Source organism: Vibrio sp. 99-8-1 (genome assembly GCF_013114595.1).
Lineage (GTDB): Bacteria > Pseudomonadota > Gammaproteobacteria > Enterobacterales > Vibrionaceae > Vibrio.
Window position 1 is genome coordinate 57,672 of record NZ_VTXE01000009.1, and the last position, 57,671, is coordinate 115,342.

The window sequence follows — 57,671 nt, forward strand, 5'->3', positions numbered from 1 at the left end:
CAACTACCGTTTAGATATGGCGGCGAATACCATTTATGAATTTATCTGGAACCAATTCTGTGACTGGTATTTAGAGTTAACAAAACCTGTACTATGGAAAGGCAGCGAAGCACAACAACGCGCCACACGCCACACGCTAATTACTGTACTTGAGAAGACCTTGCGTCTTGCTCACCCAATCCTTCCATACATCACTGAGTCCATCTGGCAAAGTGTTAAGCCGTTGGTTGATGGCGTTGAAGGTGACACCATCATGAATCAAGCTCTTCCTCAGTTTGAAGAAGCCAAATTTGATGAAAGTACTATTGCTGATATCGAGTGGGTAAAAGCCTTTATCTCAAGTATCCGTAACCTTCGTGCAGAATACGACATCGCGCCAAGCAAACCGCTCGATGTTATGCTTAAAGCCGCTGACTCTACTGATAATGCACGCCTGCAAGCGAACCTTACCGTAATTCAGTCTCTGGCGAAGCTTGAAACCGTAAAAGTGTTAGCACAAGGTGAAGAGACACCAGCCTGCGCAACAGCATTGGTTGGCAAGTCTGAACTATTGATTCCAATGGCAGGCTTGATAGACAAAGATGCTGAACTCGCTCGTTTAACTGGCGAAGTGAAGAAGATCGAAGGTGAAATCAAGCGCATTGAAGGCAAACTTTCAAACCAAGGGTTTGTAGCAAAAGCGCCTGAAGCCGTGGTTGCTAAAGAACGTGAAAAACTGGATGGCTACAAAGAAACACTGGTTAAACTGGCTGAGCAGCAAGGAACCATCGCTGCGCTGTAAAACCATAATCATCTAGTTCAATAATATTGAGCCGATCCTAGCGAATAGGGTCGGCTTTTTTATTTTTTGTCTTCTCACTACTTGACCAAAGCGGTGTAGTTTCATAGTTTACTTATTACTATCTGTAATCTATGAGCGGCTTGAATGGCATTTTTTAAGATAAGATCAATTACCCCTTCTGATAACCCAGACATTGCTCAGGTAATCAGACAAGTCTCTTATGAGTATGGACTAACAGAAGACAAAGGCTTTAGTGTTGGCGACCCCACTCTTGATAACCTTTATCAAGTTTATCAAACAGCAAAGGCTCACTATTGGGTCATAGAGCAAAATGGCAAGGTGCTTGGTGGTGCAGGTATTGCCCCTCTACAAGGGGAAGAGGCAACTTGTGAACTACAAAAAATGTACCTTTTGCCAGTACTACGAGGAAAAGGGCTGGCAAAAAAATTGGCTCAAATGTGTTTTCAATATGCGAAGCAACAGGGATATAAACACTGTTATTTAGAGACGACCGCCGACCTAAAAGAAGCAATTTCTCTCTATAAGGCTCTGGGCTTTCAACAAATAGAACATGCAATGGGCAGCACAGGTCATTGCGACTGTGAAATCCGAATGTTAAAACCTCTTTAAACGGGGAAGTGCTGGGCAGATTTGTCTGGCATTAAGCTCACCTGATGCATCTGCTTTTGCTCTCCCAGTTCCACCTCTAATAGATAAAAATATTGTCGCTTTTGATTGTCGGTAAAACGCGGAGCATCCACTTGGAAAAGTGCACTCGCCATATTGGTACGGGTATCTAATGGTATCTGATAACTCATCCCGTTAAACTTAACGGTAGCTGAAACCAATCCGGGAGAAAAAACCTGATAAAAGAGATCCACTTTAAACTCACATCCCCCACCGTGATGCCAAATCTGTTCGGTGGAAATATAATCTAGGCTAACGTTACGCACAAAATGCAGCCATGGTGCTTGCCAAACCCCTAACCTTTTATCTCTTTGCTTAGGTAAACTGTCCCCTAACATACAGATATCATCGTCTAATAACCAATCCTCCTCTTGTTCCAAAAACAAGATTTCAAAGCGGTTTCGACCCAATTGAAGGTACTGCTTTACATCTTTCTTGTAACTGACTTCGCTGCCATCACAGTCGAATATCGCTTCGCCATTTAACCTTACCTCAGCAAAGTAGTCGATCCCTCCCACCATAAGGTTCACAACAGGGTAAGCAAGCATCGCTTCATCGACTTCGATGTCGTGCATCAAATGCCATTCTTGATCAACAATTTGTTGCTCTGAAAGCTGTGAAGGTAAAACATCACTTAAGGGGGCTGGAAAATAGATGTCATCTTGAGGAATAGATAAATCAGTAAGAGGTGATAATTGCCACTGACCAGCGAGAGATAATTGCATAAATTTATTGAGGTAGATCAATTTTTGCCATTATAGATAACTTTCATAGTAAAACACAACCCGCAAACGAACAGCTAGCCTGACTCAATCAATCAAGCAAAAAAAAACCAGCGGCCTATGACCACTGGTTTTCATCAAACTTGCTATACCGCTGACGATTTCTGACCTTACATCAGATTAACCAAAGGCAGTACAAAACTACTTGTCTGTTTTAAACTGCGAGATAAGCTCCGCTTGCTCTGTGGATAAACGATTGAGTGATTCACTATTGCGTGCCGCATCTTCTGCATCATTAGCAATATTTAATGTCATATCTGAAATACCGACAATATTTTGTGCAACCTCTTTAGCAACGGCACTCTGTTGCTCTGATGCTGTGGCGATAGAGCGGCTCATATCATTAATGTGCGCTAAGCTGGCTGACATGGTTTGCAACGACTCATTGGTCTCATTGGTCTGTTTTACAGACTGCTCTGCATGCTCTAAGTTGTTACTTACGATCTCCACCGCTTGCTCTGCTTTATTTTGCAAGCTACCAATCATATCGCCAATCTCATTAGCAGATTGTTGAGTACGGGTTGCCAAAGAACGAACTTCATCGGCCACAACCGCAAAGCCTCGTCCATGCTCACCGGCTCTAGCCGCCTCAATAGCCGCATTCAGTGCTAACAAGTTAGTTTGCTCAGATATAGACTGAATAACCGTCAGAATTTCACCAATTTGGTTCGACTCAGAAGAGAGCTGAGTGATCACTTGGGTCGCTTCATCTAGAGACTCTTGCAATCGTCTTACAAAGCGGAGGTTCTTCTGCATATTTTCCATATTGGAATGTGCGAGACCTGTCACCATATCAACTTCATTACTGGTATCAGAGGCATGAGCCGCCACTTCATTGACCGCATGCTCCATTTCCGTCACTGCCGTTGCGATTGAATCTGTTTGACGACGTTGATGGTTGACCTCTTCACTGGTTTTTTGACTCATATTGAAGCTATCATTGGCAACATTACTGACCGTATCTGAAGATTGGTGAATCTGTTTAATTAGCTCACTCAATTTTCCGCTAAAGTCATTAATATTATCTGCAATCATTCCTAATTCAGAATGAAAACTCACATTAATTCTATGAGTTAGGTCGCCATTAGCAAGCTTGTCTATTGCCTGCATAATAACGTTTAAAGGCTGTTTAATTGAACGTACCACCGTAATCGTCACGACAATCGCAACAATAATGGAGACAAGTGCAAGGATAAAATTAATAGACAAAGAACGGCTTGATTCTGCTTCTGCGTTCTCTAATGCTTGCTGGGACAAGTTTCGAATATCAGCAATAATGCCGTTTGACTCGGCGATAATCGTATCCATATCTCGCGCTATTTCACCAAGCATTCGGGTGCTTTGTTCATTTAAAGCAATAAACTGTAAGTGCTGTTGTAGCAAGCCATTGTCATTGGCAATAGCTTGGGTTAACAAGCCATGATAGAAACTAATATTCTCTTCACTGTAAGGAACTTCTTTTATTACTCGCTCCGCTTTTTCAGAAAACCGATCAAGATAAGAAGCTAACTCTTTCTTAAGCGCGGTAACTTCATCCTCTTTAACCACCGCCAAAACTTTTTGCAGATACCCTTCCGCACCTTGACCTTGAGTGAGAATAAACTCTAAATCCCATGCAGCCTGCTGCATCGAGTCACTTTTTGCATCGGCGATAAGATCATTTAAATCTTGCTGGAAAAAAATCCACTCGCCATCAAAAGCGTTGAGTTCTGCTGCAGACAGTGCTCTAGCTGCCACCCTCTTATCGTGCACAGCCAAATGCTCTGTCGCCTTAACCAGCAGGTTACCAGCATCCTTTTCCAGTTTATTCAGTTGATCTAATAGATTTGGATAAGCCGCTAGATCTTTTTGAAAAACAGACACCGTATCTAGATAAGATTGTTTAGCTTGAGTAAATGCCGATCTAAGCTCTGTACGACGAGATTCCTGCTCGCTATTAGCATGTACTAACATTGAACGATTGACGTTTTGCAAATGTTGGCTAAGGGTATTAGAACGGTCGAGAAGACCTGTAAGCGTGGAAGCGGTAAGCTCAAGTTGAGCTGACATTTTAACTTGAGATAAATATGACGATGTACTGATTGCTATCACAAACAAAGTAACGACGGCAAACCCCAGTACAATGCGCTGAATAAGCGATAATTGCATCACAAACCTCTATACATTAAGTAAATTTAACTTTTAGTTACATCTAAAAGATTGTATCGGCCTAGCATACTGATAGTTTAGTTAAAATATTGTAAAAATAACATTTTATTAGAATTATCATACGGTATATGTCATAGCTACCATAACCGAAACTACTGAGTAAGTTTGTTAATCAATTATCACTTTTTCAAGATATTATAGAAGAGGGATACGCTTTACTCTTCTTCTTCACCTTCTTCTTCATAAACGGCATCTTCACCTTCATAGAAAGTGCCCCAACCATCATAAATAATGTCGTATTTTTCAGCTAGATTAACCAGTTTTTCAACTTGCTCATCGATAAGTTTAGCATCTAACGCAGATTCCATAGTGGCATCGCAGCACAACAAACGGTTGCCGTCTTCATCCTCTGTCTCTTCTGCTTCTAAAACTTCAAAACCCAGTTTAAACGCTTCAACCACGGCTTTTTCTAGCTTATCAAAATCCTCAGCAAAAAAATGATGCTCAATATCGTAAAGAGAGTCAGGATCACTTCCATCTTCTAACAGAGCAGCAATAATCGCCCTTGTCTCTTCTTTTTGGATCGCCAATAACTCTTCTACAGATAGATATTCATCTTCATGAGACATGTGTGTACTCCGGATAACAATTGAGGAAAAAAGATCGCCGTGAATATGGCATGCTTTTATTTGAAATGCCACCAGCAATCGCAGATAGCATAGCAAAAAAGCGGCTTTTATTGATCTACTTGTTGAGGATTTTTCAAAATGATCATCATTGATCATCCTTCTATTATAGTACGAGCATGTCTATAAAGAGCAGACGACGGCTCCACGTCAGAACTTCGAAAAATAGCCTTTCATTAAGGCACTCCGCAATTCAGAACAAAATCATGTTGCCTTCGCCGTTTTGTCATTCACTAAAAGTGGATGGTTACCACAATTAACCAATCACACATGACCGAACCTCATCAAAAATAGGATTAATTCATTTATAAACAACAACTTAAAATCTTTTCTAGATCTTCATTATTGTTGTGAATTTGCATAATAACTCAAATCCCACCTTTGTATTTTTCATTATAAAACTCCACTACAATCACTAAAAAAGCACAAAGTTAGAGTAGTAGACTAAAACTTCTTACCTTCTTAGTTATTATCACTATTCCACCAGTTTGCATATTTGCAGCAAGCTTGCCATATATAAAGAGAGGCACATTAAATAGAGGTTAGGATAAATAATGAATCGTTTATATGTTGGGTCGGAAGTCGGTCAGTTAAAACGTGTACTGTTAAATAGGCCAGAAAGAGCATTAACTCACCTTACTCCTTCAAATTGCCAAGAACTTCTGTTTGATGATGTGTTAGCGGTAGAAGCGGCAGGAGAAGAGCACGATATCTTTGCCAAAACATTGGTATCACAAGGTGTCGATGTTCTGCTGCTACATAACCTACTGGTTGAAACGCTTGAAGTTGAACAAGCAAAAGAGTGGCTGTTAACCAATCAAATATCTGATTATCGATTTGGGCCTACTTTTGCCAGCGATTTAAGACATTATCTGGCAGAAATGACCAATGAATCATTGGCCACAATCCTACTCGGAGGTTTAGCCTATTCTGAGCTGCCGATTCAGTCCAACTCTATGCTGCCAAAAATGCACCGTCCTCTCGACTTTGTTATTGAACCACTACCGAATCATCTATTTACTAGAGACACCTCTTGCTGGGTTTATGGTGGCGTATCTCTCAATCCTATGATGAAAGCCGCTCGACAGCGAGAAACAAACCATTTGCGTGCCATCTATCGTTGGCACCCGATTTTCGCAGAGCAACCTTTTATTAACTACTTTGGTAACGACGACTGTCATTATGACAACTCCACAATCGAAGGTGGCGACGTACTGGTGATAGGTAAAGGCGCAGTACTTATCGGTATGTCAGAACGAACCACACCACAAGGGGTAGAAAACTTTGCCGCCTCGCTGTTCAAATCTGGTCAAGCGAAGGAAGTGATTGCACTGAATTTGCCCAAGCACCGTTCTTGTATGCATCTTGATACCGTCATGACCCATATGGACATCGATACTTTCTCTGTATACCCAGAGATCATTAATCAAAACTTAGAAACATGGCGCCTAAGTCCCAAAAATAACCAAGAGATGAAAGTAGAACAGAAGCCAAGCTATATGGCGGCGATTGAAAGTGCTCTCAATATCGACCAATTGAAGTTAATAACCACTGGTGGCAACAGCTATGAAGCGGAACGGGAACAGTGGAATGATGCCAACAATGTGCTAACGGTTAAACCGGGTGTGGTTATTGGCTACGAGCGCAATATTTATACCAATGAGAAGTATGATAAAGCGGGCATTAAAGTACTGACCATTCCAGGTAATGAACTAGGACGAGGACGAGGTGGCGCAAGATGCATGAGTTGCCCAATTGAACGAGATGGGATTTAGGTTGCCCTATCAGGCATTTATTTTTCAGTAATGTATTTCCGCTCGAAAAAAAAAGAGAGTATTTCTGTTAGCTTGCACCTTTCTCATACACAGAGGTTATGTAATCTTTGGCAAGCAACATTAAACTCTCTCAATTGAATGCATTCAGAGCAATAGTAGAATGCAAAACCGTTACAGCGGCATCTGATCAACTAAGTATCAGCCAACCCGCAGTCAGCCGACTATTGTCCGGACTGGAAGAACAAATTGGCTTTCAGTTATTTAACCGGACAAAAAACAGTTTAACTCTAAGTGATGAGGGGCAAGCTTTTTATTTAGAAGTAGCGAAAGTGTTCGATGTAGTGTCAGGTTTAACATGTTCTGCCAATGCAATAAAACAGGGACACTTTGGATCTCTAAACATTGCCGCAATGCCACTACTATCCAATGCCTTCTTGCCTAGAATTTTAGCAACACTAATACAGCATGCACCACAGCTAAAAGTGAGCTTTAAAACCTATCGCTCGGAAGAAGTTATACGTCAAATACAGAGCCAAACTACCGATATAGGCTTTGCCTTGGTCAATGAGCCAATAGCAGGAGTGTTAGCTCAACGTATTGAATGCCAATGCGTCTGTTTAATCCCTGCGTCCTTTACTCTTTCTCAAAAAAAGATCATTGATGTTGTAGATATAGCGGAACAACGACTGATCAGGCATGAAAAAGACAATAATCAACGACACCTAGATAATTTATTTCGGAGATATAATCTAAATACCGTTGAGCAGGTTGAAGTATCCTTAGCGAATACAGCTGCCGCTTTAGTAAGAGAGGGAGTGGGCTTAACTATTACCGATCCTTTTACCGCGATTATGGCGAGTGAACATAGTAGTGTCGTCATGCGACCATTAGCATTTAATCTCACTTTTCAGTTCGATATTCTCTACCCCGCACTACGTCCTATTCACAGATATTCAGAACAATTTATAGAACAATTTGTATTATTAGCAAATGACTTAGGAATAGAGTTAAAGATATCGGCAATAAGAAATTTATCTGATGATATTGCGCCACCTCACAAGTAACACGGACTAACAATAATAAAAATCACCAAGAAATAACGATAACATTCAATAGGTTAAACATAACCTGCATTTCAGTATAACCAAACCACATACTGCTTTGTTGACAGATCATTGTTCATTCAATCTCCCCCCTTTTAGGCTAAAAAAACACTCTGGCGTAAAAGGAAAAGTAATGACGACACATATTTCAGTTATTGGCTCTGGTAATGCAGGCTTAACGGCGGCTTATCATTTTTCATATCAAGGTTCTAAGGTCTGTTTATTTGGCTCTAAAGGTTTTGATCAACCGCTTATTGATATAGAGCAGAACGGTGGAATCGAAGCATTAGCGTCATATAATGACGTACCACTGTGTTTCTCTGGTCATAGAGCCATAGAAAAGACTACACGGGACATTAAAGATGCCGTTGAATATTCAGATATTCTCGTTTTACCTGTCCCTTCATTTGCTCAAGAACCTCTGTTTATCGATATGTTGCCCCATCTTAAAGATGGGCAAATCATAGTGTTAATGCCCGGAAATTATGGTTCTCTGGTTCTCAACAAAATAAAAAATGAGCAAGGTTACGGCAACTTAGACATTACTTTCGTCGATGCTATATCTATACCTTGGGCAACGCGTATCGTTGAACCTGCCAAGATCGCGATTCTAGGAATAAAAGAGTTCTTACCTATTGCGACTTTTCCTTCCGATAGAATCGATGCAGTTATAGATAAACTGTCTCCATTCATGCCACTTCCGTTAACCTCTCTTGAAAATGTCCTCTGTGCTGGATTAGAGAATATCAACTTTGGAGGACATCCTTTACTTACGACATTAAATATTGGACTGCTGGAAAACTTCAGTGGCAATTTCAACTACTACAAAGACTGTTGTTCCGTTTCCACTGCTAAGGCTGCTGCGGTTATGGACAAAGAGCGCTTAGCGGTAGGCAATGCATTAGGGTTGAACTTGCAAAGCGAGCTTAATGCCATGAATGCCCTTTATGCGATGAACTGCAATAGCGTATATGAAATAAACCGTACTTCAGAAACCCATGGAAAACTCAACAGTGCTCCAGATTCTGCACAGAGTCGATACATCACTGAAGACGCCGCTTATTTATTAGTTCCCTGTTTTGAGCTTGGTAAATTAGCTGGCGTTGAAACTCCCATCGTCTCTTCATGCTTACACATAAATAGCGCATACAACGATACAGACTATTTTATCCATGGCCGAACTTTAGAAAAAATGGGGCTAAAAGACATGTCACTTCAGGAAATAAAAGAATACGTCGCCTAGTTACCTAAGGTCTGTTGCCACTTAATACAAGGCAACAGCTATAAGACCAACAGACCCTAACTAATGCATTTCATATCGAAATTACCTTAGGATTATCCAATGAAAAAACTAAAATTTCCTTCTGCTTATACGATTTTAATGATACTTACCGTTTTGATGGCAGCATTAACATGGTTAATTCCCGCCGGACAATATCAGATGGAAGAGAACCAAGCTTTAGGCCGTATGGTCCCTGTTGTGGGTTCTTATCACTCTGTAGAAGCCAACCCTCAAACTGTTATTGATATCATCATGGCACCTATACAAGGGTTCTATGACCCCTCGAGTTACGCAGCCAGAGCAATTGACGTTGCACTTTTTGTTTTAATTATCGGTGGCTATTTGGCCGTTGTGACCCGAACCGGGGCAATAGATGCAGGTATATCTGCAACTATGAACAAGTTACATGGTAGAGAAAAATGGATGATTCCAATTTTGATGGGATTATTTGCGTTAGGAGGCACCGTCTACGGTATGGCGGAAGAGACGATCCCATTTTATGCCCTTCTTATTCCCGTCATGATTGCCGCAGGGTATGACTCGATAGTTGCTGTCGCCATCATCATGATTGGAGCAGGAATTGGTTGTCTAGGTTCAACAATTAACCCGTTTGCTACCGTTATTGCCTCAAACGCGGCCGAAGTAAACTTTATGGAAGGTATTTGGCTAAGAATAGCGATACTTCTTATTGGATGGATAATTTGTGTTTACTACGTAATGCGCTACGCAGAGAAAGTTAAACAAGATCCATCATGCTCAGTTGTGTACCATCAAAAGCTCGATAATGAACGGATATTTTTGCACAACAAAGCACAGAGCGCTCCTGAACTGACATCTGTTCGAAAATTAATTTTAGCCATATTTGGCTTCTCTTTTGCACTAATGATTTGGGGAGTATCTGTTGGTGGCTGGTGGATGGCAGAGTTGTCCGCCCTATTTATCGCATCGAGTATTATTGTGGGGCTTATTGGTCAATTGTCAGAAGAAGAGTTAACCCGTAGTTTTATTGACGGAGCTAAAGATCTGCTTGGGGTCGCCATTATTATTGCGATTGCTCGTGGCTTAGTGGTCATAATGGACAACGGTAATATCACACACACTATCCTAAATTATGCAGAAGGATTGCTAGCCGATCTCCCGCAGATTCTCTTTATTAATGCCATTTACTGGATAGAAGTCGTGATGTGTTTAGTGATTCCTTCTTCGTCCGGTTTAGCCGTGCTATCTATGCCTATTTTAGCTCCACTAGCAGACTTTGCAGGAGTAGGAAGAGAGTTAGTTGTTACGGCATTTCAGTCAGCTTCTGGATTGCCCAACTTGGTCACACCAACTTCAGGTGTTGTCATGGGTGGATTAGCCATCGGCCGAGTCAGCTATTCAACCTGGTTAAAGTTTATTGGCCCCCTACTCATTACATTAACCGTGGTTATAATGCTCCTTCTAAGTATTGGCACAATCGCTAGTTAATAGAGGATTAAGCCAGTAACCTCGCACTAGATCACACTAAAAAACCACGAATATGCTGATGTCGTGGTTTTTTCTACTTGAAAGAGTTTGATTCAAGTCAAATATCCATCATTTAGTTCTCTATTCACTATCCATCAAATAAATTGCATAAAGTTGCGTTTTATTCAGAACTAGCAGACAAGTACATGGTTAGCTCAGTAAATCTTACCGCATAAAACTTTATTCGATTTCATGTTAATACGGCCTGTTGATGAAGAAATTTGCAAGAACTGGTAAAAAAACTGCATAATCTCCAAATGATCAAATACGTAACAAACACATATTCACCCACATTTCATTAAGACTTACCCACAAACAACTATCTTTAGATTTTTTTTAGATATTTTGTACCACATAAAATGTGAAGAACCACAAAGTTCACTATTCAACTAAGTCCTAATATCTACCCATCAAGTTATTAACCAAACTGTGGTTACGAGCTTAGAGCAAAAAGTAAATACTTTTTCGATTAGTGAGATAAATTTCATGACTATTTTAATTTGCTCAAGTGAGTGCAAAGCGTTTATGAAAATAAAACAGACTTTCAATTCATCATAAATGACAAGCGTTACAAATTTACCCTTTTTCTAAGCACCTGCTTAGAGTCCTCTTTTGCGCTAATGAAATACTTAGCGTGCTATTTCACACCCCAAATATATGATTGATTTGGGTGTAAGGAGATAACCATGACAACTGAAACCGTAAAAAACGAAGGAAAAAAAGGCTTTTTCGCCAATTTTAAATTTCCTTCAGCCTACACCATTCTATTTGCGCTAATCGCAATAGTTGCTTTATTCACTTGGATTGTTCCAGCTGGTCAGTATGACCGTGCGATGAACGAAGATCTTGGTCGTGAAGTACCGATTGCTGGCACATATAAAGCTGTTGATAGTAACCCACAAGGTGTTATCGACGTTCTTCTTGCTCCTATTGATGGTTTCTATGACCATAACTCTTATGAAGCAGCGGCAATTGACGTATCACTATTTATCCTAATCATTGGTGGCTTCTTAGGGTTAGTAACTAAGACAGGCGCAATTGATGCGGGTATCGAAAGAGTAACTCATCGCTTAGAAGGGCGAGAAGAGTTAATGATACCAATATTGATGGCACTATTTGCTGCCGGCGGTACTGTTTACGGTATGGCTGAAGAATCACTACCATTCTATACCCTACTTGTTCCAGTTATGATGGCAGCTCGTTTTGACCCAGTTGTAGCGGCAGCAACCGTTCTTCTTGGTGCTGGTATTGGTACTCTTGGTTCAACAATCAACCCATTTGCTACTGTAATTGCGGCGAATGCAGCAGGTATTCCATTTACTACAGGTATGGCTCTTCGTATCGGTATCCTGGTTATCGGTTGGGTTCTTTGTGTTGGCTATGTAATGCGTTATGCAAAAATGGTTCGCGCAGACAAAACTAAATCTATCGTTTTTGATAAGTACGAAGAAAACAAAGCTCACTTCCTAGGTGAAAACGCGGGTGAATCTTTAGAGTTCACAGGTACTCGTAAACTGATTCTTTGCCTATTTGGTGCAGCATTCGGTATCATGATCTACGGTGTTGCTGTTGCAGGCTGGTGGATGGCAGAAATTTCTGCGATGTTCCTTGGCGCAACAATCATCATTGGCTTGGTTGCTCGCATGAGCGAAGAAGATTTTGTAACTAGCTTTATTGATGGTGCTAGAGACCTACTAGGCGTTGCATTAATCATTGGTATTGCTCGTGGTATCGTAGTTATTATGGACCGCGGCATGATCACAGATACAATTTTGAACTCTGCAGAGCATATTGTAACTGGCCTATCTTCTATCATGTTCATCAACGTAATGTACTGGTTAGAAATTTTACTATCTTTCTTAGTACCTTCTTCATCTGGTCTGGCGGTATTGACTATGCCTATCATGGCTCCACTTGCTGACTTCGCTGGTGTTGGTCGTGACCTAGTAGTGACTGCTTACCAATCTGCATCTGGTATTGTTAACCTATTGACACCAACATCTGCTGTTGTAATGGGTGGTCTAGCCATCGCTCGTGTACCATATGTACGCTGGGTTAAATGGGTAATGCCTCTAGTTGGAATGCTAACTGTTCTAATCATGGGTATGCTAAGTATTGGTGCAATCCTTTAATTGCCATTTGATACAAGAAAAACCGCCGTAATGGCGGTTTTTTTATCGCTAGAAAATACTCTCTGCATAAATGAATAAACTCATCTTTAATCAACCTGTAATAATCACTATCTTACTTCATTCAATGACGGTTCTTGTTACAAGCAATTCACCTTCAGCCAGTACTAACCGCCAAAGCCAACCACTTCGCTCAAGCAATAAGCGTCATTCATTGTACCGTTATCAATATTTACTTTATTCCGTTAGTAACAAAGCGATGACGCTTAAACATCGCATCACTGATGTAGACGAGAATAATGCTTAAGATATTAATCATATATCGCTAACCCAATAGATAATTAATTAATTCACTGATATTATTCATTGAATATTATTGCAATAAAATTAACTATAAATTTAATTATCCATTCACTTTAAAAACATATCTAACGTATTTAACAAAACAATAACCAATATGTCAGGCTGAGGTGAAAAGATGATACTAGTCACATATTGTAAAGTTTTAATTCCATTTTAAAGTCCATATTTAATCAATATTCATATAGTCAAACAGATAAAGTGCATATTTTTGATTTCATTCAGTAACAGCAAAAAAACCATTAGTGCATATTATTCCACGAATATATATTCAACAGTTTATTATCAATGACTTACGTGACTACAAATGCTTTTTTTTAACATACGAATTCCAGAAACAATAAAATTACATAAGAATAAAAAACCCACTTTTATAATTATTCTCTAGATTAAGAAGTTTAAATCTTATGTGATCTATGTCTTAGTTTAATATTCCCCAAGTCGTAATATTAACTCCAACGAGAAACAGAAGATTAATTTTAAAATACATTTAATTCCTCTGTTAAATTGATTAGAAAGACTAATTAACATTAGCATTGATATAGAGAGATAGAATCATGAGTAATTTCTACGTTGGCTCTGAAATAGGTCAGTTACGTCGCGTTCTTCTTCACCGTCCAGAGCGTGCACTTACGCACCTAACACCGTCAAACTGTCACGATCTTTTATTTGATGACGTATTAGCGGTAGAGCAAGCTGGTAAAGAACATGATGTTTTTGCTAATACTCTACGAGATCAAGGTGTTGAGGTTCTACTTCTACACGATCTACTTGCAGAGACATTAGAAGTACCAGAAGCCAAGGAATGGTTACTATCAACTCAAGTATCTGATTACCGTTTCGGTCCACGTTTTGCAAATGACGTACGTTGTTTCCTAAATGACCAAACTAACTCAGAGCTTGCTTCTATTCTTTTAGGTGGTCTAAGTTACGCTGAAATGCCTCTACCTTCATCTTCAATGATGCGTGGCATTCATGCTGACAACGATTTCATCATCAAACCACTACCTAACCACCTATTTACTCGTGATACATCTTGCTGGGTATACGGCGGTGTTTCAATTAACCCAATGGCAAAAGAAGCTCGTCAACGTGAAACAAACCATGTTCGCGCTATCTACCGCTGGCACCCAACCTTCGCTGGCCAAGACTTTATCAAGTACTTTGGCGACGAAGAGAGAAGCTACGATTACTCGACAATCGAAGGTGGTGATGTATTGGTTATTGGTCGCGATAGCGTACTTATCGGTATGTCTGAGCGTACAACTCCACAAGGTGTTGAACAACTAGCGGCTGGCCTATTTAAGCACGGTCAAGCGAAACAAGTTATTGCAATGGAACTTCCTAAGCACCGTTCTTGCATGCACTTAGATACAGTAATGACTCACATGCGTGAAGATACATTCTCTATCTATCCTGAAGTTATCCGTAAAGACGTTAAGTGCTGGAGCTTAACAGGTGACGAATCTGGCACAGTAAATGTGAAAGAAGAAGGTTACTTCGTTACAGCGATTGAAAAAGCACTAGGAGTAGACAAGCTAAACCTAATCACTACTGGTGGTGATAGCTTTGAAGCTGAGCGTGAGCAATGGAACGACGCGAACAACGTTCTTACTGTTAAACCAGGTGTGGTTATTGGTTACGAGCGTAACGTATACACTAACGAAAAATACGACAAAGCTGGCATCACTGTTCTTCCTATCCCAGGTGATGAACTAGGCCGTGGTCGTGGTGGCGCTCGCTGCATGAGCTGCCCAATTGAGCGTGACGGAATCTAATCGTAATCCGCTTAATAAAATCCGCTGGCAATAACACTATTGCCAGCGACATACCAAAGAATTCAAGAGAGACAAAGTTATGACTAAGCAAACTGTAGTTGTTGCGCTTGGCGGAAATGCGCTTCTTCGTCGTGGTGAGCCACTAGAAGCAGACACGCAGCGTAAAAATATTGCAACAGCAGCCGAAACCATCGCTGCAATTGCAGAAGAGTATAATGTTGTACTTGTTCACGGCAATGGCCCACAAGTTGGTTTACTCGCTCTGCAAGGTCTGGAATACAAAAAAGTAAGTCCATACCCACTGGATGTTTTGGGTAGTGAAACCCAAGGTATGATTGGCTATATGCTAATGCAAGAACTTAAAAACATCCTTCCACAAAAAGATGTTACCTGCATGTTGACGCAAATGACTGTCGATCCTAAAGATCCTGCATTTGCTGACCCAACGAAACCTATCGGCCCTATCTATGAAGAAGCCGAAGCTCGCGAAATGGCAGAAAAATATCAGTGGACAATTAAGCCTGACGGTCAACACTTCCGTCGTGTAGTTCCGAGTCCATTACCGACTGGTATCGTAGAAGACGATGCAATCACAGCACTAATCGAACGTGATCACCTAGTTATCTGTACTGGTGGGGGCGGTATTCCAGTTAAGCTTGAAAAAGGCAAATTAATTGGTGTTGAAGCGGTAATCGATAAAGATATGTCAGCTGCATTCTTAGCGAAGCAACTAGAAGCTGATGCACTACTTATCCTAACGGATGCAGATGCGGTTTATCTTGATTGGGGCAAACCAACTCAAAATGCACTAAGCAAAACGACACCAGCAGAGTTAGCTAAATTTGAATTTGATGCAGGTTCTATGGGACCAAAAATTGATGCATCATGCGAATTTGTTAACCAAGGTGGTAAGCTGGTTGGTATTGGTTCACTACAAGATGGCCTACGCATCTTGAAAGGTGAAGCAGGAACAAATATTATTGCAGAATAAAAGCATAGTTATTCACTTTTATTCCATTGACGTTACACATTAGACAACATGGCTGGTTATCATCGCAACATTACGCAATGATAACCAAGCAAAACAAATTTATTTAGAGGATACAAACATGGCTTTCAACCTACGTAACCGTAACTTCCTTAAACTACTTGACTTTACTCCACGTGAAATTCAACACATGTTGGATCTTTCTGCGGAACTGAAAAAAGCAAAATACAACGGTTACGAGCAACCTCGTTTAACTGGCAAAAACATCGCACTTATCTTTGAAAAATCATCAACTCGTACTCGCTGTGCATTCGAAGTTGCTGCATTTGACCAAGGCGCTAAAGTGACATATTTAGGCCCATCTGGTTCTCAAATTGGTCACAAAGAGTCAATGAAAGATACTGCACGCGTTCTAGGCCGTATGTATGACGGCATCGAGTACCGTGGTTTTGGTCAAGAGATCGTTGAAGAGCTAGGCGCACACGCTGGTGTTCCTGTATGGAATGGTCTAACTGATGAGTTCCACCCAACTCAAATCCTAGCTGACTTCCTAACTATGATGGAACACGGCCGTGGCAAGCAACTTCACGAAATGAAGTTCGCATACCTAGGTGATGCTCGTAACAACATGGGTAACTCACTAATGGTTGGCGCAGCTAAAATGGGCATGGACATTCGTCTAGTTGCTCCTAAAGCATTCTGGCCTGAAGAAGAGCTTGTTGCACAGTGTCTTGCTATTGCAGAAGAAACTGGTGCAAAAATCACTCTAACTGAAGACGTTAAAGAAGGCGTTGCAGGTTGTGACTACCTATACACTGATGTTTGGGTATCAATGGGTGAAGCAAAAGAAGCATGGGCAGAGCGTATCAACATGATGCTACCTTACCAAGTAAACATGGACATGCTTAAAGCAACAGGCAACCCACATGTTAAATTCATGCACTGCCTACCTGCATTCCACGGTGAAGACACCACTGTAGGTAAAGAACTTGCTCAAGAATACCCAATGCTTAAAGACGGTGTTGAAGTAACGGATGAAGTTGTAGAGTCTAAGCACTCTATCGTATTCGACGAAGCTGAAAACCGTATGCACACAATCAAAGCTGTTATGGTTGCAACGTTAGGTCAGTAATTACCCTAACAGTGCTCACATACTCGTATTGTAAGCATTAGTTTTAGTCAATCAGTTAAAGCGTCAGCATTATTGCTGGCGCTTTTATTTTTTAACAGCAGCAGAAAACCTCTCACCCACATAGTAAACTATACGCATAAAAATCATCATTCTTACCCTTAGAATTATTTTTCAAAAAAAAACCAACGTAATCGCTTGCGCTCACAAAAATAGAGCGTATAATCCTTCGCAATTTGTCTAGAGAGAGATAGAAATGAGCTTATTGGTTTTACAAAAACTGATTCACCGCCGTAATATATCGGCATTCGACTTATTTTCTATTTTTTCTATTTTTATAAAAGCCTCCTTAATTAGGGGGCTTTTTTTTGTCCAGAATTCGTACTTCTGTACGTCAATTGAAGAGGGAAGATAGCCATGACAGTTTCGCTGTTTAACAAGCACATTATCTCAATACCAGAGCTAAGTCGTGAAGAGCTAGAACTTATTGTTACTACTGCTGGGAAATTAAAAGTTGACCCTAATCCAGAACTACTTAAAAACAAAGTCGTTGCAAGTTGTTTCTTTGAGCCATCAACTCGTACACGTTTATCATTTGAAACAGCAGTGCAACGTTTAGGTGGCACTATTATAGGCTTTGATAATGGTGGCAATACCTCACTAGCGAAGAAAGGAGAGACGCTGGCAGACTCAGTGCAAGTCATCTCATCTTATGTGGATGCATTCGTTATGCGCCACCCACAAGAAGGAGCCGCCAGATTAGCGTCTGAGTTCTCCAATGGTGCTCCCGTGATAAATGGCGGCGACGGAGCTAACCAGCACCCAACGCAAACCTTACTGGATCTCTTCTCCATTTATGAAACACAAGGACGATTAGATAACCTGAATATTGCTCTAGTGGGTGACCTAAAGTACGGCAGAACTGTCCACTCCCTAACGCAAGCATTGGCAAAGTTTGACAACAACCGCTTCTTCTTCATCGCGCCGGACGCCTTAGCAATGCCTGACTATATCTGTGAAGAGTTGGATGACGCGTCAATCCCATACAGCTTGCACCAAGACATGTCATCCGTCATTCCTGAATTGGATGTGCTTTATATGACTCGAGTGCAAAAAGAGCGCTTCGACGAATCAGAGTATGCTCATATCAAGTCAGCCTTTATTCTTGCTGCTGAGCAACTTACTGACGCAAAAGATAATTTAAAAATCCTTCACCCTCTTCCTCGTGTGGATGAAATTGCCACTGATGTAGATAAAACTAAACACGCCTATTACTTCCAACAAGCTGAAAATGGCGTATACGCGCGTGAAGCTCTATTGGCCCTAGTACTAAACAAAGAACTATAAGAGAGGAATGACATCATGGTGAATAAAACACAACTGCAAGTTGAAGCAATTAATAACGGCTCAGTTATCGACCATATTCCTGCCAATATTGGCATCAAAGTACTTAAGCTGTTTAAGATGCATAAAAGCAATCAGCGCATAACGATAGGGCTAAACTTGCCTTCTTCTGCTCTAGGTGCAAAAGACTTAATCAAGATAGAAAATGTCTATATCACCGAAGAACAAGCCAGCCAACTGGCTCTTTATGCGCCAAAAGCAACGGTGAACCAGATTGAAAATTATGAAGTAACCAAGAAACTGGCGTTAACACTACCAGAAAAAATTGAAGCGGTATTTGAATGTCCAAATTCAAACTGCATCTCTCATGGAGAGCCGGTAGACAGCAGCTTTAATGTCATCACCAAAAAAGAAGATGTACAGCTAAAGTGCAAATACTGTGAAAAAGTCTTCTCACGCGAAGTTGTGACTGAGCGTCGCTAGCATCCTATGCGAAAGAGACGTAAAAGGTGGCATCAATGAGTTTAATTCAAGCAAAGGCAATGGATGGATGAGTATCTCCTTTCACGGTTAGCCAGCGCAGACAAGGGCGTACTGACCTGACTTAGCTAATTAACTCAACACAAAAAACCGCTACTATTTAGCGGTTTTTTGACATCCGTTTTCATGCCTCAACTCGCCAAAATAGCATAACAAACCGTATCAATGGTTTTGCATATTCACGCTAACCCATTGCAACATCTATCAATAGTCTATAATCACCCCCTCCCTACTGGGTAAAGTCGCTATTTTATTGCATAAGAATTGCATTTTTATACCAATTTTTATGCAATTATCAGTTTATTATTTGGTGATAAAGGTCAAATAATCAATGTCTTGTTACTGCTAAGATGCCTGCATATTTTGAATTAAATGCAATATATAACAAATAGATAGATATATTCTCATTATTCATTTTTATACGTTAATTACGATCTGCTCCGACTGGATAATTGTGATTAAAATAGGACAAGTTACAAAAGGACATTGAGTTTCTATTACTTCAAGAACTTAAGGAGTTCACTGTGAATGATTTCAGTAACTCAAGCACGCTCGACATCTCACAAGATGAAAATATCACCGCGGCTTGCAAACGTTTGTTGCAACAACGTAGCTTTACCACCCAAGATGACCTAAGAAAAGCGCTAATTGCAATGGGGTTTATTGATGTTAGTCAATCGACGGTATCAAGAATATTAACCCGTTTAGGTGTTGCAAAAGTTCCTAACGCTTACGGTAAAAAAGTCTACTGTTTAACCATTGAAAACGAAGGCGTACAAGTTGACTCTGCCATTTCGTCTCAAATTGAATTTATTACTCACAACCAATTGCTTGTCGTTGTTCGTACTCACCCTGGTTGCGCCCAGCTAGTTGCCAGAATTATTGATATGCAACCACATCAGGAAATACTTGGAACAGTAGGTGGTAATGACACCGTAATGGTTGCACCTAAAGATATTAACCGCATAGACGCGTGTGAAGCTATTGTACGTCAGCGTTTAGGTGTTCCTGTGTAAAGCTATTGACCCCAAATTGCTAAAAATGCACACTAAAGCCAAAAGATAGTTACTATTTTTTGGCTTTTTATTTGTATAAACCTGACGACATATCAGGCAAAAACTTAGCTCAGGTCATATCATTAAATAAGGATAAATAATGACAAAAGTTCTCCATACCGAGCAAGCTCCTGCTGCCATCGGTCCTTACGTTCAAGGCGTAGACCTTGGTAATATCATTATGACTTCTGGTCAAATCCCAGTGATCCCGTTAACAGGAGAAGTGGTATCAGAAGAAGTTGCTAAGCAAGCTCGACAATCTCTAGATAATGTAAAAGCCGTGGTAGAGTCAGCAGGATTACAAGTAAAGGACATCGTAAAAATGACGGTGTTTGTTAAAGATCTTAATGATTTTGCCACTGTAAATGAGGTTTACGGTGCTTTTTTTGATGAGCATCAGGTCGCTAATTATCCCGCACGCTCATGTGTTGAAGTCGCTCGCTTACCTAAAGATGTAAAAATTGAAATCGAAGCGATTGCAGTTAGACAAGGTATGTAAGTATTAACTAACCTTAATTAATCTCAACTCGAGATCATTTAAACATAAAAAAAGCACTGAACATTCAGTGCTTTTTTGTTTGCGATTAAGTTATTTCGCTTTCTTAGCTTTACGTGCATCCACTTCAGCGTCTAGTTCTTCTAGCTTGTTCTTCATCTGTTCTCGGCAGAGATCCGCAAGTTTTCTTACGTCCCCTTTCTCATACCCTTCGGTACTTACTGGGGGTAGCATCTCTACTATAACATGCCCATTGTCCCAACTATTTAAGCTCAACTTGTTCTGAGTTGTGCTGCAGACTATTGGGATGATTGATAGATTTGCACCGATTGCAGCATGGAATGCACCCGTTTTAAATGGCAAAAGTCCACGACCACGGGAGCGAGTTCCTTCAGGAAACATCCAAACGGAAACGTCACTTTCTTTCATTGTATCAACAACTTGATCGATAGTGCCTTTGGCTTTAGAACGATTAAATCTGTCTATTAATATGTTTCCCGTCAACCAATACAGCTGGCCAAATAACGGAATCCAAACCAGACTTTTTTTGCCAACAGTTACAACTTTTGGTGTTACTGCCGCAGAGATTGTGAAGAGATCCCAAGTATTCTGATGGTTAGCAATATAGAGATGCTGCCCTCTATCATAGACATCGTCAGGAAATCGTAACTCTAGAGTAAAACCAAATATCTTGGCCATACGGCTAAACTGACGGCCAATGATAAACACCAATTTAGGGTTTCTTGGTGTTAATAGGCTATAACCACAACCGAAAATAAACATAACAACTGCAAATATTGCCAACGCGACTAATCGTAAAAACGCTATCATCAATCCGACTCTCTAAATCGTTCTATATTTGCACCAAGCTGAGATAACTTGTCTTCGATTTTTTCATAGCCACGGTCAATATGGTAAATACGGTCAACAATCGTCTCACCTTTTGCTATACAACCCGCAATAACAAGGCTCGCCGACGCACGTAAGTCTGTTGCCATCACTTGCGCAGCGCTTAAGCTATCAACATCACCACAAATAACACTGTTGCCTTCAACTTCTGCTTTAGCGCCCATGCGCTGTAGCTCAGGCACATGCATAAAGCGATTTTCAAAGATGGTTTCGGTAATTAAGCCTCCACCTTTAGACATCATATTCAGCAAGGTAAATTGCGCTTGCATGTCGGTAGGAAAACCTGGATGAGGAGCAGTACGAACCGTGACCGCTTTTAGCTCTCTACCTGTCATGTCTAAGCTAATCCAATCATCGCCTAGCTCAATAAGTGCCCCAGCCTCTTCTAATTTCGCCAGTACCGCTTCTAGAAGATGTGATTGCGTATTCTTACAGGTAATTTTACCGCCAGATACTGCTGCGGCAACCAAGAACGTTCCGGTTTCGATACGATCAGCAACCACAGTATGCTTACCACCACTAAGGCGTTCAACACCTTCAATAGTAATCGTGTCTGTTCCAGCTCCTGTAATTTTGGCACCAAGAGTGTTTAAAAAATTTGCAGTATCTTCAATTTCAGGTTCGCGAGCTGCGTTATCCAGTACTGTCTTGCCTTCCGCAAGCGTTGCAGCACACATAATGGTAATGGTTGCGCCAACACTGACTTTATCCATAACAATATGAGCGCCTTTCAGACGTCCATCAACTTCTGCTTTTACATACCCTTCATCAAGCGTGATTGTGGCACCAAGCTGCTCTAAACCATGAATATGCAAATCCACAGGTCTAGCACCAATAGCACAACCACCAGGCAGTGACACTTGCCCTTTACCAAATCGAGCAACTAAAGGCCCTAAAGCCCATATTGATGCTCTCATGGTTTTAACTAAATCATAGGGGGCACATAGCTCTGAGATTTCACTGCTGTCTACATGGACCGAACCATTGCGCTCAACTTTTGCCCCCAAACGCTTCAACAACTCCATGGTTGTATCAATATCTTTTAATTTGGGTACATTCGAAACTTCTACAGGTTCTTCCGCTAATATTGCGGCAAATAAAATAGGCAGTGCTGCATTTTTTGCACCGCCAATGGTCACTTCACCTGTCAGTGGAGTGCTAGAACCTTTTACTCTAAACTTTTCCATTAAAAACCTTATAGCGACATCAGTTTTTTATCGCGAGCCCACTCTTCTGGAGTAAACGCTTTGATTGAGACGGCATGAATATCATTTCTCTGAATGTATTCCATCAGAGGAGCGTAAATTAATTGTTGTTTTTTCACTCGGTTCAATTCAGCAAAACAAGGATCAACAGCAATCACTTCAAACTGACTGCCTTCACCTTTAACAATAATCTCTTGTAGTTCCAATGCGTTAACTAGTATTTCTTTTACTTCTACACTTTCCACAATTAAGCCTGCCTAATTTTGTATATGATCAACCATCATGCTTTCTATGTTGCTTAGCTGAAACAACATCTTCAGTTGATCAGGCACGAAGCTGAGCATTATATGACAGTTTGAAATTTTTGCATGTTGAATTAAGTGAATTAACAATACCATTCCTGCAGAATCCACTCTTTTTGCCTCTTTAAGAGAGAGTTCAACCGAATTTATTTCAGGTTGCCACTGCTGCATCTCTTGCCAAAGTAGAGGAACGGTTTCTCTTGTTAACTCACCATCAATAAAAAGGTTAGATTCTTCTATCCACCATTTTACCGATGCCATTACTGACGTCCTTCAATACGAATAGGTTGTCGAGAAAGACGAGAAAGCTCTTTAGCAACATATGGAATACCTTCGTTACGAATCTGCCCATTCCACTCTGACTGCTTGCTAGAAAGTAAGCTAATCCCTTCAGCAATCATATCGTAGGCGAGCCATTCATTGGTTTTCTTATTCTTTCTCAGCTTAAACTCAATATTGATATTTGGTTTTGGAGGATCAATCACATCAACATTAATGCCGATAATACGTTTTTTAGCATCAATTTCTTTCTTGTTTTCAAACTCTACAGATTGATCAACGTAAAGCGTTAGAACTTGCGCATAAGAAGCAATTAAGTAATCGTGAAAGGCATCAATAAATGCGTTCACGTCTTCTTTCTTAGTATCTTTGCTTTTTAAATGTGACCCTAACAATTTCAATGCGGCATAACGGTGATTGACATAAGGCATTAGCTCTTCTGCAACCACGACTTTTAATTGATCTGGGTTCTCTTCTATTTGAACCTTCTCCGCTTTTAAACGGCTAAATAAGTTATCTGCAACAACTTCTATCATCTCATAAGGTTTAGTTTTATCTACTTCTTGTGCAAAAGACGCGGATGATAAAGTAAGGGCAATCAACCCCATCATGCTTATCGATTTACGTAACCAGTTCATCTCGTTACTCCTCTCCTGAATCGTTCACTTTATACAACATCTGGCCAATCAAATCTTCCAGTACCAGTGCCGATTTTGTATCTTCAATAATATCCCCATCTTCTAGCATATCGATATCTTCATCAACAAAGCCAGGAACAAAACCTATGTATTGCTCACCAATAAGCCCTGAAGTTAGAATAGTCGCGCTAGATGTATCAGGAAAATAACCATACTGTTTTTCTATTGCTAATGTCACAAAAGGCGTGTAATTCTCTTTATCCAACGAAATATCACTCACTCGCCCAACAACTACACCACCAATTTTTACTGGAGAGCGTACTTTTAAGCTGCCTATATTGTCAAAATAAGCATTTAAATTATAAGTGGCACCTGAGCCCATACCCGTCACATTGGCAACTTTAAATATCATCAATAGTATGGCAATAACTCCAGCCGCCACAAAAGTCCCAACCCATAGCTCTAATTTTCGTGTTTGTTGCATGTTTAGTTCCCGAACATCAAAGCAGTAAGCACAAAATCAAGCGCCAATACTGCTAAAGAAGAATGTACTACTGTACGTGTGGTGGCTTTACTGATCCCTTCAGAAGTTGGAATAGCATCATAGCCGTTAAATAGTGCAATCCAAGTAACTGTTATTGCAAAAATCACACATTTGATAAGGCTGTTGCCTATATCTCGCCCTAATTGAACAGATGACTGCATAGCAGACCAAAAGCTTCCATGGTCTATACCTTTCCAGTCAACGCCCACTAACTCTGCTCCCCAAATGCCAACAATCATAAAAATCATCGCCAGTAGAGGCATAGAAATAAGACCGGCCCATAACCTTGGAGAGATAACTCGCTGCAAAGGGTCCACAGCCATCATTTCTAAGCTAGAAAGTTGCTCCGTTGCTTTCATTAAACCAATTTCAGCGGTTAAAGCGGAGCCGGCTCGACCTGCAAAAAGTAAAGCGGTGACGACTGGGCCTAACTCTCTTAATAGAGATAGGGCCACCATCTGTCCTAGACTGCCTTCTGCACCATAATCAATAAGAACAACAAAGCCTTGCAGGCTCAAAACCATACCGATAAACAGACCTGAAACAATAATAATCGCTAAAGATTGAACACCAATGCTATAAAGCTGCTTTAAAAGAAGGGGAAAATTTTTAATTGGTGCAGGTTTATACACTAACGCACCGTAAAGCATAAAACTGGCTCGTCCCCATGAGCGACAACTTGATAATACTTTGCTTCCTAATCCCTCAAGATAGCTTACTAGAGAATCAATCATGGCTATAAATATCCTCTTCAATATTTACGGCAGGAAAGCGGAATGGTACCGGACCATCAGCATGTCCTTGCAAGAACTGTTGCACCATAGGATCCTCATTAGCAGTTAACTCATCAGGTGAACCCGAGGCAATGACTCGGCCATCCGCAAGCAGGTAGACATGATCGGCAATACTCATTACTTCTGGAACGTCATGTGACACCACGATGGATGTTAATCCCAAAGCACGATTTAAATTACCAATTAGCTCTACCAACACCCCCATGGTTATTGGGTCTTGGCCAACAAATGGCTCATCATACATAATTAATTCAGGATCGAGCGCTATCGCTCTTGCCAACGCCGCTCGTCTTGCCATCCCGCCAGAAAGCTCACTGGGCATCAATTGAGCCGCACCACGAAGCCCCACCGCCTCCAATTTTAATTTAACTAATGTTGTAATCAGTTCTTCAGACAGTTCTGTATGTTCGCGTAAAGGAAAAGCGACGTTCTCAAAAACGGTTAAATCAGTGAAAAGAGCACCCGACTGAAAAAGCATGCTCATTTTTTTACGGGCTTTATACAGAGCCGAACGATTTAAAGTAGGAATATTCTCTCCTTCAAACCATATATCACCAGATTCAGGGTAAATTTGCCCGCCAATAAGGCGCAGCATGGTTGTTTTCCCTATACCTGACGGCCCCATGATCGCCGTCACTTTGCCTTTTGGTACTCGTAAACTGACGTTATCGAATATTGTTCGATTACCACGAGAAAAAGTAAGGTTATTAACGGTGACTAAATCCTTAATCGACATAAATCCACTTTAAGTAATTAAATTATTTGTTCTATATATGAAACCTGATAGACATAATATTATGCCAAAAGTTTAAAGAGATTCATAAGATTAAGATTCTAACCTTATTTCGACTAGAATTAGTACTCTTTCTAAGAGTATAATTCACAGATTGAGCAAGGGAGTGTCCTTTAACTTTCCTTAATAAGAAGGTGGGATCATATCTCTAAGACTTTCTTCAAAGTTAAACTTTCTTTTTATTTCGCTGAACGTAGAATTAGCGGCCACATGTTTAATAGTGTAATTTTGTAGGAATCATCATGTTTGTAGCCGTAGTGACTCTCATCATTGGCTTAATATTTCTAGTTTGGAGCGCTGACCGGCTTGTGTTCGGGGCTGCTGCATTAGCAAGAAATGTTGGTATATCACCTCTCGTTATTGGTATGACTATTTTGGCTATGGGCTCTTCTGCGCCTGAGATGATGGTTTCTGCTACCGCAGCATTAGAGGGAAAAACAGATACAGCCATTGGCAATGTCCTCGGTTCGAACATTGCTAACATCGCCCTTATTCTTGGCATTACCGCCATTGTTAAGCCTCTTTCTATCAGCTCTGCTGTTATTCGACGTGAACTCCCATTAATGATTGTGGTCACGCTATTAGCAGGTCTCATTCTCTGGGATAGTCATTTAGGCTTCTACGAAGGGGTTTTACTTTTTGTACTCTTTGCCTCGTTTATTTTGGCTATGTTAAGAATCAGCCACATAGAAAAAAATAAAGGCGATGCATTCTTAGAAGAACAAGAATCTGAAGTTCCTGAAGGGGTGAGTAACAGCAAAGCCCTTATGTGGGTGGTTATCGGTTTAATTATACTGCCGTTAGCGGCTGATGAACTGGTAGACAGTGCTGTGATCATCGCCAAGTATTTTGGCATGAGTGATCTGGTTATTGGATTAACCATCATCGCTATTGGAACCAGCTTACCAGAGCTTGCCGCGTCATTAGCGGGTGTCCTAAAAGGTGAAGACGATATGGCCGTGGGCAATATTATTGGCTCTAACGTCTTTAATATTTTAGCGGTTATGGGGATTCCCGGCATTCTCAACCCTTCAGTAATTAGTGAGCATGCCATGGGTAGAGATTTTTGGGTGATGCTTACCGTCTCTTTGTTGCTGGTTATTTTCGCGCTAGGAAAATCCCGCAGCATAAACCGCATAGAAGGAACCATATTTTTCTTCTGCTTTGTTGGTTATCAAGTTTACCTATTTTCAAATCTGACTGTTTAATAGCAAGGAATAAATAGTAATGTCTGAGTTTGACTATCAGCAAGCCGCAAACGAAGTGCTTGATATTGAAATTAATGCTCTAAAGCAGTTAAGACAATATTTTAATCATGACTTTAGTGAAGCATGCCAACGTATATTTCATAACCAAGGAAAAGTGGTGGTTATGGGAATGGGCAAGTCAGGCCATATTGGCAAGAAAATCGCCGCGACTCTGGCCAGTACCGGCACATCTGCTTTTTTTGTTCACCCAGGTGAAGCCTCACATGGCGATCTAGGTATGATTGAGCAAGGCGATATTGTTATTGCCATTTCCAACTCAGGTGAATCTGCAGAAATTCTATCGCTATTTACTGTATTAAAAAGATTAAATATCACCATCATAAGCATGACGGGTAAGCCCGCGTCGACTATGGCGAAGCTTGCTGACATTCATCTGCAAATCACTGTTCCTGAAGAAGCCTGCCCACTAGGGCTCGCTCCAACCGCCAGCACAACAGCTACCTTAGTTATGGGTGATGCCCTTGCGGTCGCCTTACTTCGAGCAAAAGGATTCACAGCCGAAGACTTTGCTTTATCTCATCCGGGTGGTGCGTTAGGACGCAAGTTGCTGCTTAAACTCAATGATATTATGCGCTCAGGTGATGAGTTACCAAAAGTGCTTCCAGACGCACTGGTCAAAGATGCCCTATTAGTGATATCTCAAAAAGGGCTAGGAATGACCGCCGTCGTGAACAAAGATGATCAGGTTGTGGGTATTTTTACTGATGGCGATTTACGTCGTTTATTGGATAAGCAAATTGATATCCATACGGCGCAGATAGGCGAAGTCATGACACACAATCCAACATCAGCGACACCCAACATGCTTGCCGTCGACGGCGTTAATATGATGCAAGAGAAGAGAATCACCAGCTTACTACTTTGTGAAGAAGGTAAATTAGTTGGCGCACTCAATATGCATGATCTGCTGAAAGCGGGAGTCATGTAATGTCAGAGCTGGTTCAAACCCTCTATGGAACCGTCTCAAAAGAGATTGTTGATATAGCAAAAGAGATTAAATTATTAATTTGCGACGTTGACGGTGTTTTTTCAGATGGTCTCGTCTACATGGGCAATAACGGTGAAGAGCTAAAAACGTTTCACACCCGCGATGGCCATGGTGTTAAATCTCTAATGAGTGCAGGAATTGAGATCGCCATAATTACTGGCCGCCAATCACAAATCGTTGAAAACCGCATGACCGCCTTAGGCATAACTCTTATTTATCAAGGGCAAAATGATAAATTAGAAGCCTATAATGATATTTGCGCTAAGCTTAATATCGCACCTAAAAACATTGCTTATATTGGTGACGATCTTATCGATTGGCCAGTAATGGATAAGGTTGCACTTAAAATATGCGTCGCGGATGGACACCCATTATTAGCCAAGCGAGCTAATTATGTGACTTCTATTAAAGGAGGATACGGTGCAGTGCGTGAAGTATGTGACCTTATTTTACAAGCAAGAGATGAACTTGATGAGCACAAAGGCTTAAGTATATGAGTTTGCCTCGTATTATCTATACTCTATTGATTATGATCGCCGCTTACGCGACGTTCTATCTTTATGGTACAAACAAAGTGACCACGATTCAGGTAACGCCAGATCTGGAGTTGCCTGCTTTAAGTGGACAAAATGTGGATAATACAAATTATGCTGAAAGTGGCATCAGAAGTTATCGAGTCACCTCTAGATATCTCGACCACTACGCCAAGAGTGGCGATACTATTTTTGAATTTCCCGTTTTATTTATATATCGTGAAGGTGAGTTAGAAGAGTGGCAGGTAACAGCAGAGCGAGGAGTACTAGATAAAGATCAAGTTCTCACCTTATACAGTAATGTTGTCGCCAAAAATTTATTACCTGACGCTAGTTTTGATACTATGACGGCAGAAAAATTATTTATTCAATTAGATACTCGTAACTTTTGGGCCGACACACCAGTATTATTAACTGGCCCAACATTTAAAACCAAAGGGAATGCGATGAAAGGCAATTTTGCCGAGAATATCGCCACCCTATATAACAAAGTACAAGGTAAATATGAAACTCTTACACCTTAGCCTTATTGCTTGCCTATTCACAACATACAATGCATTAGCGTTGACATCAGACTCAGAACAGCCGATCTATATTGATTCTGATAAGCAAAACCTCGATATGAAAAGCAGTAAAGTGACTTTCACTGGGGATGTAAAGCTAAAGCAAGGTAGCATCAATATTAATGCCGATAAACTCATTGTTATCCGCAATCAAAAAGATGACACCTTAAAAGAGATAGAAGCTTATGGTGAGCCAGCGACCTTTTCGCAGTTAACTGACGAAGGAAAAACCCTTCAAGGGGAAGCCAAAGAGCTCTACTATAAAGTCGCGACGGATCAGTTAACCATGATTTCTGAAGCCACTCTATCTCAAGATGAAAGTACAATCCGCGGGCAAAAAATCACCTATAAGATTTCTTCCCAAAAGCTAACCGCTGATGGTGGCAAAAATGAACGAGTAAAAACCGTTCTTCAACCTGCAGCACAAGCACCTAAACAGTAATATGGCCATATTAAAAGCGGAACATTTAGCGAAAAGCTATAAGAATAAAAAAGTCGTCACCGACGTTAGCATTACCGTGGAGTCAGGACAGATTGTTGGATTACTCGGGCCTAACGGGGCAGGAAAAACCACATCGTTTTATATGATTGTTGGTTTAGTCGCTCGTGACGAAGGCCGAATTATGATCGATGATCAAGATATCAGTATTCTACCAATGCATAGCCGCTCTCGATTAGGCATCGGCTATTTGCCCCAAGAAGCGTCTATTTTCCGAAAACTCTCAGTTGAAGATAACATTATGGCGGTATTGCAGACTCGAAAAGAGCTGAGCCGCGAAGAGAGACAAGACAAAGTCGAAGACTTGCTAGACGAATTTAACATTCAGCATATCCGAAAAAGTACGGGTATGTCTCTGTCTGGTGGGGAGCGCCGTCGAGTTGAAATAGCACGAGCGTTGGCTGCAAACCCTGAATTTATCTTGTTAGATGAACCTTTTGCCGGTGTTGACCCTATTTCTGTTATCGATATTAAAAAAATTATCGAACATCTAAGGGATCGAGGTCTAGGTGTTTTAATCACCGATCACAATGTTCGTGAAACATTGGATGTATGTGAACGAGCTTACATTGTAAGTCAAGGTCATTTGATTGCAGAAGGGAGCCCAGATCAAGTTCTAAACAATGAACAGGTAAAACAGGTTTATCTCGGAGAGCAATTCCGTCTATGATTAATATATGGATGGAAAAAGGATTACGTTTGTTGAGCGATAATAAAAACAAGGCAGCAATTACTGGATGAAACCTTCATTACAACTAAAGCTAGGCCAACAGTTAGCAATGACGCCACAGTTACAACAAGCCATACGTTTGTTGCAACTATCAACATTGGATCTACAACAAGAGATTCAAGAAGCGCTAGAGTCCAATCCTCTACTCGACGTCGATGAAGGTCAGGAAGAGAACAGCAACTCATCAGAAGAGAACAAACAAAAAGAAGAGAGCGCAACTGACGTAGCCAATGAAACGGCCGCAGAACCTGAAGCACCTGACAGCTCAGATATTATCGAGAAATCTGAGATCTCAGATGATCTAGAAATTGATGCCTCATGGGACGATGTATACAGCGCAAATACTGGCAATACAGGTATTGCCATTGATGACGACATGCCTGTCTACCAAGGTGAAACCACCCAAAGTCTACAAGACTACCTGCACTGGCAACTGGATCTTACCCCCTTTACAGACACTGATAACGCCATAGCAACAGCTATCATTGATGCGGTAGATAACTATGGCTACTTAACCGTATCAACAGAAGAGATTTTAGAAAGTGTTGATAACGAAGATGTAGAGCTTGATGAGGTCGAGGCGGTATTAAAACGCATACAGCAGTTCGATCCGCTTGGGGTTGCTTCTCGAAACTTACAAGAGTGTTTATTACTTCAGTTAGCGACCTTCCCTCAAGAAACGCCGTGGTTAGAACAAGCAAAATTGATTCTAGAAAATCACATTGATCAACTCGGTAACCGTGATTACAAGTTGATTAGTAAAGAGAGTAAGTTGAAAGAGGCGGAGCTGCGTGAAGTAATGCAGCTCATTCAACAACTGGATCCTCGTCCCGGCAACTCTATCACTCCAGATGAAACAGAATATGTCATTCCAGATGTATCTGTGTTTAAAGACCGAGGCAAATGGACCGTTTCTATCAACCCAGATAGCGTACCCCGACTCAAGGTCAATCAACAATATGCCACATTAGGTAAAGGCAACAGTGCCGATAGCCAGTTCATTCGTAGTAATTTACAAGAAGCTAAATGGCTAATAAAAAGCTTAGAAAGCAGAAATGAAACCTTATTAAAGGTGGCTCGTTGTATTGTTGAGCATCAACAAAATTTCTTTGAATATGGTGAAGAAGCCATGAAACCCATGGTACTCAATGACATTGCTCTCGCTGTCGATATGCATGAGTCCACCATATCTCGCGTAACAACTCAAAAATTCATGCACACACCACGCGGTATTTTTGAGCTTAAGTACTTCTTCTCTAGCCATGTTAGTACCGACAATGGTGGAGAATGTTCATCTACAGCAATTCGAGCATTAATCAAAAAACTGGTTGCCGCAGAAAACACGGGCAAACCATTGAGTGATAGTAAGATTGCTGCACTGTTAGCTGACCAAGGGATTCAGGTCGCTCGACGAACCATCGCTAAGTACCGTGAATCTCTGGGGATAGCCCCATCTAGTCAGCGTAAACGACTACTCTAGGTCACAATAAAAAGGAAAGTCTATGCAAATCAATATTAAAGGGCATCACGTTGATCTTACCGATTCAATGCAAGACTACGTTCATACAAAGTTTCAAAAATTAGAGCGTTTTTTTGAGCATATTAATAATGTTCATGTGGTATTACGTGTAGAAAAAGTAAACCAGATTGCAGAAGCAACCTTACATGTTAATCACGGTGATATTCATGCCACCGCGAATGATGAAAACATGTACGCAGCAATAGACTCCTTAGTTGACAAATTAGTACGTCAATTGAATAAACATAAAGAAAAACTTAACAGCCATTAACCATGCAAATTAACCAAGTACTTTCATTGGACTGCACTAAAAGTGCCGTCCAATGCTCAAGTAAAAAAAGAGCTTTAGAGCTCATTAGCCAAATCGCCGCCGAACATACTGGGCAGAGTTCGAATGAACTATTTGAATGTATGCTTAACCGAGAAAAAATGGGCAGTACCGGGATCGGTAACGGTATCGCGATTCCGCACGCAAGAATGTATAGCTGTGATGAAGCTGTCGCTATATTAATTCAGTGCGAAGAAGGCATCGAATTTGATGCCATTGATAACAGACCTGTTGATCTGCTGTTTGCTCTGCTCGTTCCTGATGCACAGTGCAAAGAGCATTTAAAAACATTGTCATCAATGGCCGAACGACTCAATGATAAGCAAGTTCTAAAACAGCTTAGAAATGCACAGAGTGATCAAGAACTCTACGACATAATGACGAGTCAGTAATGAAAGAGTCCACTCACACAAATAATACAAAACTGGTCATAATCAGTGGTCAATCTGGTGCAGGAAAAAGTGTTGCGCTACGAGTTTTAGAAGACCTTGGGTATTATTGTGTTGATAATTTACCCGTCAATTTACTTAATCAGTTTGTAAAAACCGTGGGTGGCCGAAATCAAAATGTCGCAGTCAGTGTCGACATTAGAAACCTTCCAAACAATCCTGAGCTGGTCACCAATGCTTTAGCCCAGATGCGAGCAGAAATAGACCTTACTCTATTTTTCTTCGATGCTAGCCCTGAAACTCTGCTAAAAAGGTACAGTGAAACTCGACGAATTCACCCATTGTCACTAAATGAAGATAAACTTTCTTTAGGGCAAGCCATTGAACAAGAGAAGCAACAACTTGAGTATCTTAAGGAGTTGTCTGATCTGGTCATAGATAGCAGCGGACAATCCATTCATGATCTCAGTGAACTGATCAGAATGCGGGTGCTTGGCAGAGAGAGCCAAGAACTTGTCATGGTATTCGAATCGTTTGGTTTTAAGTATGGTATTCCTACTGACGCTGACTACGTGTTCGATGTTCGCTTTCTACCTAATCCACACTGGGAACCTTCATTACGTCCTCTTACTGGGCTTGATCAACCAATAATCGACTTCTTAGAAAAACAACCAAGTGTGCAAGAGCTAACCAAAGACATTCAAAACTACATTGTTAAATGGCTACCTCTACTAGAAAAAAATAACCGTAGCTATCTAACCGTTGCCATCGGCTGCACCGGTGGTAAACATCGCTCAGTCTATTTAACTCAACAGCTGGGTCATATTTTTAAGCAGCAAGGGAAACAAGTGCAGGTTCGTCATACTAGCTTAGAAAAATATCACAGTTAACCTCCTCGTTAAGGATCTCATCTATGGAGTGCAGTAGAACAGTATTGATTCAAAACCGACTTGGATTGCACGCTCGTGCTGCGGTGAAACTGGTTGAACTCGCGCAAACCTATCAAGCTTCCATTACCGTATCGAACGAAGAGAACAAAGCAATGTCGGCAGACAGTGTCATGGGACTGATTATGCTCGAGTCCGCTCAAGGACAAAATGTCACCGTGGTCTGTGAGGGAGAAGAGGCGAGTGAGGCCTTGGAAGCGGTTTGCCACTTAATTGCATCCAAATTTGAAGAAGATGAGTAATTTTTCAACAATTCAGAGCATGATTCTCTTTAAACTTCACCCTATTTTCAAATTATTTTCTCTTGGTCATAAGAACTTATTAAATAAGCTTTAAAATTAAGTTAGTATCTATATCAACAAACCTTTCAATTGGAGGAGAGAATGGCAGAGCCTCAACAAGAACTCGATCAAGCTCAACAGACTCATCAAACCCTCCAAGAAGTGAGTGATGCTTTAGATAACGGCCAGTTTGTCCATGTGCGACGCCAGTTGCAAGATATGGAACCGGAAGATATCGCGCACCTGCTGGAAGCTTCCCCAAGAAAATCCCGTGATGTACTCTGGCAACTCACTGACCCAGAAGATTACGGTGAGATCCTTGATGAGTTAAACGAAGACGTTAAAGATGGTCTGGTGTCCCAAATGGCACCCGAGAAACTTGCCGAAGCAACAGAAGGCATGGATACCGATGATCTCGCTTACGTACTTCGTAGCCTTCCTGATGATGTTTCCCGTGAAGTTCTTGATCAGATGGATATTGCGGATCGACATAGAGTTGAAACCGCCCTCTCCTACCCTGAAGATACTGCCGGCAGTATAATGAACACCGATGTGACCACTATACGTGGTGACGTCGATGTGGATGTAGTCCTTCGTTATTTACGTATGAAAGGGGAGTTACCCGATGTTACTGACGCCCTATACGTCATCGATGAAGAGAGTCGTCTAATTGGGCACCTTTCTCTAACCACCTTAATCACGACTCAGCCAGACGTTCAAGTTAGTGATGTCATGGACGATGCTGATGAAGCCATTCTTGTTGATACCAGTGACTCAGATGTAGCCAGCCTTTTTGAACGACGAGATTGGGTCTCTGCCCCTGTGGTTGATGAAAACCAGCACCTAGTTGGGCGTATTACCATCGATGATGTGGTGGATATTATTCGGGAAGATGCTGAACACTCAATGATGAGTTTGGCAGGTATGGATGACGACGAAGATACCTTTGCCCCTGTGGTTAAATCAGCAAGAAGACGTAGCATCTGGCTTGGTGCCAACGTACTAGCAGCACTAGCTGCTGCTTCCGTTTCAAACATGTTTGAAGCGACCTTAGATCAAATGGCCGCCATTGCGGTGTTAATGACCATCGTCCCTTCAATGGGGGGCGTTGCCGGTAACCAAACCGTTGCTCTGGTTATTCGGGGTCTTGCTGTTGGTCATATCGGTGACAGTAACAAACGAGAACTACTGCTCAAAGAAGCAGCCATCGGGCTGTTAAACGGTATTTTATGGGCTTGCATCATTGGGGGTATTGTTGTCGTCTGGAAAGGCAACTGGCTACTAGGAGGCATTATCTCTGCCGCTATGCTAACCAATCTTGTCGTGGCAGGTATTGCTGGGGTAACCATACCCATTATGCTGAAAAAGATGAATATCGACCCTGCACTCGCCGGAGGGATGGCACTAACAACCATCACCGATGTGGTTGGACTATCAATATTTTTAGGCTTAGCTACCATATTTATTTAGCGATAAATTCAGTAACTCAAGCCGCTTACCCAGTCGAAAACATAGACACAACTTAGCATCACTTTCAATAAAACAAGGGCAATCTTGCCCTTGTTTTATCATGTTGCCTTCGCTTATGCTCCAGCCACTTTCATTGATTCAATCAAAATCGAGCCTGTCTGAATTTGCGAACGTGTTTCGATGTCGGAACCAACGGCAACAATATTGGTAAACATCTCTTTCAGGTTACCAGCAATAGTGACTTCAGATACTGGATATTGTATTTCACCATTCTCAACCCAAAATCCTGCCGCACCTCGAGAGTAATCCCCAGTCACAACATTCACTCCTTGCCCCATCAACTCAGTTACCAAAAAGCCCGTCCCCAGCTCTTTCAGCATGGTGTCAAAGTTCTGCCCTGTGGACTTAACAAACCAGTTGTGTATACCACCAGCGTGCCCTGTTGGGTCCATATTCAGCTTTCTAGCAGAATAACTAGTAAGAAGGTATGTCGCTAGCACCCCATCGGTAATAATATTGGCGTCTTTGGTGTATACACCTTCACTATCGAATGGACTTGACGCTAAGCCTCGTAATAAATGAGGCTTTTCCTCAATATTAAACCAATCCGGTAATACTTTTTCGCCCAGCTTGTCTAATAAGAACGAGGATTTTCGGTATAAGTTACCACCACTAATGGCCATTATCAGATGACCAATTAACCCAGTCGCCACATCCGCGGCAAACATAACTGGATATTTTCCCGTTGATAATTTTTGTGCATCAAGACGAGAAATCGTTTTTTTCGCAGCTTTTATACCAACCGTTTCAGGAGACCATAGCTCATCAATATGACGGGACAGGGTATAGTCGTAATCACGCTCCATTACGCCATTTTCACCTTCAGCAATCAATACACAGCTCATGCTATGTCGGCTAGATGGATAGCTGGCAAGTAAGCCATGGCTATTGCCATACACTTTGATACCATAATGGCTATCATAGCTTGCCCCATCACTCTGCTTGATTTTGTCACTGTAATTTAAAGCCGCTTCTTCTGCAGCGATGGCGATCTTTGCCGCATGATCGGGTTCCGGCTCGTCTGGGTGAAAAAGATCCAAATCCGGGATCTCTTTTACCATAAACTCTTTAGGTGCAGGGCCAGAGAATGGATCCTCAGATGTATATTTTGCAATGTCCAGTGCTGCTTCTACGGTCTGCTGAATAGCACGTTCACTTAAATCAGACGTAGAGGCGCTCCCTTTTCGTTTACCACGATAAACTGTGATACCAAGCGCACCATCACTATTAAACTCGACATTTTCCACTTCACACATGCGAGTCGACACACTTAAACCAGTGGTTTTGGTAATCGCAACCTCAGCGGCATCCGCCGTTCCGGTTGCAAGCTTTAATGCCTTATCTACGGCGGCTTCAAGTTCAACTCTCTGTTGGGCAATTTGCTGTTTTACGTCCATAGCTACTTCTGATGATTTAAATTATTTCACTTAGAATAACAAGGTTTTCGCATTCTCCCCATAAATCTTGCTAAAATAGTGCAATATCTCTCTAGATAAGGTTGAGAAACTAAACAAATGGCAAGAAAAAATCAGAAAGCTCCTTGGGAAGAAGAAGAGGAGATCATCTGGGTAAGTAGAACCGAGATGAAAAATGATATGGAAGCCCTGCAAAAACTTGGTGAAGAACTGGTGGGATTAAAACCATCGGTACTCGAAAAGTTTCCGCTTCCAGAAGAATTAAGAGATGCAATTACTGATGCCCAGCGCTTTAAGAATGAAGCTAAGCGTCGTCAACTGCAGTTCATTGGCAAACTTATGCGCAGTGTAGAGCAAGAGCCTATTCAAGCAGCATTAGATAAGCACCGCAATAAACATTCACAAGCTACCGCTGAGTTGCATAAGCTAGAACAGCTTAGAGATCGAGTTGTACAAGAAGGTGATAAAGCCATTGCTGAAGTAATGGAAAAATTCCCTCAGGTGGATCGTCAACGTTTACGACAGCTTTACTTACAAGCTAATCGTGAAAAGAAAAACAATAAGCCACCAAAAGCTTATCGTGAAATTTTTCAGCTGTTAAAAGAACTGAACGAATCATAGGACCCTTAAATGCTCTAAGGTTCTTTACTTAGCTAAAAACGGGCATAGTTTTCAAACTATGCCCGTTTTTTATTTTACTCAGTTCCACCAACAGTAAGAGAATCTAGTTTCAATGTTGGCTGCCCCACTCCAACAGGAACACTTTGACCAGCCTTACCACAGACACCAACACCTCTATCCAGTGCTAGATCATTGCCAACCATCGACACTTGCTGCATGGCTTCAATACCAGAACCAATTAAAGTAGCTCCTTTTACTGGTCGGGTTATTTTGCCATCTTCAATTAGGTAAGCTTCAGACGTGGAGAATACAAATTTACCTGAGGTGATATCAACTTGACCACCACCAAAATTAGGCGCGTATAATCCCTTTTTCACCGTGGAGATAATCTCTTCTGCGCTATGCTCTCCAGGCAGCATATAGGTATTTGTCATACGCGGCATAGGAAGATGGGCATAAGACTCCCTGCGACCATTGCCTGTAGGGTTAACTCCCATTAAACGAGCATTAAGCTTGTCTTGCATATAGCCCTTTAATACACCATTTTCAATCAGCGTATTGTATTGCCCAGCAACGCCTTCATCATCAATGTTGAGCGAACCACGACGGTCAACCATAGTGCCGTCATCTACGATAGTACACAGCTCCGAGGTAACCTTGTCGCCAACCTTACCCGCAAAAACAGAGGAACCTTTACGATTGAAGTCTCCTTCTAAGCCATGTCCAACCGCTTCATGCAGTAACACTCCCGGCCAGCCAGCACCAAGAACAACCGGCATTGCTCCAGCAGGAGCAGCGTCAGCCTCAAGGTTCACTAATGCTTGTCTAATCGCTTCATCAGCAAAATAGAGTGCGGCTTTGCGTCCATCATCATCAGCTAAAAACAGATCATAACCATAGCGGCCACCACCACCTGAACTGCCTCTCTCGCGGCGATCGCCTTTTTCAACTAGCACACTTACCGATAAACGCACTAGTGGTCGTATATCAGCGGCATAGGTGCCATCTGTTGCGGCAACCAGTACTTGTTCATAAACACCGCTTAAACTTACCGAGACCTCTTTAACTAGAGGTTCTTTGGTTCGAATATAGGCGTCCAGCTCTTTGAGCAGTTCAATCTTTTGCTGTTTTTGTAAACTTTCGAGCGGGTTAATGGCTTGATAAATAGAAGGCGAACTCTGACGAGAAAAAGTTTTAAGCTCTCCATTCTGCCCCTGCTGAGCGATACCTCGAGCAGCATTAGCACTCTGCATTAAGCTATCAAGCTGGATCTGATCGGAATAGGCAAAGCCTGTTTTCTCACCGGCAACAGCCCGAACCCCGACGCCTCGATCAATGTTGAACGAACCATCTTTAATAATACTGTCTTCTAATACTAAAGATTCGTGCCAGCTCGATTGAAAATAGATATCAGCGTAATCAATTTGACGCGTATTGATGCTAGCTAATGTATTTGCAATATCTTGCTCTGTAAGCCCACTTGCGGAAAATAACTCTTTCTCTACGCGATTAATGGTCATTTTAAACCTTTATTCTGTTTTAATTGTGATTGAAAGCGAGCATGAGATGACAGCGGCATATTGCTGCGAACAGAGTCCGTTACGCCATGCTCTATATCTTCTCGAATCGTGCCCACTTCACTTAAAATTTGTTTCGTCACGTCACCCCATGGATTAATCACCATCGAATGTCCCCACGTCTGTCGACTGCAAGGGTGTGTCCCGGTTTGTCCTGCTGCAATAATCCAACACTGAGTCTCTATCGCTCGGGCAGTCAATAGCGTTTGCCAATGAGCTTCACCTGTCGTCGCGGTAAATGCAGCGGGTAACGAGATAACCTGCGCCCCTTTTGCCACAAGCTCAGAAAACAAGTGCGGAAATCGAAGGTCATAGCAGATAGCAAGGCCTAACTTACCTATCGGTGTATCAACAACCACAGTGCTATCACCTGCTGAAAATATTTCTGATTCACGGTAGCGGGAATGTTTGTCTTCCACATCCACATCAAACATATGCAGCTTATCGTAATGAGAAACCAATCGCCCTTGGTTATTGTAAACCAAGGTTGTTGTGGTCACTCTCTGCTCTCGTTGAATAGGAAAACTGCCAATAACAAGCCAAATATTAAACCGTTTAGCCATTATTGAGAGTGCGTTCTGTATATCGCCGTCGCCAATAGGCTCCGCATGTAATCGATAGTCAGCCTTATTGCCAAACACAATCGCATTTTCAGGTGTCAATACTAATTTAGCACCATCACGAGAAAGTTGTTGAAGCTGATGCTCAATGAAAGCTAAGTTCTGTAACGGTTCAGGTCCAGATGTCATCTGAACAATTCCAACGCTTGCCATTTCCAATCCTTTGTTGACTTGCTCTGTGTCTATTCGTTACTCAGATAGTTGGTACTCGCCTTTGCTTCGTGACAGCTCTTTAACTTCAGGGGCATCCAAGGAGCCTTGTATCTGGTATCTAACTTTAGTAAATACATCCACCACTGGCGATATCACTGCTGAGATAGCAAACACCACGACAGCGGTTTGTGGTGTCACCGCAAAGGCGGTTAAGACTGGAATACCAGAGGTTAAATCTGGTGTAAACTCAACTTCAGCATCCACTGTTCTATTATTTAAGTTTGCCAGTCCTTTAAGCATCATATCACCTGCAATGGCATCCATCTCAAAGTTATTGGTAACAAATACGCCATTAGTGATCTTTCCTGATCCCGTAATAGAGTCAAACGCTAAACCTTTATCAAACACATCAGAGAAGTCCAGTTTCATTTTCCGAATAATGGAATCCAAACTAAACATTCCCAACAACTTTGCGGCTCCGCTGACGTCTGAAATAACGCCTTTGCCAAAAGAGGCATCCAAAGTCCCTTGTAGAGTTTCGATCTGCATAGACCAAGGTGAACCGTGCCAATTAAGTTTTGATGTCACTTCGAATGGTGCTTTCTGAATGCCAGAACTGATACCAAAACGATCCATCAGCTCAGAGTTATTGTCCCCTTTAATAAACATATCAAACTGGGAGTTACTTTTCTCACCTGATAACGTCCAACTACCATTCGCTTGAATCTTATTGTTACCGCTGCTAATACTGATATCACGCCACTGCAACTGCTCCCCTTTTCGCTCCATCTCAACATTCACTTTGCCGACTTTATACCCTTGCAACCAAAAATCTTGGATGTTTAAAGTAATGTTTGGCATGAGTTGGTGGAACTCTCGATCAAATTCTGTAATAAGGGGCTGATCTTCTTCTGCTTTGAAAATGATGGCGTCTTCTTTCTCATTATCCAGAGCTGGGACAAAAATTTGCAAACGCTCCAGCGAGACAGATAAGTCATAAGGCTCTAGGTAGTTCGCTTTCCCTTTAGCTTCAGAACTGTCCAGAGACATCACCCAAGATAAATTTTTCTTTCGAGCTGAAAAATCAACATTATGCCAATCGAGCGAGCCTAAAGTTAGTATATCTGTCGCGATAGAAATTCGCTGTGGGAAAGGAATGTCGGGTGTAACAATATCATTCAGTTTTGATCTATTTTCTGTCTGTTTTTGCTCTGCAGTCATTGCTAACCAATTATCCAGATTAAACTCCGCCGCTCGCACAGAAAATTGGTGCCCAACCACCGGACTCACTTTGAATCCTCCGTTACCCACTAATAAATAGGTATCGGTTAAAACTGGTTGCTTATTAGATATATCTATCTCAGCTTGATACTTCACGTTTGGTAACTGCAAACGGCTGGAGATATTCTGTTGGTTGCCTGAGGCTTGTAATTTTAGTTCGCTCTTTTCCCCCAACGCTTTTGTTAGCGGGGCTGGATATTGACTAGAGACAAACTCCAAGTTGGCTTGACTCTCAACCTGATAGGTAAAACCCGTGTCACTTAACTGAAGGTCAACGTCAGTGCGCCAAGGCGCGTGTCCTTGAACTTTATTGGTCCACTTAGACCCAATATATGGCTCTAATAACCCAACATCCCAGTCACCCTTAACATTAATAGCGACGGTATAGTCTTTTTCTAAGCTCTCACCTTGAAAATCAACCGCAATCGCCTGTTCCAATAAGTCAGCCGTTAACCCAGAGGATTGAATAACATCGTTATCAAACAGTATTCTACCTTTAGCGTTATCAAGCTGAATAGGAGGAGACTGGATCTCTATATGATTGCCGGGAAGATCAGCATAGCCCCATGCTCGGGTCTCTATGCTTTGATCGAAAGGTATATTCAATTGAAATTGAGAACTCACATCACCAGAGACTTGAACCGTGGTTAATGCTGCCCCCACAGAGTCAACGAGTGGTGTTGCCATCATGTAGTCTCGGACTAAGTCCCCTTTAGCGACCGCTTTGGCGGTGATCTCAACAGCACCGCCCGACCCCAAATAGGCAATCTGACCGGTAATTCGATCAGCTTCAACATCCAACAGTTTTGCGTGTCGAGAGTCCATATACAGAGATGCATTCTCAAAAAGCAGATCTAACTGAAGCTCTTTAATCGTCGGCCAGCGAGTATCAAAACTAAACTTGGCGTTTTTTAGTCCAACTTTGGCCTGAAAAACACCATTATTGTTTTGATACGGGAATTGTCCTACTTCTCCATACCACAGTATTTGGGCGGTTTTAGCTTTGCCACCTTGGATAGCGGTAGAAAGGTAATCGGTTAAGTCTTGTCCTAGCGCCAAGGTTGGCAAATATCGCCAAGTTTCACCCACATTAAAAGCATCAGCTTCTGCATAAATTGAGAGAAATGGCGATCCTTGGTTAGGAAAATCCAGTTTGAACTCACCCAACGCTTGTAGATCTGGTGTTGTTACGGCCACTTTGTCCGACCACAAGCGCCAACCCGCGTCATCATTTTCCCAAACAAAATTAACCTCTCCCTGCTTAATTTTCAGCGGTGCTTGAAACACATCACCATAAGGGAGTACATCATCAACCAAGGTAGCATTTGCCACCATCATCCTTCTATTACCGGTAATATTTGCGGTAAGGTCATGAACCTCCGGCAATAAATACCACTGTTTAATACCTGCTGATGTGACTTTAGCGGAGTAGTTCAACTCTCCACTAGAGCTGTTTTGAGATACGCGGATATCCTCGATATCACCGCTAGGTTGTAACCTTGTTAACCATTCATCAATGGTTTCAGATTCAGGAATAAGATGAGCTAATGGACGCAACGCATCGATATTGAGCTGAGATACATTCACTGTCCACAGTTCAGGACTCCACTCAACCGCTAGATCAACACTTGGCCACTCAATATTATCGGTTCTGGCGACAATGGAGTGACCACTCACTTTCCACTCTTTATCTTTTTCCCCGGGGATCAGTTTAAAAATGCCTTTTTCTACAACAAGTAAATGAGAACCTTGCTGATTCCACATTAACTCTGAAGGAAGAATTTCAAGATAAGCATCTACTGGCTCGCTACGCGTAACACTAAACCAACTGTTAAAGCTAACTTGGCCACTTTCAATGCCCGTTTCATCTTCCAAATATTTGGTCAGCCAAGGAGCAACACTGATGTTTCGCCCTTGTGCGTAGAAGTCTCCCGATACATCTAAAATTGAACCATAATCTTCAAAATTAGCCATAACAGCCAAACTGTTAAATTCACTTCCCACTAAACTAACATCACCTTCTATCTGATGCCGATTCTGCTGGTTATGCCATTTTAATTGCTCAATATTGAGGGAACGTATTTCATTTTGAAAAGTTTGATAAGTGATCGTTGAGCTTTGCAGATTAAAATCTTTAAGCTGCCAAAGAAACAGGCGCTCTAGCTGAGTAATCACGGAATTTTTGGAGGTCACGCTATCCGATCGCGGCTGCTTACCGTCTAACAATGAGACAGCGCTAATATCAAGGGATAGGCCCTTAGCGTTTAAAGAAGCAACTTGAGGAGACAGCGTTAGCAATGATTGAATGAGGTCAACTTGAATTTGTACTTCATCAACATAAAAAGTGATATTTGCATCACTAATATTTTGAATTTCTACGTTCTGCAATGAAATTGAGGGACGTGTATTTCGCCAATAACCGTTTACACTGCCAATACTAAACGGCAACCCGGTAGACTCTACCACCCATGAAGTAATCTCATTTTGATAGTTATCTAACCGAGGTAATGTTACACGTAAAGCGGTAACAGCAAGGGCTAAGATCACCATTACTGTTACTAGTACTAATAATGCTATACGCCCTATGCGAGCGAATAATGAAGTCACATCCACTCCACTACATCATCACAACGTCAAATTGCTCTTGAATATACAGAGGCTCTACCTGAATTTTCACTTGCTTACCAATGAATACCTCAAGCTCTGCTAATGCATGCGATTCTTCCCCCTCTAATGTCTCTGCAACGGCAGGAGAGGCATAAACCACAAATTTATCGGCATCATACGCTCGGTTAACACGTGTAATTTCCCGTAGAACTTCATAACAGACTGTTTCTACCGTTTTCACTGAACCTCGGCCTTCACACGTCGGACAACCGGAGCAGAGAACATGTTCAATACTCTCTCTGGTTCTCTTACGAGTCATCTCTACCAAACCGAGTTGTGTAAAGCCATTAATGTTCGTTTTCACCCGATCTACAGATAACGCAAGCTGCAATGAATTGATAACTCTTTCACGATGATCTTCTGACATCATATCGATAAAATCGATAATGATAATACCACCGAGATTCCGTAATCTAAGTTGGCGAGCAATAGCCTGAGTCGCTTCAATGTTGGTATTAAATATGGTCTCTTCTAAGTTTCTTCTACCCACAAATGCACCAGTGTTAATATCCACTGTTGTCATCGCTTCTGTCTGATCAATGATAAGGTAGCCACCGGACTTCAGTTCAACTTTTCTATCCAGTGAACGTTGAATCTCGTTCTCTGCATCAAACATATCAAAGATCGGCTTATCTCCCTCATAGAGCTCTAATTTATCGCTCAGTTCAGGGACAAACTCGGAAGTAAACTCTTTCAGAGTTTCAAACACGAGACGTGAATCCACCTGAATACGGGTCAATTCGGTGCCAACAAAGTCACGCAATATACGTTGTGCTAATCCAAGTTCACCGTAGAGAGTAGAACGCGTTTTGTATTTACTACGACGCTCTCCGACTTTCTGCCAGAGACGCTTTAGAAATATGGCATCTTGAGACAGTTCTTTATCATCGGCACCTTCTGCAGCGGTGCGAATAATAAAACCACCATCTTCATCACAATAGTCAGCAACAATATTTTTTAGTCGATTTCGCTCTGTTTCACTATCAATTCGTTGAGAGACACCAACATGGCTAGCACCCGGCATAAAGACCAAGTAACGGGAAGGGAGTGTAATATCTGTCGTTAAACGTGCACCTTTTGTACCCAAAGGGTCTTTAACGACTTGGACAACAATATCTTGCCCTTGCCTGACTAATTCAGCAATGTCTCGAACTTGAAATTGCTGCTTCTCATTTTCAGCAACACACTCTGTATGAGGCACAATATCAGACGCATGTAAGAAGGCGGCTTTCTCTAATCCAATATCCACAAAGGCCGCTTGCATACCAGGCAAAACCCTAGAAACTCGACCTTTATAAATATTTCCTACGATACCGCGACGCGCTTCACGTTCAATATGAACTTCTTGAAGAACACCGCCTTCAATCATCGCAACACGAGTTTCACTTGGGGTAACATTAATCAACAACTCTGCACTCATGAGAGCACCTCATTAAGCTTATAAAATTTTATGCAACAGCTGATCAGTTTCAAATAGAGGTAGGCCCACTACAGCATAGTAGCTCCCTTCAATACGAGTGACAAAACGTCCCCCGAGTCCTTGTATTCCATAACTGCCAGCTTTGTCGCATGGTTCGCCGGTCTGCCAATATTGGCTTATTTCATTATTATCTAGCGCTTTGAACCACACGTCGGTAATGGTCACTTCAGAAAACTTCTGGTTATTGTCAACCACAGTAACCGCTGTCATCACTTGGTGTTTTTTATTAGACAGTGCTAAAAGCATCTGTTTTGAATCTTCAAAATTCTTTGGTTTTTCTAATACTTGATTTTCCAGCACCACAACGGTATCAGAGCCAATTACAACACCGTTATCTTGGATCATGGTTAATCCAGCTAACGCTTTCTGTTGTGATAACCGCAATACATACTCTTGCGGCGACTCACTGTGCTGCCGAACCTCTTCTACATCTGGTTTAACTATAGTGAAGTTATAACCTAACTGCTGGAGAAGTTCTTTTCTTCTTGGAGAAGATGACGCCAGATAAATGGCTCTATCGGAATCCGTTTCACTCACTGCCGCTTCAGTGCTTACTGTATTATCGTTACCCACAGTGACAAAAACCTTATCTTATGTGCCAATGACGTCTTACACGTCTCAACAACAGAAACAACCACGGCCACAAAATACAGTTAACTAAACTCGACCATAATGACATGGTATTAAAAGAGACATCCTGAATGAGATATTCGCCACCAAATTCAAAGAACTCAGCAAAAACAGTTAACAGAGCAATAAACATTGCTTGCTGCCAAAGTGCCATATTCCTTAAAACCAAGAAATTGGCGGCAACCAAGTATATCGTTAGTGACATGACAATACCTCGAATTCCCAAGGTAGAGCCAAGTAGCAAGTCCCAAATCAAACCTAGTATCAATGCCGTTCCGACATTCACTCTATGTGGCAGTGCAAGAACCCAGTAACAGGTTACTAATATGAGCCACGAAGGCCTAAAAAGTTCCATACCGCCGGGCCACGGAATGGTTTGTAAAATAAGAGCAACTAAAAACGTTGCCCAAATAACACTCTTGCCTCGAAAAACACTATTCCCCACGGTTAGTGTCTCCTGCTTGTTGTTCAATATCGCCAGCGGAAGATTTCACCTCTTTCTGACGATCTTCATTAGGCCAAATCAATAGTAAGTAACGCAATCGGTCAAACTCCACGACAGGGTCAGCTTTTATCTGAGCAAATTGTCGGCTGTTATCATTGTCAACTTCCGACACATAAGCAACAGGATACCCTTCTGGGTATAAACCACCCAACCCAGAGGTGACTAATAAATCACCCTCACGAATATCTGTACTTAACGATATATGTTCTAGATAGATATTTTCTAGCTCACCCTTACCTGAAGCGATCACTCGAATATCATTTCTTACCACTTGAACAGGGATCGAATTATTGGCGTCCACCAATAACAATACTCTAGAGTTGTGTGCCGCAACAAAGGTTACTTGCCCAACAATGCCTTTTTCATTAATAACAGGCTGACCGACATAGACGCCATCCGTCAAACCTTTATCAATGACCACCTGATGGCGATAAGGGGAAGAGTCCACCGCCATAACTTCCGTTACAACTTTCTTTTCATCTCTAACAAAAGGAGAACCAAGTAACTTACGTAAACGCTGATTTTCTTCTTCGTATTGATCCAGTAACCCTACTCGACTTTTTAAGAATAGAATTTCTCGTTTTAACGATTCGGTATTATCAATTAACTGCTGACGGGAATTAAAGCGCTGATAGAGACCATCAAACATGGTTCTTGGTAAATTGGCGGTATATTGGATGGGCGCTACAATACTGTTCAGTATGTAACGTACTCCTGAAAAAGCATCCAGACGACTATCAGCCAGCATAAGGCTGGCTGATATCGATATAGCAATAAACAAACGCAATTGCAGAGAAGGGCCTCTGCCAAAAATTGGTGTCATTCCAATCCACCTTTGTTCTGTGGATTAATGGAACTACTCTTCACTGAAAAGATCACCGCCATGCATATCAATCATTTCTAAAGCTTTACCGCCGCCACGAGCCACACACGTTAGTGGATCTTCAGCAATAACGACTGGAATACCGGTCTCTTCCATTAGCAAACGGTCGATATCTTTCAGTAATGCACCACCACCGGTAAGCACCATACCGTTTTCAGAAATATCAGCAGCCAGTTCTGGAGGACACTGCTCTAGTGCAACCATTACAGCAGAAACAATGCCCGTTAATGGTTCTTGCAGTGCTTCTAATATCTCGTTGGAGTTTAGCGTAAAGCTACGCGGCACACCTTCAGCAAGGTTACGACCACGCACTTCAATTTCATCGACATCATCACCAGGGTAGGCTGAGCCAATCACATGCTTGATTTTTTCTGCTGTGGCTTCACCAATCAAGCTTCCGTAGTTACGACGAACATAGTTGATGATTGACTCATCAAAACGGTCACCACCAATACGAACAGACGATGAATACACAACATCATTGAGCGAGATAACCGCAACTTCTGTTGTACCACCACCGATATCGATAACCATTGAACCTGTTGGCTCAGAAACACGAAGTCCTGCACCAATTGCAGCTGCCATCGGTTCATCGATAAGATAAACTTCACGAGCCCCAGCGCCATGTGCTGACTCTTTAATTGCTCGACGCTCTACTTGCGTTGAACCACATGGAACACAAACCAATACTCTTGGGCTTGGTTTTAAGAAGCTATTGTCATGTACCTGTTTAATAAAATGCTGCAGCATTTTTTCAGTGACATAAAAATCGGCAATAACGCCATCTTTCATAGGACGGATAGCAGAAATAGAACCAGGCGTACGACCAAGCATCTGTTTTGCTTCATGCCCTACTGCAGCAACACTCTTTGCGCTACCTGCACGTTTCTGGCTTATTGCAACAACTGAAGGCTCATCAAGAACGATGCCTTGTCCCTTTACATAAATTAGTGTGTTAGCGGTACCTAGATCAATTGATAGGTCATTTGAAAACATACCACGAAGTTTCTTAAACATACTCTTCGCTCATCGGATAATATTAGAAGACAAAATTGCACTAAATGTACCAATGCATTGCCTTTACAGCAAGGCATTGACGCATAAACATGGGGTTAATCTCTATTTTTCTAACAATTTGTTAGTGAAATGGTTTTTTTTTACGATATTACTGACCTATTAACCCCGACTCACCACGAAAGATCACTCTATCGTTTCCACGAAAAACGCCAAAAGTCACAACTGAAGAGGGATCTTCGTCACCTTTTTCTCGCCAGTTATAACGCAACCAAGGTTGATCAACCGTATTGGCTGAGGAAAAACAGTCAGACGAAGTCAAATCACTAGGAATCGTGTTTTGTTGTCGAAGCCATAAACGTACTTGTTCACGACGATTAGAACCTTGCTGAGCGCTTAATCCAGAGTTTAAGCCCAACAGCACCTTATTATCACCATTGAGACTGAATGCCGCACTCGATGCCTGTGAGCCATCGCTCCATATCTTTTCACGGCAATAATAGTCAGCCACAAATTCACTTGCACTGTCTTTATCATTGATCTTAAACACGTCACCATTCCAATACTCTACCTTAAGCGGTATCGAAATCGAGCCGTTCTGGCTTCCCCCTACATCGCTTAACGTCATTCTGCCATAGCGAAACTCTGGCTGAACCGAAAACTGACTGGCAGTATGAGAGGTTTCACCCGGCAGTTCCGCTCCAAAATTAAGATTGGCAAAGTCCACTTCGGCATCAGCAGTTGTCACCTTAAGACCAAAAATAGCTTGCTGTGTGGCGACAGAGGAAAATGGGCCATCCACTATAGAAGTATTCGCAACATCTGGTTTTTGTTGCTTGTTGAACTGAAAATTAGAGATCACCACAGGCATCAAGGCAAAAGAGTCGTTAGTACTGCCATTCTTCCAATCACTTCCCGCCCATTGATAACTATCACCATTTTCTATTCGTTGATTGCTGCCCGAATCAATCACTTGCCAACCGTTACTAACTCCAGTTTGAGCAATGGCAAAATAATCAATGGCAACAATATAGTTATCATCAAAACGACCATAGTTCGTGGTTAATATCCGCTTGCCACTACTATCATTTCGTGCACTTTCTGCTTGAACCATAAACTGGTGAGTAATCGGCTGGTCCATATAAGCAAACCCATTATGTCCCTGTTTATACTGCCAAATATCGCTCACTATATCTGTCTGATTAATGGTTAGTTTTCCGGGGTAAAAACGGCCTACATTTCGAGAACCACTATTAATTTGTTGAGCTAAATAGTCAACGCCACCTATATCTGCGGTAACATTCAAACTACCAACTTCATTCCAGTAAAGTTGATCAAACAGATAATAACGACCTTCGCTATCACTTTGATGCTGGTCATGCAATTTTGACTCGCCGCTAGCAAGAATGAGATCGGATCCGGTTCCGATCTGCCCTGAAGAGGGCGACGCTAAAGTACCTTTCAAGTAAACGGTGGCAGATGGACCTCCAGTGATAAAGAAGTTCTCTGTCACTGTTGCACCACAGTAACTCGTCACATCAACGTCACCAGATACCGTGCCACCATCCTGATAAACAATAGGGGCAACCTTTAAGCTGAAATCTTCTCCTGCCGCTTTAAACCCATCTCCACTGCTGGATGTACCCGCCATATTGGAGTTATCCGGATCACAAACCGAAAATGTCCAAGGGCGAGAGTTTATCTCTGCTACTCCAGATAAGCCTTGCCAACTACTGCTATCATTTGTTTCGCAGTCAAACCCCTCTGGACAGCTAAAGTCCGGATCGGTCATTAACGCGCTAATGGAACCCGATTCCGTGTAGTTCACAATTCCTGATGCAACGCCATTAGTAAAACGAAACGACTCTTTTGGTAACATCTGCTGGCCAGACTCATTCATTACCCTAAGTTCCCCCCACTTTGCGCCTTGATTCTGGCGCGGGTTTTCTAGCGTTTCGTTGCTCAAAGATAACTCTCTATCTCCTTGGTAGTTACTGACAACATCAACAGAACCGTCATTGCATGCCAACGCACTGATGGTAAAAGCTTGGTTTTTCGCGGCAATAACCTCTACGCCATTACTATCAACAACGTCTTTCGTTTGGATATCAAACCGATATGGCGCAACATATAACTCGCTGCTCCCATTCTCCCCACTGTCTAGCAGTGCAGAGATAGAAAATTGTCCATAATCACTACTGGTTAGTGTCGCTTTTAAAATCCCCTGATCGGTAACATAACTTCCACCAATGGTTTGATTTGGTACGACACTTTTCACCGATAAACTACCGGGTAAGGTTAGTGAGACTTGGCCGTTATAATCAGTAACCACCTCATTAGTAGCTTGATCTCGAATAGTAACGGTTAGTTGAGGTTCTTCACACACCAAGGCAAACTCTTTTAAAGGTGTGATATCTACCTTATAGCTAGTTGGAGGGGAGACATCACACTCTTTAGGAAGCTTAGTGGTAAGCTGAGCATCGTCCTTAATTATCAGTTCTTTAGTGGTGATTGAACCATGCAGGTTCATGCTTTCCGATAGCTCTGTGTATCGCTCTGAATATAGGTGGGCATAAACTTTATTTGTCGAAGTCGACTTTAAAATAAGCTCTGAGTTTCCTTTTCGCCCATCAATAGAAACAATCACTAGATCATCTGGATTGGCTGATTTAACCTCAATCTTGCCTCCAGAAACCACTTCCATTTTATTGACATATAACGTGGTTTTCCCTCTGATGGTGAGCTTTCCACCGTCTATCTTAAGTAGTTCGTCAATATAATAAACACCACCGTCCATCACCCGATTATTTTTGATGGTTAACGATGAATGATGTCCGGGCAAAATAGTATTGCCTGAAATACTACCGGCTAATAAGGTTGGCTCCTTAAACGGAGGCTTGCTCTCTTTTATTCGCCCGCTCTCAGCGATACAACGCCCGTCATTACATGAGCGGTTATAATTGTCATCGATTGTAGAGAAACCTAACTCTCGCCCCGGTGCATTAATTATTTTACCCGGCTGCTGCAATGTGACTTTAGCACTGCTGTTTTTCCAAGTTTGAGCCGCCGTCGTAGGGCAATGATCCGTTAGGGGGAAGTGAGGAGTATCAATAATAGGGAGAGAACGTTCACACTGCGTGATATCAGGGGCTAAAAACCAAATAAAATCAGCTCGACTATTAAGCAACATATTGCCATTTTTAAAATCATAGTCTTTGCTGTCTTTCACTTCTCCCCATTGAGCATCTCCAACATTACGCCTGTAGTAGTTAAGTCTATTTTCCGACGCATCATAAGTGATCATCCCTTCATAGCGACGAGAAAAAGGAAAAATAGAACCGAGTAATTGACTATCCACCAGCAGATCGCTAGAAAACCTGTCTGAGGCAAACATGGTTATATCGTTATTATTACCACTTTGATAAGCATCGATAGCTTGATTCCAAGGAGAGCGATACATTTCAAAAACCAGATGAAAATCTTTATGTCCAAGCACATTACAAGTGGTGGCACTTATACCGGGAAAAGAATATAGCAGCAGACATGTCATCCATAAATATCGCATCTTATTCTCCTAATGCCCGAACCCAGACATCCTGCTCTCGCTGAACCTCGAAAATGGTTCCTGAACTACAAATAGCACTGGATGTTACACGATAGTATTTTAGCTCATCAGGCAAAGAGGAGGCAGGTTTACTGCATCGAATGGCGTTTATTCGGCATGGCACGCCATCAGTAATATCGTTGACAACATTATTCGCTGGGCTGTTGACGCTATCACAACGCTGATCCAACTGCGCGAGCGTCACACTACTAGCAGGATTAGTGATAGGAAATAACGTCACTAACGCCCACTCATTAGCAGATTGAGCAACAAACCATGCTTGTGTGCCAAGCACTTCACGAGACAAGGTATCTTGATTCGACCACTGTATTCGGCTCAAGTTAGCGGCAAGTAACCCCATCACCACGATGACAAATACGGCGACAAGAATCATACTTCCCTGCTGTTTTGTTCTTTTATGGGACATTTAACACCTGCACATCATGCTTATAAAAACTCTGCTCATCTTGCTCAGGGTTGGTAAACAGAAAATCCAAATGTACCAATCCGCTACGCTGTAAAGTGGCATCTAAATAGCTAAAGCTACTTTGATTATGGTTGATTCCGTCTGCTACGCTGATCCCGTTTCGCGTGATCATTCCAGTGGTACTAATACAATAAGTCACCTTGCCGTTAAAACTATAATAACGTCGAGCAATAGAATGACTGCCAAAATCATCGTCTACTGAATATACGAATACACCACTACTTTTTTCCTCTTCAGTGCAATCATCATTGCTGCTGTTTCGACAATTAGCCAATGACACTGACTGAGTTTCACTGGTTAAGTCTTCAATTCTGCTTGGGTTAATGACCATACTTTCGCTATTACTGGTTGGTAAGCGCTCACCTTGATTACCTATAATAAAGTCAACCTTTCCACTGATCTCGTTTTGAGAGTAAAAACCAGAACGAGCGATAGGATAAAACTCTAAGCATTTGTCTCCGACACTGTTCGTTACGGTAGCAAAACTATTTGGAATCCCATGACGAATTTCACGAGATAATTTCTCTATAGCAAAACGAGCCTGATTCTGTACTTTCTGCCGGTCAACCGTATCAACATACCCTTTTGCTCCAAGCTCAATAAACCCAGTAATGCCTAAAAAGATGATGCCCATAACAACCATCACCATCACCATTTCTACTAAGGTAAACCCTTTTACTCTCATTAAAAGTTACCTCTGTGCGCAGAGAAACGGTAGTCACCAAACTGTCCCGCCGTGACGGTAACCGTAACTTTCTTAAACTCACTGTTACCGTCAATCGAGTCTGAAGTGACTTCGACATTGGCGGCAAAATTAGCATATTCATCACTGATGCTATTGCCAAAAATATCATTTAAATTGCCGACTCTATTATTGCAATAAGCCTCGCTCGCACTATTGGTTGTCCAGCAGCCAATATAGTCATCTACATCATTAAAGTTTTGTGGTTTACGTACGCTATTTTCAATTTCATCGATGCCATCTGGCCCAAATGTCGCGGAACAGACTCTTGTCCCTTCGCCACACCGTTCAATACCACCATCAATATCGCTATTTTCATCATAACCTCTTGCCAATATAACGGTTAGAAAGCTATTGGCTAACGCCGCGGCTCTCACTTCATAATGAGGCCGTGCAGAGTCTTGAACTTGCGGAAAGAGAAAAGTGATTAGAGAGGTCATGGCTAACCCCATTAAAATAATAGCGATAATGCTTTCAATAAGGGTAAAACCTCGACAGTTTTTAGCAGCCATAAACATACCCTTGGTTATTAATACAGACCGCTAACGTATCCGCTGAACTGACTATCTCTATTTTGTAATCTGTAGGGCACGCTGTTGATAAACAGGCCGGATTCCCAAGCAGATCAAACCCTACGGTCATAGTTTGAGAGAAACGGATATTATCGGGTAACTCTAGTCGATTACTACGCGCTTCGGTAGTGGCACAACTCGCTACCGAGCCAAGACAACTATCAGAGACAGATAACTGGTAATTGGAAGAAACTGTACTGACATTGGATTGCATTCGACTTAGCTGAATCTGACGGATAACAGTAATGGCTTGCTGCTGCGCAGCGTATGCAGAGAAACCACTGGCACCACTATAACGACTCGCAGCGTACACAGAGAGGATACTAAGTAATAATATCACCACAACCAACTCAACCAAGGTAAAGCCAGTCCGTCGGCACTTAGCTAAACGCATACATCTTCGTTCCATCATTTGTTAACTAATTAGAGTATATAAGATATTTAAAGGGAGAAACTGTAGGAAACCGTAGATCTAAACAATTTGAAAAAAAGGCCTGCATTTGCAGGCCTTTTCGAATTACTAATTACAGGTATCTTCTACCGTTATGACGGGTGCAGAACCAGATGTGGTTGGCTCATCATACTGCACATAACAAGTTGTGATGCCGGCATAATTATTAATTGAGTTAGAAGCAAATGTAATTCTATAGCTTGTTGCTCTACTCGCATTATTCCTATTTGCAAATGCCGTCCAATCCGTTGTGTTAGCTAGTCCTGTTACTGCTTTACCAATACCATCGTCGGTAGCAACAGGGTAACCATAGGTAATCTTAATGGTTGTTGACCCTTCCGTAATCTCTGGGTTATCAGCTTTAGCTTTACTCTCCAAACCTTCAATCGCTGCTTTACCAAAAGTGATACCCGCAGCACCATTTATTGCACCTGACAAACCTTGTAAAGATGCAACACGCGCATCTTTTTGCAAATTCAAAAATCGTGGCGCAGCTGTAACGGCAAGAATACCCAAAATAACGATCACAACTACCAATTCAATAAGGGTGAAACCACCTGCTCTTTTCATAATTTATTTCTCTCTTTGCCTGTTACCACTGATTGCAGCTTTCTATGTATTGCAAACGGCATACTTGCTGCTCCAATACTAACTAGTATAAATCATAATGCTTATTTATACGGAATAATGCTCAGTAAATCACTTTATTAATGACTAATTAACTAAATTAACCGTCACTCGACCTGCCGATACTTGGTAGACAAAGTTATGACTGGTTCCATTCTCTTGCTGCTGATACTGACACTCAGTACTGCTCAGCGCCGAAGCAATATAATCTGGACTCGTTGTTGCGTTAACATCTACGGATGGTGGATTCTGCAATAGCTCTTCCATCAATGATTTACAAATAGCCGCCGTCACTGCCGTCACGCTACTTCCACCATAAAGCGATATCGGATAGCCATCACGAAAATTATTGTTTGTTGAATCAGTCAACAAGAAATTGGTTCCATCATAATCAACCACATTTAAGTTATTGGTTTTCGGCCTACCTTCTGCCTCCCACTGAGCTCGTGCCGACAGGACTGCCGTAGCAAATCCACCCGCGACCCCCTCGATACTCGCTCTCTTAGCTTCATCGGTAACATCTAAAAAACGGGGAAGTGCAGCAACCGCCAACAGCCCCAAAATTACAATGACAATCACCAGTTCCATTAGAGAAAAACCAGATTGTTTTTTCATATAACCTTCCATCGTTCAAGTCGACGCAGTATAGAGATTACTAACGGAAACTTTGTAAACTTAGTGTCAGAACTTATAAATCAAAAAATTCTGCACTGACTAAAAACTTGCTATTTACTAATTTAATAACAATAGCATTATTATCGGGATAGTTATAACGGCATATATAGCCTCCCTCTATTTGATGAAAATCATAACTTAGTAGTTTTTCACCAAATATATCCTCTTCAGGAAATAACGCTTGCAACCCTTTTTGACACCCATGACTGTTTTCATTACCAAAAACAGGCCAACCATAAGGATTAAATCTATACTCATCACCATCAATGATTAAGCGACTTGGACTCTTTTTTACTAACCAGATTTGCTTAAGCTCATTTGCTCGTTCTAGCATTGATTTCGCCGCCACAATATAAGCCGTTTGTGTTGCCTCCGGCTCAATGGTTCGCCAGCTAAATAACAACGCGGTCATAAGCAAAACAGTGACCGTTAACCAAACCATAAACCGAGCATTGAGATAGCTGGGACCAATATTAAACTCCGCGAATAGCATCCAACATGCCCCACATTGGTAGAAATATTCCCAACGCCAATACCAACACTATTGATGCGACAAAAATTAATAACACTGGCTCTATTCTTGCCGTTAGAGTTTTCAGATCGTAATCCACTTCTCGGTCATAAAAATCCGCCACTTCGACCAGCAGCTCATCAATTCGTCCCGTCTCTTCTCCAACAGAAATCATCTGGATCACCAAAGGGGTAAAAATACCGCTGTTCGTCGCCGTATTCGAAACTGATCCCCCGGCTTCAATAGCCGATTTCATCTCCAATAAACGAACTTCTAAATAACGGTTGCCCATAGACTCCGCAGCTAATGCAATAGATTGGTTCAGTGGTACCCCCGCTTGCAACATTAGTGAAAATGTTCGAGAAAAGCGTGCCATTTGAGCACGATTTATAACACTGCCTACAATGGGTATTCTCAATCTAATGCCATCCCACCTTTCTCTTCCTGAGTCACCAGAAACCCAAGCTCTAAAAGCAAAAACAGCCGAGAATAATGCGGCAAGCATCCATTGCCAATAGTCTACAAAAAAGCTAGATGTTGTAATTAAAACCCGTGTTGGTAATGGAAGCTCAACACCAAACCGGTTAAACATTCCGGTAAATTGAGGGATCACCCAGATGTTGAGAACAAACAGAGCGATAATGACAAAAGTAATAACAAAACTGGGGTAACGCATCGCCGTTTTAATGCGCTTACGAGTTTCAAGTTCCTGCTCATAATAGCCGCTCAACTGCAACAACACCTGATCCAACCGACCTGTGTTTTCACCAACGTTAATCATTGAAATAAACAGAGGTGAAAATACTTTTGAGTGAACCCCCATAGCTGCCGACAAACTACGACCATTCGTCAGTTCATTGACCACATCTTCAAGTGCGGCTTTTAACTGTTTATTGTGTGTATTAGCCGATAACCCCTTGATTGAACGCAGTAGCGGTACTCCTGCCTTAGTCAAACTATACATTTGACGACAAAATATCACTAAGATCTCTAAAGGAAGAGCAGGAACAAACCATTGGCTAATATCAATACTGCCTAACCCTCCACCAACGCCGCCATGGGAGATAGATGTAGGAATAATGCCTTTATTCATCAATGATTCTGCTGCCAACTCTTCCGTTGCGGCTTCGACGACACCATTCACTTGGCTACCATCTATATTTCTACCTTGATATCGAAAATTAGCCATTCCGTATCCTTAGATATAGGTAGGTTCTAAGTGACCGCTTGCATCACCTTCACCAAGGTTCATCACTTCGTCCAAACTAACGACCCCATTTAAAGCCAACTCCATAGCCGAAACCAATAACGGCTTATAGCCGGGAGCTACTCTTGCTCTTTTTGCAAACTCTACCGCATCATTTGCCCGCAAGGCGTCCATCATATCTTCTTGCAGTTCCAGAAATTCAAAAACCCCAATTCGACCACGATAGCCCGTCAAATTACAGTTTTGACAACCGTGACCTTTAGTAAAACTTGCCTCAGACTGATTAGGAAAACGGCTCTCTAGCCAGCTATGTTTCGCCATATCTAACGACTCTGGTTTGG

57 protein-coding genes (2 of these 57 cut by a window edge) are annotated in these 57,671 nt (G+C 41.7%); 27 read left to right on the forward strand and 30 right to left on the reverse strand.

Features of this window, described 5'->3' with window-relative positions; genetic code table 11:
- Both F0227_RS06500 and F0227_RS06505 read left to right on the forward strand, forming a co-directional pair.
- A protein-coding gene (locus F0227_RS06500; protein WP_171752382.1) for a valine--tRNA ligase crosses the window boundary here: on the forward strand, positions 1–781 show its 3' end. Its footprint begins 2,081 nt before the window's first position; the window shows 781 of its 2,862 coding nt (coding positions 2,082–2,862); the start codon falls outside the window, past its left edge; it ends in the stop codon at positions 779–781.
- Between the two features lie 144 nt (positions 782–925).
- Complete coding sequence (locus tag F0227_RS06505) at positions 926–1,411, forward strand: GNAT family N-acetyltransferase (protein WP_171752383.1); 486 nt, start codon at positions 926–928, stop codon at positions 1,409–1,411.
- Here the strand turns inward: F0227_RS06505 and F0227_RS06510 are convergent.
- From F0227_RS06510 to rraB, 3 genes are all read right to left on the reverse strand, one after another.
- Entirely contained in the window at positions 1,408–2,193 is a 786-nt protein-coding gene (locus F0227_RS06510; RefSeq protein ID WP_171752384.1) for a hypothetical protein, read from the reverse strand. The two genes, F0227_RS06505 and F0227_RS06510, sit on opposite strands and share 4 nt — an antisense overlap.
- A 198-nt stretch (positions 2,194–2,391) precedes the next feature.
- A complete protein-coding gene (locus tag F0227_RS06515; protein ID WP_171752385.1) occupies positions 2,392–4,398 on the reverse strand; it encodes a methyl-accepting chemotaxis protein in 2,007 nt (668 codons plus the stop codon).
- 215 nt (positions 4,399–4,613) lie between these two features.
- Positions 4,614–5,027, reverse strand: a complete 414-nt coding sequence (gene rraB, locus F0227_RS06520) for a ribonuclease E inhibitor RraB (RefSeq protein WP_171752386.1) — start codon at positions 5,025–5,027, stop codon at positions 4,614–4,616.
- A gap of 611 nt (positions 5,028–5,638) precedes the next feature.
- Between rraB and arcA (F0227_RS06525) the strand changes: the two genes are divergently transcribed.
- The 12 genes from arcA (F0227_RS06525) (at position 5,639) to F0227_RS06580 (ending at position 20,572) form a co-directional block, all read left to right on the forward strand.
- Positions 5,639–6,859, forward strand: coding sequence for an arginine deiminase (gene arcA / locus F0227_RS06525; protein ID WP_171752387.1), 1,221 nt, complete (start codon positions 5,639–5,641; stop codon positions 6,857–6,859).
- Positions 6,860–6,978: 119 nt separating this feature from the next.
- On the forward strand, positions 6,979–7,923 hold the full coding sequence (locus F0227_RS06530) for a LysR substrate-binding domain-containing protein (protein ID WP_171752454.1): 945 nt from the start codon (positions 6,979–6,981) through the stop codon (positions 7,921–7,923).
- A gap of 172 nt (positions 7,924–8,095) precedes the next feature.
- Positions 8,096–9,205 carry an NAD/NADP octopine/nopaline dehydrogenase family protein gene (locus tag F0227_RS06535; protein ID WP_171752388.1) on the forward strand — a complete coding sequence of 370 codons (1,110 nt, stop codon included), beginning with the start codon at positions 8,096–8,098 and terminating at the stop codon, positions 9,203–9,205.
- 99 nt (positions 9,206–9,304) lie between these two features.
- Positions 9,305–10,711, forward strand: coding sequence for a YfcC family protein (locus F0227_RS06540; protein WP_171752389.1), 1,407 nt, complete (start codon positions 9,305–9,307; stop codon positions 10,709–10,711).
- A gap of 725 nt (positions 10,712–11,436) precedes the next feature.
- Positions 11,437–12,882, forward strand: coding sequence for a YfcC family protein (locus F0227_RS06545; protein ID WP_171752390.1), 1,446 nt, complete (start codon positions 11,437–11,439; stop codon positions 12,880–12,882).
- A gap of 914 nt (positions 12,883–13,796) precedes the next feature.
- The gene (gene arcA, locus F0227_RS06550; RefSeq protein WP_171752391.1) at positions 13,797–15,017 is read left to right on the forward strand and encodes an arginine deiminase; all 1,221 of its coding nucleotides are present in this window, start codon (positions 13,797–13,799) and stop codon (positions 15,015–15,017) included.
- Positions 15,018–15,096: 79 nt separating this feature from the next.
- Entirely contained in the window at positions 15,097–16,008 is a 912-nt protein-coding gene (gene arcC / locus F0227_RS06555) for a carbamate kinase (RefSeq protein WP_171752392.1), read from the forward strand.
- A 118-nt stretch (positions 16,009–16,126) separates the two neighbouring features.
- Complete coding sequence (locus F0227_RS06560; protein ID WP_171752393.1) at positions 16,127–17,137, forward strand: ornithine carbamoyltransferase; 1,011 nt, start codon at positions 16,127–16,129, stop codon at positions 17,135–17,137.
- A gap of 414 nt (positions 17,138–17,551) precedes the next feature.
- Complete coding sequence (gene pyrB, locus F0227_RS06565) at positions 17,552–18,481, forward strand: aspartate carbamoyltransferase (protein ID WP_171752394.1); 930 nt, start codon at positions 17,552–17,554, stop codon at positions 18,479–18,481.
- Between the two features lie 15 nt (positions 18,482–18,496).
- On the forward strand, positions 18,497–18,961 hold the full coding sequence (pyrI, locus tag F0227_RS06570; protein ID WP_171752395.1) for an aspartate carbamoyltransferase regulatory subunit: 465 nt from the start codon (positions 18,497–18,499) through the stop codon (positions 18,959–18,961).
- 581 nt (positions 18,962–19,542) lie between these two features.
- Positions 19,543–20,034: an arginine repressor gene (locus F0227_RS06575; RefSeq protein ID WP_171752396.1), complete on the forward strand. Its 492-nt coding sequence runs from the start codon at positions 19,543–19,545 to the stop codon at positions 20,032–20,034.
- Positions 20,035–20,173: 139 nt separating this feature from the next.
- On the forward strand, positions 20,174–20,572 hold the full coding sequence (locus F0227_RS06580) for a RidA family protein (protein ID WP_171752397.1): 399 nt from the start codon (positions 20,174–20,176) through the stop codon (positions 20,570–20,572).
- A 90-nt stretch (positions 20,573–20,662) separates the two neighbouring features.
- On the opposite strand, the gene F0227_RS06585 is transcribed toward F0227_RS06580, so the two are convergent.
- From F0227_RS06585 to mlaF, 8 genes are read right to left on the reverse strand one after another with little or no spacing between them, the layout of a single operon-like run.
- Positions 20,663–21,400 carry a 1-acylglycerol-3-phosphate O-acyltransferase gene (locus F0227_RS06585; protein ID WP_171752398.1) on the reverse strand — a complete coding sequence of 246 codons (738 nt, stop codon included), beginning with the start codon at positions 21,398–21,400 and terminating at the stop codon, positions 20,663–20,665.
- Positions 21,400–22,665, reverse strand: a complete 1,266-nt coding sequence (gene murA / locus F0227_RS06590; RefSeq protein WP_171752399.1) for a UDP-N-acetylglucosamine 1-carboxyvinyltransferase — start codon at positions 22,663–22,665, stop codon at positions 21,400–21,402. Before murA ends, F0227_RS06585 begins: the two co-directional genes overlap by 1 nt.
- Positions 22,666–22,673: 8 nt before the next feature.
- Positions 22,674–22,928 carry a BolA family iron metabolism protein IbaG gene (ibaG, locus tag F0227_RS06595; RefSeq protein WP_171752400.1) on the reverse strand — a complete coding sequence of 85 codons (255 nt, stop codon included), beginning with the start codon at positions 22,926–22,928 and terminating at the stop codon, positions 22,674–22,676.
- 12 nt (positions 22,929–22,940) lie between these two features.
- On the reverse strand, positions 22,941–23,246 hold the full coding sequence (locus F0227_RS06600) for a lipid asymmetry maintenance protein MlaB (protein ID WP_171752401.1): 306 nt from the start codon (positions 23,244–23,246) through the stop codon (positions 22,941–22,943).
- The gene (locus F0227_RS06605) at positions 23,246–23,875 is read right to left on the reverse strand and encodes an ABC transporter substrate-binding protein (RefSeq protein WP_253822058.1); all 630 of its coding nucleotides are present in this window, start codon (positions 23,873–23,875) and stop codon (positions 23,246–23,248) included. The genes F0227_RS06600 and F0227_RS06605 overlap by 1 nt, the downstream gene beginning before the upstream one ends.
- A 31-nt stretch (positions 23,876–23,906) precedes the next feature.
- The gene (gene mlaD / locus F0227_RS06610; protein ID WP_171752403.1) at positions 23,907–24,386 is read right to left on the reverse strand and encodes an outer membrane lipid asymmetry maintenance protein MlaD; all 480 of its coding nucleotides are present in this window, start codon (positions 24,384–24,386) and stop codon (positions 23,907–23,909) included.
- A gap of 2 nt (positions 24,387–24,388) precedes the next feature.
- Positions 24,389–25,180: a lipid asymmetry maintenance ABC transporter permease subunit MlaE gene (mlaE, locus tag F0227_RS06615; RefSeq protein ID WP_171752404.1), complete on the reverse strand. Its 792-nt coding sequence runs from the start codon at positions 25,178–25,180 to the stop codon at positions 24,389–24,391.
- Positions 25,173–25,976 carry a phospholipid ABC transporter ATP-binding protein MlaF gene (gene mlaF, locus F0227_RS06620; protein ID WP_171752405.1) on the reverse strand — a complete coding sequence of 268 codons (804 nt, stop codon included), beginning with the start codon at positions 25,974–25,976 and terminating at the stop codon, positions 25,173–25,175. The genes mlaE and mlaF overlap by 8 nt, the downstream gene beginning before the upstream one ends.
- Before the next feature lie 299 nt (positions 25,977–26,275).
- Here mlaF and F0227_RS06625 point away from each other — a divergent pair, with 299 nt between their 5' ends.
- The 12 genes from F0227_RS06625 (at position 26,276) to mgtE (ending at position 35,548) form a co-directional block, all read left to right on the forward strand.
- Complete coding sequence (locus F0227_RS06625) at positions 26,276–27,241, forward strand: calcium/sodium antiporter (protein WP_171752406.1); 966 nt, start codon at positions 26,276–26,278, stop codon at positions 27,239–27,241.
- A gap of 19 nt (positions 27,242–27,260) precedes the next feature.
- The gene (gene kdsD, locus F0227_RS06630) at positions 27,261–28,229 is read left to right on the forward strand and encodes an arabinose-5-phosphate isomerase KdsD (protein WP_171752407.1); all 969 of its coding nucleotides are present in this window, start codon (positions 27,261–27,263) and stop codon (positions 28,227–28,229) included.
- Positions 28,229–28,786 (forward strand): 3-deoxy-manno-octulosonate-8-phosphatase KdsC, encoded by a 558-nt coding sequence (gene kdsC, locus F0227_RS06635; protein WP_171752408.1) that lies wholly within the window; start codon positions 28,229–28,231, stop codon positions 28,784–28,786. The genes kdsD and kdsC overlap by 1 nt, the downstream gene beginning before the upstream one ends.
- On the forward strand, positions 28,783–29,346 hold the full coding sequence (gene lptC / locus F0227_RS06640; protein ID WP_171752409.1) for an LPS export ABC transporter periplasmic protein LptC: 564 nt from the start codon (positions 28,783–28,785) through the stop codon (positions 29,344–29,346). The genes kdsC and lptC overlap by 4 nt, the downstream gene beginning before the upstream one ends.
- The gene (gene lptA, locus F0227_RS06645) at positions 29,327–29,827 is read left to right on the forward strand and encodes a lipopolysaccharide transport periplasmic protein LptA (RefSeq protein WP_171752410.1); all 501 of its coding nucleotides are present in this window, start codon (positions 29,327–29,329) and stop codon (positions 29,825–29,827) included. Before lptC ends, lptA begins: the two co-directional genes overlap by 20 nt.
- A gap of 1 nt (position 29,828) precedes the next feature.
- Positions 29,829–30,554, forward strand: a complete 726-nt coding sequence (gene lptB, locus F0227_RS06650; protein WP_171752411.1) for an LPS export ABC transporter ATP-binding protein — start codon at positions 29,829–29,831, stop codon at positions 30,552–30,554.
- A gap of 67 nt (positions 30,555–30,621) precedes the next feature.
- Positions 30,622–32,094, forward strand: a complete 1,473-nt coding sequence (locus tag F0227_RS06655; RefSeq protein ID WP_171752412.1) for an RNA polymerase factor sigma-54 — start codon at positions 30,622–30,624, stop codon at positions 32,092–32,094.
- 22 nt (positions 32,095–32,116) lie between these two features.
- On the forward strand, positions 32,117–32,404 hold the full coding sequence (gene hpf / locus F0227_RS06660) for a ribosome hibernation promoting factor (protein ID WP_171752413.1): 288 nt from the start codon (positions 32,117–32,119) through the stop codon (positions 32,402–32,404).
- 2 nt (positions 32,405–32,406) lie between these two features.
- Positions 32,407–32,853: a PTS IIA-like nitrogen regulatory protein PtsN gene (gene ptsN / locus F0227_RS06665; protein WP_171752414.1), complete on the forward strand. Its 447-nt coding sequence runs from the start codon at positions 32,407–32,409 to the stop codon at positions 32,851–32,853.
- On the forward strand, positions 32,853–33,740 hold the full coding sequence (rapZ, locus tag F0227_RS06670; RefSeq protein WP_171752415.1) for an RNase adapter RapZ: 888 nt from the start codon (positions 32,853–32,855) through the stop codon (positions 33,738–33,740). The genes ptsN and rapZ overlap by 1 nt, the downstream gene beginning before the upstream one ends.
- A 23-nt stretch (positions 33,741–33,763) precedes the next feature.
- Positions 33,764–34,039, forward strand: a complete 276-nt coding sequence (locus F0227_RS06675; RefSeq protein ID WP_171752416.1) for an HPr family phosphocarrier protein — start codon at positions 33,764–33,766, stop codon at positions 34,037–34,039.
- Positions 34,040–34,180: 141 nt separating this feature from the next.
- A complete protein-coding gene (gene mgtE, locus F0227_RS06680) occupies positions 34,181–35,548 on the forward strand; it encodes a magnesium transporter (RefSeq protein ID WP_171752417.1) in 1,368 nt (455 codons plus the stop codon).
- A gap of 113 nt (positions 35,549–35,661) precedes the next feature.
- Here mgtE and pmbA read toward each other — a convergent pair whose 3' ends face one another.
- Positions 35,662–37,005, reverse strand: a complete 1,344-nt coding sequence (gene pmbA, locus F0227_RS06685) for a metalloprotease PmbA (protein ID WP_171752418.1) — start codon at positions 37,003–37,005, stop codon at positions 35,662–35,664.
- 117 nt (positions 37,006–37,122) lie between these two features.
- Between pmbA and yjgA the strand changes: the two genes are divergently transcribed.
- Positions 37,123–37,644, forward strand: coding sequence for a ribosome biogenesis factor YjgA (gene yjgA, locus F0227_RS06690; protein ID WP_171752419.1), 522 nt, complete (start codon positions 37,123–37,125; stop codon positions 37,642–37,644).
- 74 nt (positions 37,645–37,718) lie between these two features.
- Here the strand turns inward: yjgA and tldD are convergent, their stop codons facing one another.
- The 18 genes from tldD to F0227_RS06780 form a co-directional block, all read right to left on the reverse strand.
- On the reverse strand, positions 37,719–39,164 hold the full coding sequence (gene tldD / locus F0227_RS06695) for a metalloprotease TldD (protein WP_171752420.1): 1,446 nt from the start codon (positions 39,162–39,164) through the stop codon (positions 37,719–37,721).
- Positions 39,161–39,994: a carbon-nitrogen hydrolase family protein gene (locus F0227_RS06700; RefSeq protein ID WP_171752421.1), complete on the reverse strand. Its 834-nt coding sequence runs from the start codon at positions 39,992–39,994 to the stop codon at positions 39,161–39,163. The genes tldD and F0227_RS06700 overlap by 4 nt, the downstream gene beginning before the upstream one ends.
- A 36-nt stretch (positions 39,995–40,030) precedes the next feature.
- Positions 40,031–43,882, reverse strand: coding sequence for a YhdP family protein (locus F0227_RS06705; protein ID WP_171752422.1), 3,852 nt, complete (start codon positions 43,880–43,882; stop codon positions 40,031–40,033).
- A 10-nt stretch (positions 43,883–43,892) separates the two neighbouring features.
- Positions 43,893–45,362 carry a ribonuclease G gene (gene rng, locus F0227_RS06710; RefSeq protein ID WP_171752423.1) on the reverse strand — a complete coding sequence of 490 codons (1,470 nt, stop codon included), beginning with the start codon at positions 45,360–45,362 and terminating at the stop codon, positions 43,893–43,895.
- Positions 45,363–45,380: 18 nt separating this feature from the next.
- Positions 45,381–45,959 carry a Maf family nucleotide pyrophosphatase gene (locus tag F0227_RS06715; RefSeq protein WP_171752455.1) on the reverse strand — a complete coding sequence of 193 codons (579 nt, stop codon included), beginning with the start codon at positions 45,957–45,959 and terminating at the stop codon, positions 45,381–45,383.
- A gap of 49 nt (positions 45,960–46,008) precedes the next feature.
- Entirely contained in the window at positions 46,009–46,497 is a 489-nt protein-coding gene (gene mreD, locus F0227_RS06720) for a rod shape-determining protein MreD (RefSeq protein WP_171752424.1), read from the reverse strand.
- The gene (gene mreC / locus F0227_RS06725; protein ID WP_171752425.1) at positions 46,487–47,380 is read right to left on the reverse strand and encodes a rod shape-determining protein MreC; all 894 of its coding nucleotides are present in this window, start codon (positions 47,378–47,380) and stop codon (positions 46,487–46,489) included. Before mreC ends, mreD begins: the two co-directional genes overlap by 11 nt.
- A gap of 33 nt (positions 47,381–47,413) precedes the next feature.
- Positions 47,414–48,457, reverse strand: coding sequence for a rod shape-determining protein (locus F0227_RS06730; protein WP_171752426.1), 1,044 nt, complete (start codon positions 48,455–48,457; stop codon positions 47,414–47,416).
- 148 nt (positions 48,458–48,605) lie between these two features.
- On the reverse strand, positions 48,606–52,019 hold the full coding sequence (locus F0227_RS06735) for a DUF6701 domain-containing protein (RefSeq protein ID WP_171752427.1): 3,414 nt from the start codon (positions 52,017–52,019) through the stop codon (positions 48,606–48,608).
- 1 nt (position 52,020) lies between these two features.
- Complete coding sequence (locus F0227_RS06740) at positions 52,021–52,485, reverse strand: hypothetical protein (protein ID WP_171752428.1); 465 nt, start codon at positions 52,483–52,485, stop codon at positions 52,021–52,023.
- The gene (locus tag F0227_RS06745) at positions 52,475–53,230 is read right to left on the reverse strand and encodes a prepilin-type N-terminal cleavage/methylation domain-containing protein (RefSeq protein ID WP_171752429.1); all 756 of its coding nucleotides are present in this window, start codon (positions 53,228–53,230) and stop codon (positions 52,475–52,477) included. The genes F0227_RS06740 and F0227_RS06745 overlap by 11 nt, the downstream gene beginning before the upstream one ends.
- On the reverse strand, positions 53,230–53,799 hold the full coding sequence (locus tag F0227_RS06750; protein WP_171752430.1) for a type II secretion system protein: 570 nt from the start codon (positions 53,797–53,799) through the stop codon (positions 53,230–53,232). The genes F0227_RS06745 and F0227_RS06750 overlap by 1 nt, the downstream gene beginning before the upstream one ends.
- The gene (locus F0227_RS06755) at positions 53,789–54,253 is read right to left on the reverse strand and encodes a prepilin-type N-terminal cleavage/methylation domain-containing protein (RefSeq protein ID WP_171752431.1); all 465 of its coding nucleotides are present in this window, start codon (positions 54,251–54,253) and stop codon (positions 53,789–53,791) included. The genes F0227_RS06750 and F0227_RS06755 overlap by 11 nt, the downstream gene beginning before the upstream one ends.
- Before the next feature lie 126 nt (positions 54,254–54,379).
- Positions 54,380–54,880: a type II secretion system protein gene (locus F0227_RS06760; protein ID WP_171752432.1), complete on the reverse strand. Its 501-nt coding sequence runs from the start codon at positions 54,878–54,880 to the stop codon at positions 54,380–54,382.
- Between the two features lie 144 nt (positions 54,881–55,024).
- Positions 55,025–55,552, reverse strand: coding sequence for a type II secretion system protein (locus tag F0227_RS06765; RefSeq protein WP_171752433.1), 528 nt, complete (start codon positions 55,550–55,552; stop codon positions 55,025–55,027).
- Positions 55,553–55,625: 73 nt separating this feature from the next.
- Complete coding sequence (locus F0227_RS06770) at positions 55,626–56,105, reverse strand: hypothetical protein (protein ID WP_171752434.1); 480 nt, start codon at positions 56,103–56,105, stop codon at positions 55,626–55,628.
- Positions 56,086–57,312 carry a type II secretion system F family protein gene (locus tag F0227_RS06775; protein WP_171752435.1) on the reverse strand — a complete coding sequence of 409 codons (1,227 nt, stop codon included), beginning with the start codon at positions 57,310–57,312 and terminating at the stop codon, positions 56,086–56,088. The genes F0227_RS06770 and F0227_RS06775 overlap by 20 nt, the downstream gene beginning before the upstream one ends.
- A gap of 9 nt (positions 57,313–57,321) precedes the next feature.
- Positions 57,322–57,671 carry the 3' end of a GspE/PulE family protein gene (locus F0227_RS06780; RefSeq protein ID WP_171752436.1) on the reverse strand. 1,378 nt of this gene lie beyond the right edge of the window, so the window shows 350 of its 1,728 coding nt (coding positions 1,379–1,728); its start codon lies beyond the right edge, outside the window; the stop codon is at positions 57,322–57,324.

Bases quoted from the DNA above. Each gene is read 5' to 3' on its own strand.
- F0227_RS06505 (WP_171752383.1), top strand. From the start codon at position 926: ATGGCATTTTTTAAGATAAGATCAATTACCCCTTCTGATAACCCAGAC.
- F0227_RS06510 (WP_171752384.1), bottom strand. From the start codon at position 2,193: ATGCAATTATCTCTCGCTGGTCAGTGGCAATTATCACCTCTTACTGAT.
- F0227_RS06515 (WP_171752385.1), bottom strand. From the start codon at position 4,398: ATGCAATTATCGCTTATTCAGCGCATTGTACTGGGGTTTGCCGTCGTT.
- rraB (WP_171752386.1), bottom strand. From the start codon at position 5,027: ATGTCTCATGAAGATGAATATCTATCTGTAGAAGAGTTATTGGCGATC.
- arcA (WP_171752387.1), top strand. From the start codon at position 5,639: ATGAATCGTTTATATGTTGGGTCGGAAGTCGGTCAGTTAAAACGTGTA.
- F0227_RS06535 (WP_171752388.1), top strand. From the start codon at position 8,096: ATGACGACACATATTTCAGTTATTGGCTCTGGTAATGCAGGCTTAACG.
- F0227_RS06540 (WP_171752389.1), top strand. From the start codon at position 9,305: ATGAAAAAACTAAAATTTCCTTCTGCTTATACGATTTTAATGATACTT.
- F0227_RS06545 (WP_171752390.1), top strand. From the start codon at position 11,437: ATGACAACTGAAACCGTAAAAAACGAAGGAAAAAAAGGCTTTTTCGCC.
- arcA (WP_171752391.1), top strand. From the start codon at position 13,797: ATGAGTAATTTCTACGTTGGCTCTGAAATAGGTCAGTTACGTCGCGTT.
- arcC (WP_171752392.1), top strand. From the start codon at position 15,097: ATGACTAAGCAAACTGTAGTTGTTGCGCTTGGCGGAAATGCGCTTCTT.
- F0227_RS06560 (WP_171752393.1), top strand. From the start codon at position 16,127: ATGGCTTTCAACCTACGTAACCGTAACTTCCTTAAACTACTTGACTTT.
- pyrB (WP_171752394.1), top strand. From the start codon at position 17,552: ATGACAGTTTCGCTGTTTAACAAGCACATTATCTCAATACCAGAGCTA.
- pyrI (WP_171752395.1), top strand. From the start codon at position 18,497: ATGGTGAATAAAACACAACTGCAAGTTGAAGCAATTAATAACGGCTCA.
- F0227_RS06580 (WP_171752397.1), top strand. From the start codon at position 20,174: ATGACAAAAGTTCTCCATACCGAGCAAGCTCCTGCTGCCATCGGTCCT.
- F0227_RS06585 (WP_171752398.1), bottom strand. From the start codon at position 21,400: ATGATAGCGTTTTTACGATTAGTCGCGTTGGCAATATTTGCAGTTGTT.
- murA (WP_171752399.1), bottom strand. From the start codon at position 22,665: ATGGAAAAGTTTAGAGTAAAAGGTTCTAGCACTCCACTGACAGGTGAA.
- F0227_RS06600 (WP_171752401.1), bottom strand. From the start codon at position 23,246: ATGGCATCGGTAAAATGGTGGATAGAAGAATCTAACCTTTTTATTGAT.
- F0227_RS06605 (WP_253822058.1), bottom strand. From the start codon at position 23,875: ATGATGGGGTTGATTGCCCTTACTTTATCATCCGCGTCTTTTGCACAA.
- mlaD (WP_171752403.1), bottom strand. From the start codon at position 24,386: ATGCAACAAACACGAAAATTAGAGCTATGGGTTGGGACTTTTGTGGCG.
- mlaE (WP_171752404.1), bottom strand. From the start codon at position 25,180: ATGATTGATTCTCTAGTAAGCTATCTTGAGGGATTAGGAAGCAAAGTA.
- mlaF (WP_171752405.1), bottom strand. From the start codon at position 25,976: ATGTCGATTAAGGATTTAGTCACCGTTAATAACCTTACTTTTTCTCGT.
- F0227_RS06625 (WP_171752406.1), top strand. From the start codon at position 26,276: ATGTTTGTAGCCGTAGTGACTCTCATCATTGGCTTAATATTTCTAGTT.
- kdsD (WP_171752407.1), top strand. From the start codon at position 27,261: ATGTCTGAGTTTGACTATCAGCAAGCCGCAAACGAAGTGCTTGATATT.
- kdsC (WP_171752408.1), top strand. From the start codon at position 28,229: ATGTCAGAGCTGGTTCAAACCCTCTATGGAACCGTCTCAAAAGAGATT.
- lptC (WP_171752409.1), top strand. From the start codon at position 28,783: ATGAGTTTGCCTCGTATTATCTATACTCTATTGATTATGATCGCCGCT.
- lptA (WP_171752410.1), top strand. From the start codon at position 29,327: ATGAAACTCTTACACCTTAGCCTTATTGCTTGCCTATTCACAACATAC.
- lptB (WP_171752411.1), top strand. From the start codon at position 29,829: ATGGCCATATTAAAAGCGGAACATTTAGCGAAAAGCTATAAGAATAAA.
- F0227_RS06655 (WP_171752412.1), top strand. From the start codon at position 30,622: ATGAAACCTTCATTACAACTAAAGCTAGGCCAACAGTTAGCAATGACG.
- hpf (WP_171752413.1), top strand. From the start codon at position 32,117: ATGCAAATCAATATTAAAGGGCATCACGTTGATCTTACCGATTCAATG.
- ptsN (WP_171752414.1), top strand. From the start codon at position 32,407: ATGCAAATTAACCAAGTACTTTCATTGGACTGCACTAAAAGTGCCGTC.
- rapZ (WP_171752415.1), top strand. From the start codon at position 32,853: ATGAAAGAGTCCACTCACACAAATAATACAAAACTGGTCATAATCAGT.
- F0227_RS06675 (WP_171752416.1), top strand. From the start codon at position 33,764: ATGGAGTGCAGTAGAACAGTATTGATTCAAAACCGACTTGGATTGCAC.
- mgtE (WP_171752417.1), top strand. From the start codon at position 34,181: ATGGCAGAGCCTCAACAAGAACTCGATCAAGCTCAACAGACTCATCAA.
- pmbA (WP_171752418.1), bottom strand. From the start codon at position 37,005: ATGGACGTAAAACAGCAAATTGCCCAACAGAGAGTTGAACTTGAAGCC.
- yjgA (WP_171752419.1), top strand. From the start codon at position 37,123: ATGGCAAGAAAAAATCAGAAAGCTCCTTGGGAAGAAGAAGAGGAGATC.
- tldD (WP_171752420.1), bottom strand. From the start codon at position 39,164: ATGACCATTAATCGCGTAGAGAAAGAGTTATTTTCCGCAAGTGGGCTT.
- F0227_RS06700 (WP_171752421.1), bottom strand. From the start codon at position 39,994: ATGGCAAGCGTTGGAATTGTTCAGATGACATCTGGACCTGAACCGTTA.
- rng (WP_171752423.1), bottom strand. From the start codon at position 45,362: ATGAGTGCAGAGTTGTTGATTAATGTTACCCCAAGTGAAACTCGTGTT.
- mreC (WP_171752425.1), bottom strand. From the start codon at position 47,380: ATGACACCAATTTTTGGCAGAGGCCCTTCTCTGCAATTGCGTTTGTTT.
- F0227_RS06730 (WP_171752426.1), bottom strand. From the start codon at position 48,457: ATGTTTAAGAAACTTCGTGGTATGTTTTCAAATGACCTATCAATTGAT.
- F0227_RS06735 (WP_171752427.1), bottom strand. From the start codon at position 52,019: ATGCGATATTTATGGATGACATGTCTGCTGCTATATTCTTTTCCCGGT.
- F0227_RS06740 (WP_171752428.1), bottom strand. From the start codon at position 52,485: ATGTCCCATAAAAGAACAAAACAGCAGGGAAGTATGATTCTTGTCGCC.
- F0227_RS06745 (WP_171752429.1), bottom strand. From the start codon at position 53,230: ATGAGAGTAAAAGGGTTTACCTTAGTAGAAATGGTGATGGTGATGGTT.
- F0227_RS06750 (WP_171752430.1), bottom strand. From the start codon at position 53,799: ATGGCTGCTAAAAACTGTCGAGGTTTTACCCTTATTGAAAGCATTATC.
- F0227_RS06755 (WP_171752431.1), bottom strand. From the start codon at position 54,253: ATGCGTTTAGCTAAGTGCCGACGGACTGGCTTTACCTTGGTTGAGTTG.
- F0227_RS06760 (WP_171752432.1), bottom strand. From the start codon at position 54,880: ATGAAAAGAGCAGGTGGTTTCACCCTTATTGAATTGGTAGTTGTGATC.
- F0227_RS06765 (WP_171752433.1), bottom strand. From the start codon at position 55,552: ATGAAAAAACAATCTGGTTTTTCTCTAATGGAACTGGTGATTGTCATT.
- F0227_RS06770 (WP_171752434.1), bottom strand. From the start codon at position 56,105: ATGCTATTCGCGGAGTTTAATATTGGTCCCAGCTATCTCAATGCTCGG.
- F0227_RS06775 (WP_171752435.1), bottom strand. From the start codon at position 57,312: ATGGCTAATTTTCGATATCAAGGTAGAAATATAGATGGTAGCCAAGTG.